The organism is Pseudomonas sp. GW821-FHT05D12 (genome assembly GCF_059419825.1).
On record NZ_JBWKSN010000017.1, the window covers coordinates 1 to 55,987 of the forward strand.

Below are 55,987 nucleotides of genomic sequence, written 5' to 3' on the forward strand. Positions count from 1 at the left end.
CCCCCCCCCCCCCCCCCCCCCCCCCCCCCCCCCCCCCCCCCCCCCCCCCCCCCCCCCCCCCCCGCTCCCACATTTCTAGTCCCGCAGTGTTGCAGATAATGCGTTACTGCTGCGCGATGCTGTACCCATCGAACGCGGTCTGCTGTTGCAGCGCAGTGATCACGCTCTTGCGGCTCAACGGCTGTTCAGCCCCGGCGTTATCCACAAAGCTCTCGACCTCAAGCTCCGCCTCATCGCCTTCACCGACAAAGCTGAAGCCCAGGAACTCGAACGCCTCGCGGTCGACATTGAGCTTCGAGCGCGGGGTGCGCAGGGGCAGGGTGACGCTGATGCCGTCCTTGCTGATCACAAACACTTCGGCTTCTTTCTTGGGCCGCGATGCCTTGCTCTTGCCGGCGCTTGGGTTGCTGATCGCCTGGTGGCTCTGGTTCAGGACTTTCAGCGCCAGACCGTAGACCAGCTCCTGGAACTCGGGGTCGTCCTTGAAGCTGGACAGGATGCGGCTGATCGAGAATTTGCTGCTCAGGTCTTCCAGGGCGGCGCTGTCAGCGGCCTCGGCGTCCTTGAGTTGCTTGAGCTGGCCCATCAGGTCATAGGCCTTGTCGTCGTCGAAGGCATCGTGGGCCTGGCGGATGGCGACGCGCAGCTCGCGGATCTGGTCGCTTTCCTTGGAGGTGTGAAACGCGTCCAGCACCATCTCGCTGATGATCTTGGCCGCCGGCACATGCTGTGAAAGATTGATGGCGTTTTCGTATTCCGCTTTGGATTGCAAGGCGACTACGGATTCTTCGGTGGTGTAGGAATCGGACATTGAAATTTCACTACTTCAGTAAACGGGGGACAAAAAAGCGTCGGGCATTTTCAGCGGGGAGGGGGATCAGGTCAAGGCGGCACTCTGCCCCACGGTTGTGCTGATCCATATCAACAGGCGCCCCTAGGAAATTCGCTACAACAACACGGGGGCCGAACCCGCCCCGGGTTATCTGCCTGATGACGTATAAAAATAATTGCAGACCTGCGCCGAGGAGACCGCTCCAGGCCAGGTTTTTAAAGGAATATTGCGATGACGCTTCCCCTGTCACGTCTTGGCCTTGTGGGGGTGATGTGCTGTCTGTCCCTTCCCCTGCACGCCAACACCCCCGACCCCGCACTGATCGAACACGGCCAATACGTTGCACAACTGGGCGACTGCATCGCCTGTCATACCGCCAAAGAAGGCAAGGTCATGGCCGGCGGCCTCGAGCTGAGCACGCCGATGGGCACGATCTTTTCGAGCAATATCACCCCGGACCGCGAGACCGGTATCGGTCACTACACCTTCGAACAATTCGACCGCGTCATGCGTGAAGGCGTCACGCCTGCGGGTATGAATCTGTACCCGGCGATGCCGTATCCGTCCTACGCGAAGATGAGCGAGGCGGATATGCGCGCCTTGTACGCCTACCTGATGCAGGGGGTGGAGCCCGTGTCCCAGGCCAATCGCGACGCCGACATGGGCTTCCCCTTCAACCAGCGCTGGGGCCTGGCGCTGTGGAACTTCGCCTTTCTCGACAAGCAGCCGTTCCAGCCAGACCCGGGCCGCGACGAGGTGCTCAACCGTGGCGCCTATCTGGTCCAGGGCCTCGGCCACTGCGGTTCGTGCCACACGCCGCGCGGCATTGCCTTCCAGGAAAAAGCCCTGAGCGATGCCGGCCGCAGCGGCCAGCATTACCTCGCCGGCGAAACCGTCGAGCATTGGCGCGCCCTGAGCCTGCGCAACCTGTGGACCGTGGATGACACCGTGCAATTGCTCAAGACCGGGCAGAACCGCTTTGCCACCGTCTCCGGCAATATGGCCGATGTGATTCACCACAGCACCCAGCATTTCAGTGACGATGACCTGACTGCCATCGCCAGTTACCTCAAATCCCTGCCGCCGGGCAAAGACGACCTGCCGATGCCGTCCGTGGCCCAGGCACCCGCCGCGCCGCCTGCCGACCTGTTCACCAGCCGCGGCGGCCTGGGCTATATGCAGTTCTGCAGCGATTGCCACCGCAGTGACGGCGCCGGCGTGAAAGGCCTGTTCCCGCCCCTGGCCGGCAACCCGAGCATCGCCGCGAGCAACCCGACGTCGCTGCTGCACATCACCCTGACCGGCTGGGAAACCGCGCAAACGGCGACTCACCCACGGGTCTACACCATGCCCGGTTTCGCCCGGCTGGCGGACCCGGAAATCGCCGAGATCCTCAGTTTCGTGCGCACGCGCTGGGGCAACCAGGGCACCCCGATCGACGCCGCCCAAGTGAAAAAGCTGCGTGCCCAGCTCAACCCGGCCACCACCGATTCGTCCGCCTTCGAAACCCCGCGCCTGGCCGATCTGCTTGCCGCCCCCAACGCCGATCAAGTCATGCGCGGCATGCGCCTGCACCTGCAAACCAAGGCGCTGCTGCCTGACAACGTCGGCAACTCGCTCAATTGCACCAGTTGCCATCTCAACGCCGGCACCGTAGCCGACGGCTCGCCCTTTGTCGGTGTGTCGGCGTTTTTCCCCAGCTACGCACCGCGTGCGGGCAAGGTGGTGACCCTGGAAGAGCGCATCAACGGCTGCTTCCGGCGCTCCATGAACGGCAAGCCGTTGCCGCCGCAGTCAGCCGATATGCAGGCGATGGTCGCCTACTTTGACTGGATGAAAAACAACACGCGGCCTGAAGACAAAGTCGCCGGGCGTGGCGTGGGCAAGGTCGACCCGGCGATCAAGCCCGACCTCGCCAATGGCAAGGCGGTCTATGCCAAGCAATGCGCGGTCTGCCATGGCGACAACGGCCAGGGGCTGGCGCGGGCCGATGGCGAGCTGATCTACCCGCCGCTGTGGGGCGAGCAGTCGTTCAACATCGGCGCGGGGATGGCGCGCACCTACACCGCGGCGGCGTTCGTCAAACGCAACATGCCGATTGGCTTCCACGAGAAATTCCCGTTGGGGCAGGGCGGTTTGTCCGACCAGGACGCGGTGGACGTGGCGGCGTATTTTGCCGGGCAACCGCGTCCGGACTTCCCGGACAAGGTCAAGGATTGGCCGAACGGCGGCAAGCCGGTGGATGCGCGGTACTAGTCCAGTTGCTTGAGGCAGGCCTCGAGGATGTCCAGGCCTTCCTCCAGCACCGCTGGCTCAATGGTCAGCGGTGCGAGCAAACGGATGATGTGCCGTGACTTGCCGCTGGGCATCAGCAGCAGGCCGGCCTCGCGGGCCAGGCTCAGCAACTGGGCGAGTTGTTTCGGCGCGGGCGTGCCGTCGGCGTGGGCCAGTTCCATGCCGCGCATGGCGCCGACGCCGGTCAGGCGGCCGAGGTAGGGCGACAGGCGCTGTGCACGCCAGGTTTCATAGCGGCTGACAATCGCTGTTTGCTGCTGCGAACCCCAGGCCTGCAAATGCTCATCGGTCATCGCGTCCAGGGTGGCCAATGCCGCCGCGCAGGCAATCGGGTTGCCGGAATAGGTGCCGCCGAGACCGCCTTTGGGCAGGTTGTCCATCAGCGCCTTGCGCCCGACCACTGCCCCCAGCGGTACACCGCCAGCGATGCTTTTGCCGAGCAGGATCAAATCCGGTTCGATGCCCAGGCGCGAGAAGGCGAAGCGCTGGCCGGTACGCCCGAAGCCCGACTGGATTTCATCGGCGATCAGCAGGATGTTTTTTTCATCACAGAAACGCCGCAGCGCCTGGGCGAATTCAATGTCGAGGGCCAGGAAACCGCCTTCGCCCTGCACCGGTTCGAGGATGAAACAGGCGACGTCGTCGACGTCGATTTCCACGCTGAACAGGCGGTCCATGGCCTTCAGCGCTTCGGCACAGGTCACGCCGTTGTCGGCGCTGGGGTAGGGCAGGTGATAGACCGGGCCGGGCAGGACGCCGACCTTTTGCTTGTAGGGCGCGACCTTGCCATTGAGGTTCAAGGTGGCGAGGGTGCGGCCATGAAAGGCCCCGTCGAACGCGATCACCGCCGTGCGGCCGGTGGCCCCGCGCACGATCTTCAGGGCATTTTCCGCCGCTTCGGCGCCGCTGTTGGTGAGCATGCCGCTGACCGGATAGTCCACCGGGATGAACGCGGTCAGGCGATCCATCAGCTCGATATAGGGCGCGTGAGGCGCAGCGTTGAAGGCGTAGTGGGTCAGTTTCGTCGCCTGTTCGCGAATCGCGTCCACGACCCCCGGGTGGCAATGGCCGAGGTTGAGCACGCCGATGCCGCCGACAAAATCGATATAGCGTTTGCCCGCAGTGTCCCAGACTTCGGCGTTTTTACCGTGGCTGAGGCTGATCGGGTGGACGATGGAAATCGACTGGCTGATGGTTTCGCGGCTCATGAATCTCGGACTCGGCAATGGCGGACGTGTTTTTATCTAAGCCGTGCGCCCACCCTGGCCGCAAACGAAATAAAGTCGCCGGGTCATTATTAAAAGTCGCGATGTGCACTCACGTAGTCGACCATCCAGTTCAGGAAGGCTTTGACTTTGGGGATCTCGCCGGCGTGTTCGGCATGCGCGATAAAGTGCGCGCCGCTGCTGGGCATGGCGTAGTCCCACGGGATCGTCAGGCTGCCTTGAGCAAGTTCTTCGGCCACCAGGTAATGCGGCACCAGCGCCACGCCATAGCCTGACTGCGCCGCGCGAATGCACATGTAGAACGTGTCGAAACGCGGCCCGTGGTAACTGTTCTGCGAGTGCAGGCCCTGTTCCAGGAACCATTCGTGCCAGGCCTCCGGGCGCGAGGTGCATTGCAGCAAGGTGTGGCGCGACGACGCGTCGCTGCCCTCGGCGACAAACCCCGGCGCACAGACCGGCACCACGGCTTCACGAAACAGCTCGATGCAGGTCGCGCCCGGCCATGAGCCCTGGCCGAAGAAAAACGCGATATCGGCCTTGGCCTGCAGCACGTCGAAGGGCTCCAGCTCGTTGCGCACGTCCAGGTGGATATTCGGGTGTTTCGCTGCGAAGTCCTTGAGCTTGGGCACCAGCCAGCGATCGCCGAAGGTCGGCTGGGTGGCGATGCGCAGCACCTCGGTTTCACCACCGTAGGTGAGGATGTAGCGGCTGGAGATGTCCACCTGGGTGAGGATCTTGTGCACCTCGGCCAGGTACAACGACCCGGCCGGCGACAAGTACAGGCGCTGGCGAACCCGCTCGAACAGGTTGTGGCAGAGCATCTCTTCCAACTGCGCCACCTGCTTGCTGACCGCACTCTGGGTCAGGTGCAGCTCTTCGGCGGCGCGGGTGAAACTCAGGTGGCGGGCGGCGGCTTCGAAGCATTGCAAGGCCGTCATCGAAGGGGTCAAGCGTTTTGAAATCATGCAGTTCATTCCAAATCGGAAGGAGCCTTTGCCTAAAGGTCGTTTGTGGCAGCGCCGTAAAGCCGTGGATACTGCCCGGCAGCACTATAAACCGGCGCGGGCTGTGCAGCGCCGAATAATAAGGAATGACAGGGAGCGCCTTGCATGAACCGATTCAAAACCACGTTGGCCGCACTGGGCGCCACCGCCGTATTCGGCCTCGCCGGCACGGCGCACGCCGGGGCGACCCTGGATGCGATCCAGAAAAAAGGCTTTATCCAATGCGGCGTCAGCGACGGTTTGCCCGGTTTTGGCGTGCCCGACAGCAAGGGCAAGATGACCGGCCTCGATGTCGACGTGTGCCACGCCGTGGCGGCGGCCGTGTTCGGCGATGCGTCGAAAGTGAAGTTCACCCAATTGACCGCCAAGGAGCGCTTCACTGCGTTGCAGTCCGGCGAAATCGACCTGATCTCGCGCAACACCACCTGGACCAGCTCGCGTGATTCGGCGATGGGCCTGGTGTTCACGGGCATCACCTACTACGACGGCATCGGCTTTCTGGTGAACAACAAACTGGGAGTGACCGGTGCCAGTCAACTGGACGGCGCGACCGTGTGTATCCAGGCCGGCACCACCACGGAACTGAATGTCTCCGACTACTTCCGCACCCACGGCATGAAGTACACGCCCATCACCTTCGACACCGCCGACGAGAGCGCCAAGGGCCTGGAGGCCGGGCGTTGTGATGTGCTGACCACCGACCAGTCGGGGCTGTATGCACAGCGGATCAAAATGGCTCACCCGGATGAGTTCGTGGTGCTGCCGGAGGTGATCTCCAAGGAACCGCTGGGGCCGCTGGTGCGCAAGGGCGATGACGAGTGGTTCAGCATCGTCAAGTGGACGCTGTTCGCGATGCTCAATGCCGAGGAAATGGGCATCACCTCGCAGAACGTCGAGGAACAGGCCAAGACCAGCAAGAACCCGGATGTCGCGCGGCTGCTGGGCGCCGACGGTGAGTACGGCAAGGACCTCAAGCTGCGCAAGGACTGGGTCGTGCAGATCGTCAAGCAGGTGGGCAACTACGGCGAAGTGTTCGAGCGCAATATCGGCCAGGGCAGCGTGTTGAAGATCAAGCGCGGGCTCAATGCGCTGTGGAACAACGGCGGTATCCAGTACGCGCCGCCGGTGCGATAACGCCGGGGCTCAGTCGGCGACCCCACCTTTCCCCGCCGCCTTGGCGCGATACAACGCCTGGTCGGCACGTGCCATCAAGGCGGCGGGGGTATCACCCGATTGGCTCGCCGCCACGCCTACGCTGAGGGTGACGTGGAAGTCGTCGCTCACCGGGTTATCCCTCAACGCCTCGCAGATGCTTTCGGCGATTGCCTTGGCGGTCTCCAGCGACGTGTTGGGCAGCAGTACCATAAACTCATCGCCGCCCCATCGAGCCAGCAGGTCATCGGCGCGTATACAGCCTTTCAAACGCACGACCACCCGCACCAGCGTCTCGTCACCTGCGCTGTGGCCGTACTGATCGTTGATCGGCTTGAAGTCATCGATATCCATCGCGATCAGTGCCAGCGGCAGGCGAAAGCGTTGGGCGCGTTCGCATTCTTCCAGCAAGGTTTTTTCCATGCGATAGCGGTTGGCGACCAGCGTCAGGGTGTCGCGTTCGGCGAGGGAGCGATTTTCATCCAGCTGCAATTGCAGTTGCTGGTTGACCCGTGACAGCTCGCGCGTGCGCTCGGCCACCAGCACTTCAAGGGATTGATTGCGCTGTTCCAGTTGCTCGACGGAGCTTTTGCGTGAATGGATATCACGGTGGGCGCCCACCATCCGCGCCACCGAACCGTCAGGGTTGCGGGCAATCACGTAGCCACGGTCTTCGATCCACAGGTAGCTGCCATCTTTTTTGCGGCAGCGGTATTCGGCCTGGTAGTAGGGGGCACGACGCTGGATGTAGTCATCAAACAGCGTCATCACCTGGGGGTAGTCGTCCGGGTGGATCACGTTTTCCCAGGTGAACACGCTGTTTTCCAGGGCGTGCCGAGGGTAGCCAAGCATTTCATACCAACCCGGGTTGCGGTACACGAACCCGGTATTGGCGTTCCAATCCCAGATGCCGTCGCTGACCAACTCCAGGACGGTGTGCAGCATGTCGGCGTTGAAGTGAGAGAAATCAGTGCCCGGTGGGCTGTTGCCGGGAGTATCGTCCATTGCGCGATCCTTGCTTGGGCTGGCATCCAAGGCCTGCCGATATTGATGCCGGTACTCCGTGGCTGGCGCTACTGTACAACGGGATTTGAGTGCTTTGAATAGGGCGAATGTACGCCTTTGGCAGGATGGCAATAGGCTATCTATCTGGGGCGCCCGACGATTTCCCCGCGCCTTGACGATGCGCAGCGCTTCGCGCCAGCGTTCGAACCGCAGGCACCCCTCGTGGCCATCCGAGCTGGACGGCCTTGTTGTCGATGAAGAAAAGTTACTTGGGGGCCAGCATTCTCGTCCTGGCCTTCCCATCCGCGTTGTGTTGGTAAATCTCTTCAGGTTGGCCCTGTTCGTTGAAAAACACCTGGCCGATCCCCGCCGAGTTCCATAGCCGCTCGCCCGCTTCGGCATGTTCCGGAATATGCGGAACCACCTGCATGGTGCGGCGGCGGGTGAACCAGTTGAGGGGCGAGCGGGGCGAGTAGAGCCAGCGGTTGAGCCGGTCGAACCATTCCAGCAGGCGCGGCGGGAATTCGTTCTTGATGCCGCTGCTGGTGATCTGCCAGATTTTCGGGCCGGCATTGCGATGACGGATCAGTACTTCGTAGACGAACGAATAGTGCACATCGCCCGACAGGATCACGTAGTTCCCCGGTGTCCGTGAGTGACGGAAGATATTCAGGATCACCTGGGCAGCGCCACGATGGGCCATCCAGTTTTCCGCGTCTACCAGCAAGGGGTGGCCGCACCAGCTGAACACTTTTTGCACGGTCTCGATCAGCTTGACGCCAAAGATCGGCGCGGGCGAGACGATGATGGCCGAGGGGTGATCAAGCAGTTCCTGCTGCAGTTCGCTCAAGGCTTCCCAATCCAGCAGGCCGGAAGGTTGCTTGAGGGTGAACTCACTGCGCCAGCGGCGGGTGCGGGTGTCCAGCACCACCAGCGCAGGCGTGGTGGGCAGTACGTAGTGCCATTGCTGGAATTTCAGCAGGGCCTCGAGCAACGCATCCTGCGCGCTGGCGTCCAGGTGGTTGGCCTGGGGCTGGGTGGTCAGCGTCTGGACCTGGCTGACCAGCGGACCAAAGACATCCGGCTGGTTGCCCCAGCCCTGGCACAGCAAATAGGCCAGCAGGGCATTGCCGATGATGCGTTTGGAGAAGGGGTGGCCGTAGGCGGTTTCTTCCCATTGGGCGCTGAGGTTCCAGTCGTCGGTGATGTCGTGATCGTCAAAGATCATCAGCGTGGACAGGTGGGCGAATACCCGCGCGACGCCCGGCAGGCCCTGGCGAAAGCGCTCGATCTGTACCCGCTCGCGGGCGTAGCGCTGCTGTTCTTCGGCGCTCAAGCGGGGAGGCTCCAGCGTGAGCAGGTTCCAGGGCGCGGGCGACCAGACCAGCAGGTACATCGCCATGACTTCGGCGAAGGTGACCAAGTGGTTATCGGCGGTGCTGCTGGTGAATATCGGCTTTTTCACCCCGCCGAAAAATCGCTCGCGCAGGGTTTCATTGCTGTCCAGCGCCGGGAGCAGGTCGGCACGGTGGTAGTAGCTGGCGCGATGCCCGTAGAGGCTGGCGCTGTCGTCTATCACCGCTCCTTCCAGGTATTCATCGAACAGGCCCAGGCGCGCGATCAACCCATGGATCGCCCGCAGCATGGGCCCGGCGACATCGTCCGCGTACACCTGGTCGCCGCTCATCATCAGCAGGGCCGGGCGCTGCTCGGGCAGGTGGGCTTCGGCCAGCAGACGGTCGACGCACAGCAGGCCTTCGTCCGCGTGATGGTGTGGTTTGCGGCACGAGCCATGGACCAACTGATGAATACGGCTGTGCAGCACAAAACTGGGGTATTGGGCGTCGGCATACAACAGGTGTGGCGCCCACTCGGCGATGCCGAGGCTGTCGATCAACAGGTCATAGCCAATGACCTCATCCTGGGGCAGGGCGTCATCCAGCGGCACGTCGATCAAGTGGATGACGGCGTCACGCCCCACCGCAACGGTTTGGCATTGGCCCTGATCCAGCACGATGCTACGGGTCTGCCCGGCGATGTGCAGCGTCAGGGTCAGTACCAGCTCCCGGGTGCCCATCAGCCACAGCACCAACCGCTGGGGTTCCAGGCGGCGTAGCAGGGGGCCGGCGAGTACGGCGGGCAATGTGTCGGGTGGCAGCATGCAGGAAAGGGCTCCAGGCGGGGTCGGCCGAAAACTCTAGCGCATTGAATGTCAGTGTTTTGTTAAGGCGAGGGTATGAAGGGCCGTGCACAGCCCTTCACATGCCCGGTTAGAGCAAGCGACCGCCGCCCAGGCTGTCCAGCGTGCCGGTGCTCCTGCGCCTGTCGTTCGCGGCCGGGCCATCGGATGCAATGGAGGAGGCGTGTTGGTGGGACTGCTCGATGCTGCGCTTGTTGCGAGAGCGCGTGGCTTCATCCTGCTGGGCCACAGGTGCAAGAGGCATGTTCAACGAGTGATTGAGGGTACTTATCATGGAGGTGGTCCTCTGTCAGTGGTAAGCCTCACCGCTTAGTGAAGCTGAGCCAAACCTACAGAGGGGGGCGGCAACCGCGCTATAAACGCCTCGCGGCAACATGTGACGGGCTGCGGCTGGAAATCATCGACGCGGCCTTCGGCGCAGCCGCCCGCTTCGGGCGAAGTCGCGGCCTCCCTGGCGTGCAGCCCAAACGCCGCGCAGTTGTGTGCGACGCCGTTACGTAACGCGCGGTAGTAATCCGCGCGGTACGCTGACCCTGGCAGAGCGCCAAGGCGGGAGGCGTGTCAGGTATGCGACTCTTCCATCACCTTTGGCACGGTGAAGCGGAACTCACTGCCACGCCCCAATTCACTCTCTGCGACGATCTTGCCGCCATGGGCCTGCACGATACCTTGGGTGATGTACAGCCCCAGGCCGCTGCCGGTGGGGTTGTTTTCCGCCTGGGTCCAGTAGCGATCGAACACGTGGGGCAGTTGTTCCGGCGCAATGCCTTCGCCCGAGTCACGCACCGAAAACACGATTTCCTCGCCATTGCTCATGGCGCTGATACCGATATTGCCCTGGCGCGGGGTGAACTTGATGGCATTGCCAATCAGGTTCGACAGGACCTGGAACAGCCGCTCCGGGTCGGCATTGATCTGCAGGCCGGGCTCGGTGTTGAACGAAAGGTCGATGCCTTTCTCCATCGCCAGCGGGGCAAGCAGGGAGTAGGCCTCTTCGAACATCTGGCTGACATCCAGCGCCACCGGCTTGACCACGTAGCGCCCGGCCTCGATTTTCGAGGTGTCGAGCAAGTCTTCCAGCAGCACATTCATGCGCCCGGCGGCCTGTTGCATGGTGTCGATGGCCGAGGAAATGCGCCGTGAAGTGTGTGGGCCATCGGAGCTGAAGGCCTTTTGCATCATGCCGCATAGCATCGAGATTACGGTCATCGGGTTACGCAGGTCGTGGGAAACCACCGCCACCAGTTCATCGCGGGCGCGCACGGCTTGTTGCTCGCGCAGTACCTGGCGGGCCAGGTCGTTTTCCAGGGCCGAGCGGCGCAGGTCGTTGGCGGCGAAGCGGTCGCCATGGCTCCACTTGGTGGAGATCCCGGCCATTTCGACTTTCCAGATTTCAAATGAAGTACGTGGGCGAAGGCGCAGGCCGGCGTCGGAATTTTCCAGGTCGAGGGGCTTTTTCGGGTCACCGCTCCAGTTGATGTTTTCCTTCACTTCCGGGCGGAACCACATCACGCCATTGTCCACCGGCTTGGGCAGGCTCATGGCCAACACGCCGCTGGCGACCTGCTGGAACTCGGCAGCCGGCGGGTACACCGACACCAGGTTATGGCTGGAAAATACCGGCTCGCCGCTGTCCTGCAGCCACTTGTGCAAGGCACGGATCTGCGCCGGTTCCGGGCAGTTGCCGTAGCGGTGCAATTGTTTGTCTTCGATGATCGCCACGCCGCCGGCGAGGGTCAGGTCCATCAGCAACTGGCCGCGTTGGGCGAGGCCGTCGAACACGTTGTCTTGCGAAGCTTTCATCGCCTGGTCCAGCAGCGCCAGGGCCTCGACTTTCTCTTCTCGCTGACGGCTCAGGTCCAGGGCTTCCATGGCGCTGATCTGCAACGACAAGACTTGGCCGATGGTCTGGCAGGCAGTGCGCAGGTCGTTGGGCACCAGCAGTGGCTCGCGGTTGCCGCAGCTGATCAGGCCCCACAGCTTGTCACCCTTCATCAGCGAGATGCTCATGGACGACAACACGCCCATGTTCTGCATGTACTGGCAGTGAATCGGCGACACGCTGCGCAGGGTGGCGAAGCTCAAGTCCAGCGGTTGGCCGGTGTCCGGGCGCAGCTTGGGCAACAACGGCACCGGCTCGTAGGCCGCGTTCGGGATGATGCGCAGCCAGTTGGTGCGGTACAGCTCGCGGGCTTGCTCGGGAATGTCGGACGCGGGGAAGAACAGCCCGTTGAACAGCTCCATGGACGGTGCCGACGCTTCGGCAATCACCTGGCCGTGGCCTTCGTCTTCGAAGCGATAGATCAGCACGCGGTCGTAACCGGTCATGGCCTGGATTTCGGTCACGCTGATTTCGTACAGCGCCTGCAGGGTTTTCGCCGACTGCAAACGTTGCAGCATTTTGCCCAGGTCACTGGTGCGACCATTCAGCGCGCGTGGGCGGAAGTCTTTGAGCCGCGGTTCGAACTCCAGCACCAGCACGTCCTGATGGCGGTGCAGCAGGCCTTCGAACTCGGCGCCGTTGAGGCTGACATGCAGCGGCGGTGCGTCGACAAAGCTGTTTTGCGTAGCCACGGTTTGCACGGCCTGGGCGTGTTCGGCCCCGATCAGCGTGTGCAGCGGCTGGCCCAGCAGTGCCTCGGGTGCGTGGCCGAACAGAGCGGCGACGTTGGCGCTGACCTGGATGATGCGCAGGTCCGGCTCCGACAAGGTCAGCAGCACGCCATGGGGCTGGATCGCGCCCGGAAAGCGGATCGGCTCGTCGGCACAGTTGGCAAGCAGCTCTTCAAAATCTTCGGGTTTCATAGCAGTACCTCCTGGCTGTCGAGCCATTGCTCAAAGCAGCTGAACGTCGAACGGGCCGCATCCACCGCGTGCTGTCTGGCCTTGGCGTCCAGCGGCATGTGGCCCAGGTAATCGAGGAAATCCTTCCAGCGTCGACCGGTGTCGGCACCGTACACATTGAGAAACGCACCGCCGTTGTCGGCATTCACGTCCAGGCGCTGGGCCATTTCACGGCGCAATACCTGGCCGCCCAAGGTCGCGCCTTCCAGCACATAGAGGGCACCGAGGCAGGCGGCGGGCGTGTCGAGGCGGGGCAGATGGGCGCAGCGGGGCAGGGCATCGATAGCGGCTTCACTCACGCCGAGGGCGTGAAGATCGCTCACCAGGGTCGGCGTTTTCACACGCAATGCCTGGTCGTAGCCCACGGGAATCAAATCTCGGTCGTACAGCGACGCTTCGATCGGCGCATAAAAACCGTAATACGCCCGGACCAGGCGCTGATACCAGCTGGCATCCAGGCGCTCGGAGAAAAACGGCAGGCGTTTTTCCAGCGCCACGTGCAACAGGCCGGTGCCTTCACGCAACGCTTCCAGCAATGAGGGCGCACTAACGTCATGGGCCGGTGAATGCATTCAATGAGCTCGAAGTGTGGGCCTCTCGGCCATGAATGACGCTTGGAAATGGGCGACGATTCTACACAACTCATGGCGATCAACTGAACGCACAAGGCGAAAAGGCTGACCAGCGGATCAGAAAAGTCGCTCCCTGCTCTTCAATGACCACACGGACCCATGTGAAGTTCGGTCCGGGTGATATCGCCATGCTATCAATGCAAGGACGAGCCCTGCTGGGTCAAGGCGGTTTGCACACACTCCAGCAGATGCTCAGTGCTCCACGGCTTGGGCAGGAACCGCACGGAACCGCCCAACTGTTCGGCCAGTTTGGTATTGCCAGACGTCAGGAGCACCGGCACGCTCGGCCACCGGTGCGCGACAACCCGGCTCAGGTCGTAGCCATTGAGGAGCCCTGGCATTTGCACATCGCTGACGATCAGGTCCACCGGATCATCGCCCCGTTCCAGGTAAATCATCCCCTCATCCGCCGAAGGAAACGACGTTACTACCGCCCCGAAATCCTCCAGCACATCCACCATTAACGAACGAATGATCTCGTCGTCTTCCAGCACTAAAATCGATGGCTGAGCCATGATCCTTACTCCACCATCAGGGTCCAGTAAGGTGGAGTGGGGCAGGCGCGGATAGGTTCGATTGGATGTTTATAAGGCGATGGGTGGTCACTTGGAGGGTCTGGCTTGCGCATTTGAGTGGGTGTGCTGCACGATACCGGCGCTCTGCCATCCTGACCGGTCCGGTTCTCACCGGCGCACACACAAGGCCGTCAACCGTGAACGCTCCCGCTGCCTCCTTGATCGACCCGGACCTGGGCAACCGCATGATCAAAGTCGACCACGCCGGCGAGCATGGCGCGATCTGTATCTACAGCGGCCAATTGTTCATGGCCCGCGTGTTCGCGCCCGGCATGGTGGCCGAGTTGCAAGCGTTTCTTTCTCACGAGCGTCGCCACCGCGCGGTGTTCCAGGCCGAGTTGCAGCGGCGCGGCTATCGTCGCTGCCGCAGTTACTGGCTGTGTGGGCTGGGCGGGCTGGCGTTGGGGTTGATCACCGGCGTCTGCGGGCGCAAGGCTATTGTCGCCACGACGGTCGCCGTTGAAAGTGTCGTGCTCAAGCACCTGGCGCACCAACTGCACACGCTGCGTGACATTGATCCGCTGGCCGTGGCCGCCATTGCCTCGATTGTTGACGAAGAACAGCACCACCACGACCACTCGGCCGCGCAGATTGATGCGCAGGACCCATGGTTCCGTGCGCTGGCGCCGGTGGTCACGGCATGGACTGAAGCGGTGATCTGGATGGGCATGCGTTCCTGACAAACAGGCATAATTGCCGTTATCACCCGCTGTGGAGTCCACCATGAAGTATGCCTTGTTCATCCTCGCCCTGATCCTCAACAGCGGCTCGGCCCTTGCCGCAGGCGATGCCGAGGCGGGTGGCAAGCTCTTCAGCAAGACCTGCGGCGGCTGCCACAGCATAGGCGAAGGTGCGCGCGGTGGCTTCGGGCCGGAACTCAACGGCATCATCGGCCGACCCGCCGGCACCACCACCGATTACCAATACTCCGACGCGATGAAGAACTCCGGCGTGGTCTGGACCCGCGACAAGCTCGCCGCCTACATCGAGGCACCGAAGAAGGTGGTGAGTGGCACGCGGATGATCTTCTGGGGCATCAGCGACCCGGAAAAAATCGAAAACATCCTCGCCTACCTGGAAACCTTCCAGGATAAATAGTCACTCCCGCACATTCCGGAACAGCATCAACCGCGCGCTCTCATGCAGCCCCTGCGTGAGCGTCCGCAGGCGTTGAAACTCCTGGGGATGCTGCGCGGCGACGTCCTCGCGCGGTGTGGGTGAGGCCAGGTCATGCAGGGTCGGTGAGCTGCCGTCATGTTGCATCTGCAGTAAAAAGTCCTTGGTCACGCCGCCGATGATCGGGAACGTGCCCTCCTGCAAGACCAGCGGCACCACGCGCTCGCCCTCCGGCGCCGGTTGCTGGATGTCCCGGCCCATGGCGCCGTTGCGAAAGGGTATGCCCGCCATGCCGGCCACCGTCGGCAGCAGGTCCGCCAGGCCCACCGCCTCTTCTATGACGCGCGGTTGCAGACCGGGGGCGTGGATCAGCAGCGGCACGTTGTTGCTTTCCAGGCCCAGTTGTTCGAAGGCCGGGGCCATGTGTGGGATCTGGCTGATGCGCGTGTTGTGGTCGCCGAAGAACACGAAAATGCTGTTGTCGTACCAACCACCGGCCTTGGCGATTTCCATCAAGCGGCCGATGTTGTAGTCCAGCAGGCGCACTGCATTGTATTGCTCGACGCTGCGCGAACCGGCGGCCTGCACCTGTTCCAGGGTCACGTCCTTGATCTGGAAACCGTCGTTGAGGCGGGGAATGGTGAACGGCCGATGGTTGCCGGAGGTTTGCACATAGGCAAAGAACGGCTGGTCCTTGGGCACGCTGCGCAACAGCTGGTCGCCTTCCTTGAACAGGTCCAGGTCGGAGATGCCCCACACGTCCACCCGCGGCGAACGCCAGTGGCTTTCGTCATAGAGTTGCACGCCGTCGATGCTCTGGCGGATCAGCGCGTTGATATTCGCCCACCCGGCATTGCCGCCGATCAGGTAGAACTTCTGGTAGCCCTGGAACGCGTTGATCACAGTGTGTTGGCGCGTGATCAGCGGGTTGCGGGTGGCCGTTTCCTGGCGGGTCACATCCGGCACGCCGGTGATGCTCGCCCACACGGTCTTGGCGGTGCCGGTGACGGGCACATAGAAGTGCTTGAAGAACCAGCTTTGCGTGGCCAACTGGTCCAGGTTCGGCGTCGGGTTGAGCGGGTTGCCGTAGGCTCCCACGGCGCTGGTGCCGAGGGATTCGAGCATCACGAAGATCACGTTCGGTGCACGCTCGCCGGCCAGTCGATACGGCTGCACGGGTTGCTCGCGGATGAAGTTCAGTTGCTGCGCATCCGGCTGGTCAACACCAAGGTACGCGGCGACTTGCGGGTAATGTTCGCGCACCTGGGCTTCATCGAACTGTGACTGGCCGACCTTGAGCGTGTCATACAAAAACAGCACCGGGTTCAGGCCCACGGCGGCCACCTGGCTGTTGCCGGAAAAGAATGCATCGCTCCAGCGCAACGGCACCGGGTTCTCCAGGTTGAGGTTGGCGACGCGGCCGAGCAGGGCCAGCAGCACGGCGACCAGGCCGATCATCGAGACCGAGGCCAGCGCCCATTTGCGCGTGGGCGTGGGCTGGCGATCCAGGGTCAGCCGCTCCAGGCAGATCAACGCCCACACCCACAGTGCTACCGCCGCCAGCCAGCAGGCGGTTATCCACAGCACCGGGTAGGTTTCCCACACCATCTGTTGTGAAATCTGCGCGTCTTGCAGGTAACGCAACACCGTCGCGTTGATGCGCACGCCCAGGTAGGCGTAGTGGCCGAAGTCGATGATGTACACCAGGCCGACCCCAGCCAGCGCGATCACCAGGTAACCCCGCGCGAGCCAGCGCAGGGCCGGCAGGGTGGTGAGGTTCCAGCGCGGCAGCCAGGCCAGCACCGCCAGCGGCAGCAGCAACAGCACCGCCAGGCGCAGGTCGAACCGCAGGCCGATGCCAACGGTTTCCAGCAACGCCGGGGTGTCCAGGGCAAGGCCGGAAAACGCCAGCACGAATATCAGCCGCAAGGCGGCCAGCAACGCAAATACCAACCCAATCGCGCCCACGCCGTAGCGCAGGCGGCGTGATTGCAACGCACCCATTAGTTTCCCTCTTCTCAACAACACCACAGATCAAATGTGGGGGGGGGGGCTTGCTCGCGAACGCGGTGGTTCAGTGCCAGAGATGCTGCCTGACACTGCGCATTCGCGAGCACGCCCGCTCCCACAGGTTGAGTTGCATTAATCCAGCCACGACGCAGTAGACCGCCAAGAGCGGATCCACCAGATAGTCCCAGTAGTTTTCCGAAGCCTTGAGCCGCAGCGCGAACGCCAGGGTGCCCACCGCCAGCATCCACACCGCCAGCGCATTGCGCAGCCACAGCATCAACAGCGCGGCCGCGCCCACCAGCACAATCATCGGCCGTGGATTGAAGCCCCAGCGGTAGGGATCGAAATACGTCAAGCCCAGCGTGGCCGGGTATAGCACCAGGCTCAGCAAGCCAAACAGCAGCAACATTTGCACGTGGTGCTGCCGGTTCAGCGGCTGTACCACGCCCACGCGACTCAAGCCCACCCACGCCAACAACACCAGGGTGCTGATCGCCAGGTCATCGGTAAAACTGCGCACGTACGCCGCCAATGGCAGCTCGTTGATAGGGATAAAACTCACCGCCACCAGCACCGGCAGCAGCCACGGACGCCAGGGTGCGGTGAAGCGCAGCGCGCACAGCAACACAAAGCCCAGCAGTACAAAACTCAAATGCGCCTGCCACATCGAAACCATCAGAGACGCTCCGCCAGCCAGGCTTCGTTGAAGCTGACATGTTTGATAAAGGTGTTATTCCACGAGTACACCAGGTGGTACATGCCGTCCGGGCTGCGGCTGAGGTACGGGTATTCGTATTCGAAATCGCAGCCTTGGGGTTTGCACACGCGGTAGTCGAGGTTGCTGAGAAAGCGCTGCTCCAGCGGCAGGCGCCGGGCGCCGCTGGAGGCGCGGAAGCCTTCGCCGATGATCGCCTTATAGGCTTCGGGGGAGAACGGTTGGCCGAGCGGGTCTGGCGACTCATCCAGTTGCACCACGGTGCGCCATTGGCTGAGCTGGGCGTCGGTACCGTAGAGGCTGAGTTTGAAACGGCCATCCTCCAGGTCGTTCAGGGCCACCAGCAACCCATCGTCCACCGTGCCCACCGCAGCCAGCGACGAGTTTGGATTGGCCGGCTCCAGCGGGTACGGCTCGCTCCAGGTCTGGCCGGCGTCTTCGGTGCGGCTGGCCAGGACCCGGTGATGGGTGTCGCCGGCGTAGCGCAACATCGCCACGGCGCGCTTGCCGTCCAGCGGCACGATGGTCGGTTGCAGCGAGTGCTTGCCGCGACTGATGCGAAATTTGTCGATCACTGCGCCATCGGCACTCAAGTACAGGTACTCGGCAAACTTGCCCATGAACTCGTGGTACACCGGCAGACCGATCGAGCCGTCGGCATGGAACACCGGGGCGGCGCGCACCAGGGTGCTGATATTGAAGAACGGTGAGGTCACCAACTGCCTTGGCGCCGACCAACTGGCGCCGAAGTCCTCCGAGACCATCAGATTGATCGCACTGGCGGCCCAGCCACCGACTGACACCGATACGTAAAACATCCACAGGCGTTTATCCGGCCCGAGGGCGATGACCGGGTTGCCCAGCTTGCGGATATAGCGCTGGGTGCCGTCGCGAGTGCTTTCCCGCGTGGCCAGCACCTGCTCGGCCCCCCACTCGCCGCTGCGCGCATCAAAGCGCGCGGTGCGCACCTGCACATCGGCCGCGCCTTCGCGGGAGCCGGCAAACCACACCGCCATCAAATCGCCGCCGGGCAGGGCGGTGACGGACGAGGAATGCACAAAGTCAGTGAGTTGGGTGGACACGAAGCGGCTGGTGTATTGCGCCGGCGCCGCCACTTTCGCGGGGTTCGGGCTGGTCTCGGCAAACGGTGCGAGTACATGGGGCGGATGGCTTTGCCAAGCCGCGAAGAATACGGCCAGCAGGCTGCAAATCAATAAGGCGGAGCGCATAGGGAACCTGTCGGCAAAAGGATTACTGCGCACGCTCATCCGGCAGGCGCTTCCTGCGACCGGTGAGCATCGATAACGGCAGGTTGTCCCGCACCTGGATACTTTCAAACAGCGCGGCCAGCACATGCACGCAGACCAGGCCAAGAAGCACATTGGCGGCCGTCTCGTGGATTTGCTGGGGCCAATCGGCGCCCCATAGCGCATCGACTTCCTGCATCAGGAAGCCGCTGACGCCCAGGGTCAGCAAGGCCAGCAACATCAACAGCATCACCAGTGCACCAATGGGCGAATGACCCAGCCGGTGCAGCGGGCGGCGGTTGAGCAGCGAGCGCGCGTGGGCACCCAGTCGTTTCGGCGTAGGCCAAAAGTCCGCCCAACGCGCACTGCGCGGTCCGACAAATCCCCACACCAGCCGTACCAGCAGCCAGGCCATGGCGTAGTAGCCCAGCCAGACATGCCAGTCATCGCCCGCTTCATTGAAGAAGTAATTGGCGACGAAGACCCCGGCGATCGACACATGAAACAGCCTCACCAACGGGTCCCACAGGCGCAGGGATTCGCCTGGCATCAGCCTTTGATCTCAGTCTTCACGGCTTTGCCGGTGACCGGGTCGTGGTAGATCTCGACTTTGCGCTTGTCTTTGTCGAAGCCGTAGATCTCGTAGCAGTTGCCGTCGGTGACCTTGAACTTGCTGATTGTGTAGCCTTCGGCCTTGAGCTTGTCCTGGAAGGCTTTCTCGTCTTGCCATTGCGAGCGCTCGGCGGTGGTGCACTGCGGGCCGGCGATGGCCAGGGGGCTGGCGATAATCAGGGACAGCAGGAGAATTTTGCGCATGGAAAAGCTCTCAGCAGAAGTGGGAGGTTTCACAGTGCAAAACCAACCTTAGCGCAACCTTAGTTGGCAACGAGCCGTAACATCTTTGCCGAAATGCCCCGTGTCATAACCCGGCATGATGCCGCCGATTCCTACAGAGATTCTGCTATGCGCCTGCTCCTTGTCGAAGATGATCGTGCCCTCGGCCAGGGGATTCGGGTGGCGTTGGGCGCCGAGGGCTATACCCTCGATTGGCTGCAGGATGGCGTCGCGGCCCTGCATGCGCTGCGCACGGAGAACTTCGATTTGCTGCTGCTCGACCTCGGCCTGCCGCGCCTCGACGGCCTCGACCTGTTGCAGCAACTGCGCGCCGAGCAGCACGACGTGCCGGTGATGATCCTCACCGCCCGCGACGGCACCGCCGAGCGCATCGCCGGGCTGGACGCCGGCGCCGACGACTACCTGGTCAAACCCTTCGACGTAGAAGAACTCAAGGCCCGCGTGCGTGCCCTGTTGCGCCGCAGCCAGGGGCGTGCGCAACCGATGCTGGAGCATGCTGGCATCCACCTCGACCCGGCCACCCAGCAAGTGCGCTACCTGGACGAAGACATCATCGTCACACCGATGGAATACCAACTGCTGCACCAACTGATGGTGCGCCCCGGCAAGGTGGTGACGCGCGAGCGGCTGTCCCGCGCGCTGTATGGCTGGCAGGACCGCGTCGAGAGCAACACCCTGGAAGTGCTGATTCACAACCTGCGTAAAAAACTCTCCACCGAACTGATCCGCACTGTGCGCGGTGTCGGCTATGTCCTAGTGCTTAAACCATGAGCTCGGTTCGCGCGCGCATCCTCATTCCCGTCTTGCTACTGATATTGGCGGGTGACGCCCTGATCAGTTGGCTGGTATTGCGCGACAGCCACCACGAAATCGAAGAGGTCTATGACGCCCAGCTCGCCCAGAGTGCGCGCCTGCTGCAAGGTGTCTTGCGCCAGCGCGATCCCGGCGAAGCGGACTGGGACCGGTTGTACGAGGCGTTTGACCAGGCCATGAGCCGCGTCGGCGTGGAGGGCGTCGCCCATCCTTATGAAACCCGGTTGACCTTCCAGGTATGGCGCACTGACGGCCAGTTGCTGGTGCGCTCCGCCGAAGCGCCGATCCTTGCAGCGCCGCCGACCACATTCGGTTCCCACGACATCCTCGACAACGGCAACGACTGGTGCGCTTTCCTGCTCGCCGATCCGCAACAGGGCTTGCTGATCTGGGTGGGCGAGCGCGACGACATTCGCCAGGACCTGATCCAGCGCATCGTGCGCCACACGCTGTGGCCCACATTGATCGGCGTGCCGCTGCTGACGTTGTTGATCTGGCTGGTGATCGGCTGGGGCCTGAAACCGCTGCGTGCGATGGTCTTGTCGATTCGTGGACGCAATACCGACACCTTGCAACCGCTGCACCTCAAGCCGCTGCCGACTGACCTTGAGCCCATGCAAACCGCACTCAACCGACTGCTGGTCCAAGTGGACGACCTGCTCGAGCGCGAGCGCCGCTTCATCGCCGATGCCGCCCATGAACTGCGTACACCCTTGGCGATCCTGCGTATCCACGCCCAGAACGCGCAAAGTGCCGCGACCCCGGAGCAACAGCGCGAGGCCCTGGATTTCCTGGTCAACGGCGTCGACCGCGCCACCCGTATTGGCAGCCAGCTGCTGACCATGGCGCGCATCGAACCGCAACTGAACAACCCCAAGCGCATCCCCGTGCAACTCACCGAACTGGTGCGCGAAGAACTCGCCGAACTGACCCCGCTGGCCATGGAGCGCGGCGTGGAACTGGTGCTCGAAGGCAATGAAGAGTGCTGGGTCGAAACCGAGCCGGTGGCACTGGCCATCGCCCTGCAAAACCTGGTGACCAACGCGCTGAACTTTTCCCCTGCGGGCAGCGAAGTAAAAGTGGTGATTGGCGCCGATTGCCTGAGCGTGGAGGATGAGGGGCCAGGGATCGACGAGACGGAGTTGGCGCGCCTGTTCGAACGCTTTTACAGCCGCGGCAATGCCAACGGCGCGGGGCTGGGATTGGCGATTGTCGAGATGATCGTCGGCAAGATCGGCTGCCGCCTGGCATTGCATAACCTGGAGCAAGGCGGGTTATGTGCGCGGCTGGTGTTCAGCGTGCGCTGATGCACCGCTTTCGCAGCCTCGCTGAGGCTCGACAACTCCCACAGGTGAGCTTCATCGCGTCGTATATTGCGATCACACAGGGGATTGAAATAAGGGTGACACCGCCAATCCCCTGTGGGAGTTGTCGAGCTTTAGCGAGGCTGCGAAAGGATCACCTCGGTATGCCTGCCAGACCTGCGCATTTGCATCGCCGCCTTCCCGAAGTGTGACCGCTCGCCGTTTCAGTGCGGAACAATCCGTTTAAACTCGGGTCCAGTCATCACTCACTCTCACCTTGATAAGGACATCCTCCCGTGAAGCGAATCGCGCTGCTCTCCCTCGCCCTGGCCTTGGGCGCCTGCCAATCCAACCAACGCGACTCATCGCCCAGCCTGCTCAAGGACGGTGTCCAACTGCGCCAGAAAACCGTGGCCGTGGATGCGGATCATGCCAAGGTCATCATGAAGGCCAGCGGTGGCACCAACCCTGTCGAATTCGCCGTGCGCCGCGAAGGCGACCCCGACCAGCGCCTGGAAACCCTCGGCACCGTCATGGACACCGGCGAAGGCAAAGTCTTCAACTGGATCGCCAAGCTCAACCAGACCGTCGCCAGCGCCGGGTTCAAGCGTTTTCCGCAGCTGGAACTCCAAGCGGATCCAGGCAAGAAACTCACCGTCTCCAGTTCAGCGAGAAGCCAGGGCAACGGCGCTTACTACAGCTGCGGCCCGGTGATGAGCACGTTCAGCCCGGAAAAGGCCAAGGTGTATCTGGTTGAGTTCCAGTTCAGGCTCAATAGTGCGGCGTGTGCCCAGCAGGTGTTTGATATTACGGATCCGGCGAATCGGGTGTTGATTGGAGGGGAAGGGAGTGAGGCGAAAGAGGGCTAAGCGAAGTTGATTAAACGGTGGGTTTTGCCCACCGTTTGCGTGGTAAAGGGTGGCCAGGTGCCTTGATACCGGAAGGAAATTTGGTAGTCGAGGCGGTCGGGTTCGATCATGTGCTGGAAGTACGGCTGAATAATCGTTATCCAGTTAGGTTGAACGTTGAATACGTCGGCGTATATCGCGGTTTCTTCGCCTAAACCCAAGGTTTCAAAAACACTGTCTGGATCTGCGATATCCTCTGAATACTCATCCGCCTTCAAATCATTGCTGTGTTTTTCGTACCATCGCAGTCTGATTTTCATCAGCATTTTGGAAGTCTCTCCCTATCGGTAATTGCGGCACTTGTGGTGAAGACGCAACCGGGATATCTGGTGTGTATGGGGGACTGGTAGTGAGATGAAGGCGAGTTAAGTGGACGGACCAAATAAATGTGGGTGCTGTGCTTGGAAGGACCTGAAGGTTTGATACTTCCAACGCTCTGTGCCAGGGGCTTCATCGGTCGTGGTGACTTCGCCGAAGTACCAATGCTCTGACTCGAAGACGGTTCCTTCTTCGTCCTCGTGGATGAAGTGAAAGCCAACTTCGTGGAGGCCTGGCGGAACGACCAACCCCCATTCGCGGGCAAGGCTTCGGCCGATGATGCGGGTTTGGCGAAAGTACTCGTAGTCAAAGGGCTGGGTGTGGCCGAGATGGCGGGCTTTTTCGGTGTAGACACAGACTCGGCTTGAGAACATGTCCGGGACCATGATGCAGGCGACAATCCAGCACTCAGGGTCACCGTCTGATCGTGCTTCAACCAGGTGACCTGCAACCTTGATCATCTGTTGAGCGCAATGCGCCAGAATTTCCGGTGTGGTTTGATTGCCTTCAACAAGGTTTTCAATAACTGGGATTTTTAGGTTGATGTAGTCGGGTCGCAGCGGTAACTCTTCGTAAAAACAGCCTTCGAAACTGTCTGCCCAGCGGGTCAGAGCTCTGAGGTGCCTGGGGATGTTGCGGAGTTTTTTGTTTGTGAGTGACAGTCTGCGCATTCAGCTGAATTCTCGAAGTCTGTGTTATTCGTTTGCATCTTCGTAATCAAACGCGATGAAGTAGTCGCTTTCTGAAAGAGCAATTTCATGAGAAAAACGTGCCTGTATCAGTGGTAGCCACTCCCTGCGCAACTCAAACATCCCGTTATTGACATCTTCGGCTGTCGACAATCCAAGCTCGGAAATCGCGGAATAGTCGTCTCCCATATCCGCCGAGTCCTCCGCGCCACGTAACTGCTCTGTGGTTCTGTCGAACCACTCCAATCTCACTTTTAGTCCCATGTAGCCCTCACAGGTATTGTCTGATATTTCGTTTTTTCTTCGGTTCTTTTAGCTGCTCGCCGGTTACGTGGCTGAACGCCCCTAGATGGCTTCCATCACTTGCCAGATAAACTTCCAACTCCCCATGTTGAGAGTCCCACTCATAGATTCTCCGGCCTTTTTCCTCAATCCAACGCTCTCTTAACCCGGCGCCTCCCTGTCTGGGAGTCATGGGTTTTGCTTTGATCAGGCCTGCAAAGCCAGTTATTTGTTCGGTATTAGGCGCCTTGTGGTACTTGTGATCCCCAGCCTTGACACTGACAACCACATACAGCGGCCGAACCCCCGACTCCACCGGGAACACCAGAATAAAATCCCGATACTCCGGCGGATAAATCGGGTTCACCAGAATCTGTGCGGCCTTCTGCGTCGGCGGATAAATCCAGATTACCGGCGCTTGCGGCGCAGCCTCCAAGGCTGGAATACCCAGCGTGTCACTTGGATCAACGGCGGGCGTCCAGATCAGCTCCACGCCCTCGTCCAAGTCCGCCACAAAGTGATCGCCACGGGTTTGAAACTGCACTACATCAATCATCTGCCAATCGGCATGGTTACCCGTGTAAAACCCATACCCCTTGAGCGTACCGTCCTCGCGTTGCTCAATATGCAACCGCATCTGCGACCGCGCCCGCTGCATCGAACGCAACTGCTCCTCGCTGTAGAGCGCGCTATCACCCAGCTTCGACGGCCAGGCCAGCGCCACCAACCCCGTCAACAAGCCTCCGGCGACGGACCCGACGGCAGTGGCCGCCGACTCCAAAACCGCCGAACGCAACGCTAACTGCCCGAGGCCAACGGGCAATGTGCTGCCGCTGATCTTGCGCAAGGCAACTGCGCCGCGGCTGTCCACCTCACGCCCACCCAGCAGGCTTAAATGGCCATACTCCTTGACCAACTCCAACGGGACATACCCCGCAGGGTTGAAGTAATGGGTGACGCCGTCAGGCAGTTGGCAGGGCTTGATGAAAACGCAGCCGCAAGGTTTGGCCAGCGTGGGTACCGGGGCAGGGGATGGCTCGAAAAAATCAACCGTCGGCGAATACGGCATTCGCAATGGCTGCGGAATCAGGATGCGCTGTTTGAGTTGCTCTGCTTCGGTAGGGGGATAAAAGCGTTCTGACATGAGCGGCTCACTTCCTTGTGCGAGGAAGTGAGCCTACGGAGGCGAATCAGCGCCTGATATGCGCTTTGTTCGATGAGTTGCGTGGGAAAGTTCAGCGGCTTACCAGCGGCCTTCAGCACTGATACTTGAGCCCACCATCAGATGGCATGGGTCACCGCTGAAGCAGGTGTTTTACCGCCCATACCCGCTGTAATACTGGCGGTCGAACATGTTATTCAGTGACCGATGCACTCAGGTGCTTGTCGATGTCATCGCGCGCCAGCAGGCCCACCACTGCGTAGCTGCCTTCCTTGGCGTGAGCAATGAAGAAGACCTTGGGACGCCAAGGTCTTTTTTTGTCCGCGGATCAGCCCAGCAGATGCTTGGAAATCAATCGCGAGATTTCCACGATCGACGTCTTCCCCGTGAACTCAAACCTCACTTTCCCCAGCGACGAAAAGTAAATCTCCAACTCCGAATCCAGGTCAAACGTCCCGGATGTCTCCACCGAATACGCGACGATGTTTTTATACGGCAGCGACGTGAAGTCCTTCTTGCTGCCGGTAATCCCCTGCACGTTGACCGCGATGATGCGCTTGGTGGTGAACACCACGCCGTCGCGCATGGCCTTGTAGGCGTCGATCACTTCTTCACCGTCGAGCAGCAGGGCCGAGACGCGTTCGGCGTATTCGTTGTTTTGCTTGAGCTTGAAGAAACCTTTGTTGTTGAAGTCGATCATGGGCCGGTCCTTAGATGAGTAGTGCCGTGGGTGTATGACGTTTTGCTCGCGGATCTGTATCTAACGCGCGCATTTTGAACGCCCTACCATGGCGTCCAACCCTGCAACGTTGGCCAAATGTTTCACGTCGACAGAACAATACCCCAGGAGCCGAAGAATGCCTGAACTGTCCAGCTGGCTGGCCTATGCGCTGATTTCACTCGGCATGGTGCTGACGCCCGGCCCGAACATGATTTACCTGATTTCTCGGTCGATCTGCCAGGGACGAACGGCGGGGTTTATCTCGCTGGGCGGCGTGGCGCTGGGGTTTGTGGTGTACATGCTGTGCGCGGCATTGGGGATAACGGCCTTGGTGATGGCAGTGCCTTTTGCCTACGACACCCTGCGCTTCGGCGGTGCGCTTTACCTGGTTTACCTGGCCTGGCAGGCGATCAAACCGGGTGGTCGTTCGCCGTTCCAAGTGCAGAGCCTGCCCCAGGACAGCCCGCGCAAGCTGTTCACCATGGGCCTGGTGACCAACCTGCTGAACCCCAAGGTAGCGGTGATGTATCTCTCGCTGCTGCCGCAGTTCATCGACCCGAACGGCCATGGCAGTGTGCTGGCGCAATCCCTGGTGCTGGGCTTTACGCAGATCTTCATCAGCGTGAGTGTCAACGCGGCGATTGCCACCATGGCGGGCTCCATCGCGGTGTTTTTCGTCACCCGGCCGGGTTGGCAGGTGGGGCAGCGCTGGCTGATGGGCTCGGTGCTGATGGGGCTGGCGGTGCGGATGGCGGTTGAAGGGCGGCGCTAGGTTGCTTTATTGGATGTCCTTAAGGTAATCCTTGAGGGCATTCAGCGGTGCCGGCAGTTCATCAAGCTGACCCACGCTTTGCACATCAGCTGCCAACCGTTGCAGTTCGCGACCCATCACCGTATTGGCGCCGCCCAATGCCTCAAGTGCCTGATCAACACAGTCCGCTATCTTGGATTGAATAGCCGCCAGGTTCCCCTGGCGCACCAGCAGCCCAAACACTTCGCGTTCATACCCATCCATCACCAGGTCATCCCGCAAAACCGGGCTGCCGCCGTCCGTCTCGTGCACCAGTTTCAGTGCAAAGAGCGCAACCGCTTCCAGCGTCAATTCCATGGTTTCGGTGCCTCTGTTTTTTGGGGGAGGGCGATGATCACTGTTCTGTGCGTGAAAAAAAAGACGGAGCGCCGCGAATTTTGTGAACCCGTGCCCATTAACCCGCATGCACAAGGAACGATATTAATTAGCCATGCTCCAACCGCCGTGCCACGCCCACCCCGATGGGCGCACGGCTCATCGGCTCCCCCATTACAAGGACGCAATCCCCATGCCGCCATCCCCCTCACAAGCGCCTTCCGTCACCGGCGAGCTGATTGCCAGTTTCCGCCACGGCAAGGGCTTTCTGATTTTCAGCTTGATATTCGCAGTTGTATTGCTGGGGCTCGCCGTATTTGTGTTGTATCTGGGCACGATCCTGCCGCCGGGCAATGAGGGGCCAGTCAGTCTCCAGACGTCCCGTGGCATGGCCCTCAGCTTCAGTAACCCACACACGTTGATTTACGCCACCAGTGCTTTACTGGTGGTTCTCGGGATCGGGGTATTGGCTGCCTACGCCTGGCACAAGAAACTGCGTGCGCCGCGTTACGAGGTGTATGAGCGCGGCATCGAGCGCATCATCAACGATCAGCGTGAATACACCGCTTTCGCGGAGATTGACGACCTGTATCTGTTCGGCTCCGGGCAGACCGTGCTGACCGGCTTGATCACTAACGTTGCCTACCGTCGTAATGCTTCCGAGCCGTTTCATCGAGTGATCGAGACCCTCAAGGGATTTCACGACTTCCAGCAATTGGTTCGTGAACTGCACGTGCGAGCACGCCTGCCGGCGGTGATGGCGACGCTGGCATCGGGCGGGGCGGTCACGTTCAACTGCATCGGTTCTGGGCAGGTCTGGGGCAAGCGTGTTTCCGGCAACTTCCTCAAAGTCACTACGACGCCGATTGTGGTGAGCCAGGATTTCCTCGAATACCAGGGGCGTAAAGTGCCGATGTCGTCGCTGCGCACTGTCGACCTCAACGCCTGGACCGAAAAGGTGGTGATCAAGGACGAAAGCGACAAACCCGTCCTGTCGACCATCGCCACCGGCATCCTGAGCCACGACGTGTTCCTCAACACACTCGATGCAGTGTTTACGGCTGAAGAGCAGGCACGCGAGTCGGCTTGAGCCACTGGCATCATTAATAAGGAATAAAGATGATCTATCGCGGCGCAGGCTGGTTGACGTTATTTACACCGGTGGCCATGGTGCTGCTGTTGATGTGGCTGTGGCCGGATCCCAGCGTCAAACCCGGCGACACCTCGCTGATGCAGGTGTTGATCGGCTTTGGAGCGGGCTCAGCGATCAACACTGTGCTGGGTTTTGTACTGAACCGAGAGCCACATGCCGACGGGGTGCGTCACCACTTCTTTTTCATGCCGATGCAATGGCCGGCGCTGGCGATCACCGTCGTCTGCGCGGTGATTGCCTTGCTCAAGTAAGGCTACCGACCGCTGCATTCAGGTGGGCTGAAGGATGTCGGTGTGTCAGTGGCAGTCCTGATAGGCGCCCAACGTGGCGCAATGGCGACATCTGAAGAGGTACACAGTAGGACCGTGGTCTTTATCCAGCGCCTCGAAGAACGCCTGCCACTGCGGACCGTCTTCCAATCCGGTGGCGTCCTGAACCGCAGCGATCGCTTCGGCGCCCAGCGCCAGCAATTCTGCACGACCAGCCTTGCCGATGAATTGGCCTGCGTCGTTACAGTGGGTGAACCACGCTTCCTGCTGCCAGCCGCTGAAACCCGGCGTACGCTGGCTGACTTCGGCGACCTGCGCGTCGCTTAGCCCGGCGTCGCCGTCCAGGCCGATACTGTCCTCGTCGACAAATGTCGCACCGAGGCGCTCGTGGGCACTGCCATCGACAATGCACCACGGGCATATGCAGGCCTCGTACTCTTCGATGGCATACACCGGACCCACGTATATGTAGCCCCGCGTCTGATTGCAACAGACGCAGACGGTGCTAGACGGTTGCACCGAGCCGCTGCCGACCGGGTCGGGGTGGTAAGTAAACTGTGGCAATGTCATGGGCATCTCCTTTGTCTTGATTGGTTCAGTCGCCGGCGACGACCGCTGCTACCAATTCTTCCAGCGACGAGTACACCTCGGCATCGTCGATGGAGGGGCATCCGGCGTCCAGCAGATAAAAGCGCGGGCTCGTGGTGCGCTCCAGTAAAATCAGGCGCCCTCCGGAGTCGTCGCCCACCAGTACATGGTCGGGAAAGTACTCGGCGATTTCATACGTTTGCTGACGTTCGAGTATCTCGTGGGTTGCATGGATTTTCACCAGGTCCGCCAGCATTGCGCCGTCACTGAATGCCCAGAACGTGCGGATCCAAGCGTCGGTAGGCAAGGCCAGGTGCCCAGCGGTCGTGTCGATTTGCGCTGCGCTGGCGGGTGGGGTTTTCTCGCTGTAGTGCATGTTCACAGTGCCTGCGTCAGCCAGGTGCCAGGTCGATAAAGCTGCACATAGGCGATGACACCGATCATCCCGATGCAGAACATCCATTGCAGCCAACTGAGGCCGGCAATCCGCTGGATCGCCTGCCATGGCCGTTGCCAGCGATACGCGTGTTCGCGAGCGACGGCACGCGCGGGTCGCAACAAGCCGATCAATCCAGTGCCCACATACGTGACCAGCCCGAGCAACCCCAGCCAATTCCAGATCACCAAGGCCAGTGCCAGCAGCGGACCGCTGTTACGGATCACCAAGTGGCGACGGTCTGAGAGGAGCCGGTGGCGGACGCACCAGCGGCTGACGCGTTGATCGAGGTCATGCAGGCTTTCCGACAGGGCGGCCCAGTAGTCCAGCAGCCATTTGCCGACTTGCGCCATCAGGTAACCACCCAATGCATACAACGGCAACATCAAAAGCCAAGGACCCCAATCGGTCACGCTGGCAAGTTGCCTGAGCGCGAGGCAGACAGTGAGTATGCTGGCTGCCCGTGTTACCCCATGGCGCACCGGACGACACCCGATCATGGCCTGCCAGAACCAAGGATCATGATTGGGGAACAACCCCAGCAGATCGGCGAAACGTGTGGAAAATTCAGCCGACAACTGCTCGCACGCCTGCCAGTCTGCCTCGCCGAACGTGGCGGTCAGCGTTGCCTGCTGCGCGGGCTTCGTACACATCAGGAACAACGCCGCTGCATTGGCCGTGGGACTGGGCGCCTGCGCACGCTGTCGCGCCAGTTCACCCAACTCATCCAGCCAGGCGTGCTGCTCGCAACGCCGGTTCAATGCCTGCCACTGCGCCGGCTCTATGGGCACACACGCCCCTTCAGCATCCCAGCCGAACAGTCGGCACACCTGGCGAAACAACTGCGCTGACCAGTGCTGATGCACTGTGAACAGGTTGAGCACATGCACCTGCAAAGCCTGGCGATGGATAAAATCCAGCAACCAGCCCTGCCGGCAGGCCCGCTCCAGGTGCGTGAAAAAGAAGGCTTGCTCGCCGGGTTTCATCAACTGCTCAAGGTCGGCGTACAGCGCAGTGGTAAGGGCCAGGACCAATCGCTGGTGCGCAAACCCGCCGCTGTTGATCTGTTGCCAAGGCGTCAGCCATTGACGCTCTTCCGCGCCCCAGGTCAGCAGCGCCAAGTGCTCATCCGGCGCATTGACACAACGCTGGAACAGCAACTGTTCGAACTCGGCGGCGCACCCATGGACCAAGGCTTTGGCCCAATATTCAGCTGCACGCGAGTCATCGAATTCGGACAGCAGCGCATAGGCTTGCTCCAGGGCGGAACGCGCCAGGCTAGGCGCCACATACTCTGCCTGATCAGGTGTGTCTGCTACGTTGCGCACGCTATGCAGCGCCTGCTCGTAGGCTTCGCGCAGGCGTTGGAAAGCAACGGGATCATCGTCCGGGCGCGTGACCTTGAGTAGCTTGGCGTATTGGCGTTTGAGAGTACGCTCGTCAGCGTGCACGGGGAGGTTGAGGACCTTCCAGCAGTCGAGGGTGGGGGCCATGATCAGTTATCGGCCGGCAAAAGGGGAGCGAGTTGGTGTTGAGGTGGGAGATGCACGCGTTCTTCCTTGAGGCTGGGTGCACGATCATAGCGGTAGAGGGGGGCGTTCATGTTATTGATTGACCGCGTCATCGTTGAGATCGTTCGCGGCGTTGTGCGAGGCGGTTTTTTCGGTGTTTACGGGGGCGGAGAGGGGGAGTGCACTTTTCTACAGGCGAAAAAAAAGACCTTGAATTTCAAGGTCTTTTTTTAAGATGGTGCCCCGAGGGAGACTCGAACTGTCTCTAAAATCCGGCCAAACCTTTGCAAGCCTTGATATACGGGTATTACAGCATCTTCTACTTCCAAAAACTACTTCCAAAATGGCCCCCTGTAGGTTACGTTTCGTGCATGGTGAAGCTTGGGCTAAATCAGGCATGGGAAGGCTCGAAAAATGGCAGTGGATAACCTCAAAAACATTGGTGGAACGTGGTATGTCCGAGTAGCAATCCCGGCTGAGTTACGGTCTGCTTTTGGGAACAAAACTGAGTTCCTGAAAAGCCTCAAAACTGGGCGTAAAAGCGAAGCGATGGTGCTACGCACCAAAGACCTTCATGAGTTCAAAAATCGCATAGCGAATGAGCGAAAAAGGCTTGTCGTTGAACAAGAAATGAACAGCCTTTCCTTGATGCCATCGGCTGCAAGGTTTGATGAACTGTTTGAGAGTCTTGAAGAAATCAAGGCTGGATTGGCTGAACAGAAGCAAGAACGTAAGAAAGATTTTGAAGAATCTGATTATGAAGACATTCAAGCACTGAAAAAGATTGAAGGCCATCATAATTTTCTAAATCATTTGCTGCTGGAAAAACAGGCTTTGGGTGAAGAATTAAACCCAACGCAAGCTGCTCTTTTGATTGAGCTAAATGAATTTGAAAGTCTTCCAAACAAAACATTTAAAAGATCAGAAGAACTGCTTGAAAAACTGGAAAAATCGAACGTGTTAGGTTCGTTTTCTGGTCTTGTGGAGACACAAGAAGAAAAAGAACAGGTAAAAGCTTTGATTTCTGAGCCTGCTAAGGTCGTTAAAAAGCATCCTTTGAACGAAAAGAATTTCGTTGAATTTCACAAATATGAAGTGAAGCGAAAAGTAACGCTTAGGTCAATTGATAGGCATGTTAATAGGCTTAATATGCTGAAGGATTTCTTGAATAAGCAAAAATTTGAACTGGATTATGAGTCTGTTAGGGTTTTCTTGGAATCTTTGGATTGCGCAGATAAGACAAAAATGCAATATCTCTGCTCATTCAATGCTTTTTACAAATTCATGTTCAATGACGCGAATTTTAGGCAGAAATTCCCAATTAATCCATTCATGAATCACGCTATTAACAAGGTGCGGCGTGGCGCACGCAAAGAAGAAGTGCGTAAAGCGTTCACAAAGGATCAAGTGAAAAGCCTGTATGACAATGCTGTAAGCCAAGGGAAAACTAAATTAGCTGATTTGATCCAGCTTGGGGCATACACTGGTGCAAGGATTGAAGAAATTTGCCAGATAAAGCTTGAAGAGCTGGTAAAGGTTGATGGTGTGTATTGCTTTGACATTAAACAGTCGAAAACAAATGCTGGTGAACGTCTTGTTCCAATCCATTCTAAAATATTGCCTTTGGTTGAAAGACTGAAGAAAGAATCAAAGGATGGATATTTGCTGAAAACCAATAGAGGCGGGAAATACGGCGTTAAATCAAAAGAAATGAGTAGCGATTTTTCGGCCTTTAAAATAGCCCTTGGCTACTCAAAAGAGCTGGTGTTTCACTCCTTCCGGCACACAATGGTTACTGAGCTTGAAAGGGCTGATATTAAGAATATTCTGGTTATGTCTATTGTTGGGCATGAAGTAGGTGGCTCGCTCTCAATGACTTTTGACAGATATAGTGAAGGCCCAACGCCAAAGGCCAAAAAAGAAGCTATTGAAAAAGTTACATTTAGCATTTGATATATCAGAATAATAAACACACAAAGCTTAAAATAATAATTTGCGTAGGCTTAAATAATCGAAAGGGAGATCCAACCGGGTTTCCCTTTTTTATTTCTCTCTCTACGCCAAAGGCGTATGTTCTTTTCTAAATCGCAGTGGCTGCGCATACCTCAATGAGCGTAGCGAAATCGTATTGAGTTGACTTTCGTAGAAAGATTCAACGAAATCGATCCTAAAATTAATAATAAATAACAGTCTTATATATTATTGTCTTAATATGCGCGCGCGGTCTGTCAATACGAAATGAGGAAAATCAAGGCTTGCAGAGATCTTTGCAGGCCATATTTGGCCCCCAAAGTTTAAAATTTGCCATTTTCGGGGGCCATCAATGGCCCGCAAAGTTACTTTTGATACTAATTTTTTTGGAAAAAAACAGCTTTGGGGGCCATATTTGGCCTCCAAAGTTTAAGAATTTCAATTCAACCTAATAAATCTAAATAAACAGTTGGCAAATAAACTGGTATCAAAACCGGTTTTCCGGGCCAAAATGTGCATATTATAATAAATTAGGAAAATAATTACTCTTAAACTTGCAATGCCAAAAAAAATGGTATCATCTAATTACACATAGGGTAAAAGATGATGAATAATGAATATTGCACAATTTTAAGGCTCACTGAAAAACAGCTTGATCAATTAGACGTTCTGTCAAACGAAAGCCATTCCGCGCATACATTGCTAATAAAGATGATTGGCAGATACGAGCTAATAAACCATTTTCCTTGCGCAGTGGTTACTTCTGAGCAAATCAAGAAATGGACAAATACCAGTTCAAGAGAATCCGTAAGGTTAATGAGCCGAGTTCTTGAAAGGTTGGGGTTTGCAAAATTTGAATTAGATAAACCTAATGGCAGATGGATTGTTAAGCTTGAATTTCTGAACTATAAAAACAAGCAATTCAATTAAGGTGTTGCTATGAAGAATCCATTCAAGCCCTTTGGCGATGGGTTAAGCTCAGGCCATACCTTTCAATCCATATTTAAAGAGTCAATCCCATATTTCGCTGCAATGACAATGAAAGACGGTAATGCTGCAAGTATTATCCTGCTCGCAATTGCCAAGATGGATATTGACAATATAGCCGTTGTGCAAGGTGTGGAGCTTGATAAATATCTAAATATCAGTGAAAGGACAAGGAAACGCGCCTTTAAGCTTATTCGATTCCTCAATATGGCAAGAATAAAAATTGACAATAGGAAAGGCGGAATAATAAAAATTCAAGTAAATGCAAAGCTTGTATTTGGGGGGAATAAAAAAAGAATCCTTGAAGATGAATCGCTCTACAAGCAAGAACTGACACATGATGGAATTGATAGAGAGTCAGGGCGAGTAAACGATAAGGCTTTTGATAGTTTCACCATAAAAGATCAATACATAGATGATGCCTTTACAGGTATACCATTCTAAAAAACAAGAGGGAGATTATGAATGACACACAATTAATTGAGAAAAGATTCACTGAACAGCTTAAAGCAATTTCTGCTGAAAGATACGAAATATGGCTTACCAAGGATGGCAGACAATCTGTTTTCACAATTCAAAGGGAAAGAAAAAAGGTAAAGTATTTTACTGAAAGCGAAGTCATTGAAAAAATCAAAGCATTAAAATATAAAAACACCCAAGGATACGAAATTACTATCATTCCATATGACCGTAATTTCTACTATATCGCGCTGAACAATCTGGATGATTCAGCATTAGAGCAATTGCAGAAATACCAGCATTTACCATGCCTGAGAATGCTCCTAAACGCATCTGAGCCGATCCAGCACCAGAGGCAGCAAGTGGTTCTGAAAATCGCAAAGCAGGCTCATGCAAAGGACGCTGAGGCCGTTAATTTCGGGGCAAGCCGCATGGCAAAGCGTTACGGTAAAGATTCCTACATTGGGGTTCAGTCTCCTTTAATAGCAGCGGGTTTCAAGCTCAAAGGGGATTTTGTAAGATTGGAAAGGGCGGCTAATAGAATCTGTCCAGCACTGACTGAATCGACAAACAAATTTAGAGAATTACTTTTCGTTACTGACAATGTTTTGTCCAAAGCGCCAGTTAGAGACGATTGTAGGACAGATGAAGAATTTGATAAATTGCAGAAAATCCATAGATCGAAAATCTATGGCGATAACGTGCAATGGAAAAATATTTAAATTATTTTAAAATTTAATTTGCAATCCTAAAATGAAATGCTAACATGAATGTAGAAGGTAATTAGTTACTACCCTCTGTTAAAAATTAACCTTTATATTAATTTTTTGCTCCATTATTTTTGTTATTGTATTAAACCCAAAGCCCTATGTGTAAAGACTGAGGGTTTTTTACATTTCTGAGGAATGATGAAATGGGCGTGAATACATTTCTGAATCGCTACACTGGAAAGCGTGAAGAATTTGAGATTGATACTGAAGAAGCAATTCATGACATTTTCCAGAATATTGAAATTTTCCGCGACTATCTCAAATCTGAATCTGAGGAAAAGATTCTCTTAAACGTCGAATATGGTTCATGCTTTGAACGTGGCATGAAGCACCACATGATGATTATTAATTACCTCGACCTCTGGAAGCTGGAAGACGATTTAGAATCTTGGAAAAGTTATTGTGAAATCCTGAATAAGCGCCTGCTTGGCGTTCATGAGAAATTCGCAGATCAGTTTCTGGCTGATGTTTTCTTTTATAATATATGGACAGTTTTACTTATCGAAGGCTATGAAGATGAATGGCTTGAAGATTATTTAAAATAGTTTGAGTTAAGCCCTGATTAATAGTTTTGAATATGTTATAATTTGAGCATAACAAAACTATTTAACTATGCACAATATTAAAATAATAAGAATAGCTTTAATTCCGGCTGTTTCCCTCCTTTTTGCTTTATCTCCGTTTACCAAAGCTCACGCTGATTTAATCAGCAGCCAGTGGACTACTCCGTATTACACACCTACTGAAACAGGATTGTCCGGCCCTGTCGTGCCAGAGGGAAACTATTCAAATGATGATTCATTTACTTTGCAATACTGCATAAATGAAGAAAGGTATCAAACAACAGTCACATACAAATACTATTCATATTATAAAACCGGCCCTAACGGGGAAATGATTTTAGTAAATAATTACTACGCCAGCAGACCGGATGGTCAATACGTTAATATTTTGAAATACGAAAGACCTGATGGGTTCTTTGATAATGTAAAAATTTCACCAGATGACGCAAAATTGCTTGGCTTCTCTGTAAATCCTATTCCAAAAGAACCGGGCGTTGTTAGTTACTCAAACAATTGTCAATTACAGAACTATGCACAAGCTTCTGAAATTCTTCCTTATAGTGATGAATTAGTCGTTGAAAACTGTCCAGCGGGGGAAACGCTCGGTGGTGAAGAAGGGGGCAAAACTCAAAGAATAGGTAACGTCTTAAACTACTTCAGAAACAATCCAGATGGCACACAATCTTTTTTCTTGAAATTAGCCTCTGATGGTTCATACGTTCCATATAATGACGAAACCTACCCAAGATCCTCGGTATGGGGAAGAAATGCGCTTTCTGGTGCAGGTTTAGTTGAACAGTATGGCGGGACGTTTCAACCGGGATACGATAAGGCTTGTGCGCCAGTTAAAAGCGATGTGCCGGATTACTCTCAAGCGCCTGTATACAGATATAAAGAGTATGGCAAAGAAACATGCCCAGCAGGACAAACAATTGGTGGTCAACAATTCGGCGGAACTGAGCGCTGGGGGACAATACCGCTTTGGACTGGTAGAGACAAAAACGGTTTGGAAACTCAGTTTTTCGCTGATGGGATAAGCGGTGCATTAACTCAAATCAACCTTTATGCAGATTATCCAGAGCTTTTGTCTGAACCATATGCTTTAAATGCCTCCGTAATTTATCAATTCCATGGCGAATGGGATAGCCCAGCTTGTGCGCCAGTTCAAGAAGTTGATTTATCCACACCAGCGCATTTCGACCATTACCAATACATTTACGCTCAATGCCCAGCGGGTCAGACTGTGGACGGAATCGACGGCGGAAATGCAACAAAACAAGGAACAATAGAAATATGGTCTGCTACTGATAAAAATGGAAATATCGTTTATTCAATCAAAGACGGATTGACCGGCGAGTTAACGCCAATTAATTTAGCAGATTATCAAACTACTACACCACCATTCTTCGAAATGCCAGCATCTTTTATGGATACATATCATGGGCAATGGACGATGGGAATGGATAAAGCTTGTAAAGTGCCAGTGACATTTACATACGAATCTGAATACCAAACTGTTGATTGTCCTGCTGGAATGACCGGATCTGTTTCTCAATCCCGCTTAGTGAAAAAAGGGTCTGATGGTAGCGTTTCTACATTGATTGACTGGTATACGATTATGAGTTCGTGCCAATTGGCTGAACCTGAGCAACCAGTAATTACTGAGCCAGAAGAACCTGAGCAACCAGTTGAACCTGAAACACCAGTTACGCCTGTCGAGCCAGAAACGCCTGTAACGCCGGTGGAGCCTACTGAACCTGAAACCCCAGCGCCAGCATGGGAAAATGCTGGGAACGCTTCTGTGAGCTTCACATGCCCAGCGGGTCAAACTGTTGGATCTGTAATGGGTAACGGAAACGTGCGTAATGGTCTTATCCCTATTCTTATCAAAGGCTCTGAATACGCCTACAAAGCTGCTGATGGTTCTGCTTTGCCTGTGCAAGTGGTATCTGATAAAGACGGAGCATTGAGCCTTCCAAACGCTTTGGAAAGCGACGTAGGAAGCTATGGCGGTAAATGGTTAGCTGGTAGTGAAGAAAAATGCGGTGAGCCGTCTCAATTTCAGGCAATGACAGATTGGAAAACTGAAACTGTGGTCTGTGCTGAAGCTCAAACTGGTCATATCACATATGACTATAATAGAACGTGGGATTATGACGCTAAAAAGAACATTACTAAAAATGATTCTGGATGGGTTTCATCAGTTAGAGAAAATACTTGCAAGGATTTAAAAGACGCTTTGCTTGAGTCAGAAGAAATTACTAAATCTGAACAATGCCCCGATGGTCAGTATGGTTCTATAACTGTTAAAGGAAAAATCGTTACTTATGGATTAAGTGGTTCTAAATTCATCGAAACAGACAGAATCAATAACTGCGTAGCTGAATTGAACACGTTTGAGAAAGAGACTCAAGTTAAAGATTGCCCTGCTGGTCAAGTTGGACAAATCAACGAATACATGATGAAAGCAGTTGATACGTCTGGAAATGTTGTTTATCCGTATGGCAAGGAATGGATTCAAGAATCTAATACTTGCACAAATCCAGTATCAGCAGGCGAATCTGATTCATCTGGAAAAGATTCTGCAAAAGGATTGTTGTCTAACCAAACCTTGAAAGCTTCTGATAACGTGAATTTAGAAAAATTGTTAAATTACCTAAACGTGGTTCAGGACGTTAGCCCAAGCAGCGATTACAAATTAAATATTGTCTTGGATACTTTCGACAATATCCATTTAGAGAAAATCCAAGCGGTAGCTACTAAATGGAAACAAGTTTCAGGTGGTAAGGTTGTATTGGGTGATGCTCCACGATTTGCAAAAAGCTATATCGGGTATGACGGGATTACAAAAGACAACGTAAACGAATTTGTGATTACAGCAGCGTATTATAGTAATGGGAATATCACTGTTACAGCAAAACAGGTTGGAAAAATGAAGGCAGGGAAAAATATTATCTTCAATGTGCCATTCGCTAAAATCTAATCGTAGAGAAAAAGAAAACTCCCAAATGGGAGTTTTTTGTTATCTGGTGCTTAGTAATTTTCAAGAAATACCATTGCAGATTCTTCAATTGTTTCTTTCCTTCTCAGGTATACAGGGAAATCCATAACGTCAATAAATCCATCAATGTAATTTTGGATCAAAGCAGTATAAGAAAGGGAAAAAGCGTGGTCGGGGTCTTCGCCAAAAATATCAAATACCAAATGGTTATTTAGCTGGTCTTGAAAAACTTCAGAAACATAATGGCAAAGCATAATGCCGTCTGCGTAGCTTTTGAAAAGGCATATCTGCCAGTATTCGCGGCCAATGGCTACCAAATCATACTTCCTTCCCTCCATCGTGAAAGTGCCGCATGGGAAGGCAAAGCACCTGATTCTTTTGTTTGAGTCGCCCAATAAGTCAAAGCGGTTCATAGCTTCCATTACAGTGAGCTTTTTGTATCTAACGTGCATAGCATAGTTTTTTCTGGCTTTTGCGTAATTCATGCTGGTATTGATTGAGAAATCCAGTGAGCCATTTTCGCCTTTAAGGGATGATTGAAATAACATATCAATACCCCAACATGACATATTGCATTATTTCGTCTTCAAAATGCGGGCTTTGGAAAACGGATTTAAAATCAGTATATTGGTTTGTGTGTTCTTCTAAGAACATGATAAGACAGCTATTCAGGCTAACATGCAGATCTTCAAAGAAAAGGTCTTGGAGCGGCGTATAGCTCGTTACCAATTCATTCCTGTCGAAATTTGCAGCACCCGGTTTTTTAGAAAACACACCTAAATTAAACAAAGTCGTCATGAAGTAGATTACAGCGCCAGAATTGCCAGAGGCGTTTACACAATCTTGGACAATGTAATAGGAGCGGTAAGTAAATTGGCTCTCGCTGTATTCAACAAAGAAATAGCGTATTGCATCGTTTTCTGGTGTTATTGTTGTGAAAAGGTAATGAGTTTCAAAATACGGATTTTCGATGTATCTGAAATTAAGCTCTAATTTAAATTGAAATGCTTCATAGGCTTTGTAAGAAATATCAACCGTATTAGGTGTTTCAACTTCAAAAACCATTTCGTATTTTCTGTGGGTTCTCTTTGGCTCATTGTTGTGTAATATGATGGGTTTAGTAAAATCAAGCATAATTAATATATTTTGTTTATTTATTGTAATTATAACATTTTAATGCTTGGTTACGAATTTAATATGCTAATATATTTTTGAGGGATTAAAACTCTCAGCATATATATAGTGATTTGTTTAAAAAAAAGCCCTTCGGGGCTTTTTTTATATTAGGTGTTTCAGCTTTGCCAGCTTGTAATATTCAATTTTTCTGATTCCTTGTAGAGTTAAATTTCTCCATGCGTAAACAATGGAAGTGGCTATGATTGAGGAAATTACAACAGATATATAACCTCCCACAATTGAAACATCAAAGTCGATGCCTAAAACGCTATTGCGGAATAATTGGTAAGCTCCAAATATCTGACACATAAGGAACCAAATAGATAATACGGTTGGGGCGAATATTCTTGTTTTTAAAAATCTGTTACGCAAATTGGACACACTATTTCTTTTATTCACTGCTTGGATACTGGTTATGATGGTCATGATGAAAAAAGGGCCAAACAATGCAGATAATAAAGTCCAGAGGAATGGTTTATTTATTCTGTCAAAATGTTGAAGGTCTTCATATGTTGCACTGAAATACTGGCGGCGTTCTTCTAATGTGAATTTGCTTAGCTGTTTCTCATTATAAGATCTATTGAGGCGAATTTTTTGCATGATATAAATGGTTTGTTTTATGCTTCAATTATATCATTTTGAAAGTTAAAAAAAGCGGCCTAAGCCGCATTTTATATTAAATCTTTCTTCGTCTGAATTTCCAATTGTCTGAAAGCTTCATCTTCCTCGTCTGTTCCTAACAAGATCACTCTAATCATATTTTCTGTTTTGGTAGCCATTTTGATTAGCGAAATACATACTGACATTAAAGCTAATACATAGATTAACACTGCAACCAGATAGCCTAATACATCGCCAAGGCCAGTTACTTCGGGTGTTTTGTGTTGAAATGTCATGAGTGCATCAAAAGTTAAAACCTTGTAAATCATGAGCGAATCAAAGAATGGGAATACCATAGCCCAGCTAACAGGAATACAGAATAGGGATATAATAACCACGGAATAGTTATGCAATGGTGTAAAAAACCCTGTCTCGTCAAATTTCTCTTTGTTTAAAGACTGTGTGAATGGGCCTATAAAATAGAGTTCGCTCAATACGGTTATTATGAGAAGAATGAACATCGTTAAGAAAGCTAAGCCAATTACTACCGGGATTCCAAGGGTTAGGAAGTAAGACAATACAAGCAATGTTTGACCAATAGACGTAATAAAATCGTTAAAGGCTGGCACTGCATAAGCCATGCTAAGCAAAATTACATCATCATTTGTGAATGTTCCGCCATAGTTTCCATAGTTATCTTCAAACTCTGAATTGGCTGCAAAAGTTCCCGCATATTTGAAGAACAATGCAGCAAAACCAAGGGCGCTTACCTTATCTGCCAATTGTTTTACACCTTCATTCACTGCGGCTGTTGCTCCGGTTTTGGAGATCATGGAAGGTGATAAAAGCCTGTTCACTGCGGCACCTGAAATCATGCCTATACCAACCTTTTGAAAATTGTGTCCTAACGCCTGAATTGTGTTTAATGGGCCACGGCATATCCAGCCATTATCACGAATGGAATAAGGATGTGAGATACATTCAAAGAAATTATTTAATCCTAAAATGCCAGCGTCATCAGTTTGGAATAATTTCATAACTGCAGTCATGAAGCTACCGCCCAAATTGAACTGGTCAATCCAGCCATCAAAGGGAGAATCTTCTACACTGTCTTGGCTATTACGTTTTTCCTTTTTCTGGAATGATAAATCAAAAACCTTCTTACCTGATTTAGCCTCTAAATTCGCTGAGTCTGTATTGTTGTAATAGGCATTAACTACGATTGAATTTACGAAATAATGAGCCGGTTCTTTATAAGCATCTGTTTCATAATTCATTGTCATGATATGACCAAAGAAGGTTAAGAAATTCGCATGGAGAATTGCATTGTTGTTTGCCAAGAAATTGTAGTATTCAATTGATTCTCCGCATATGCCGGGGCTTGATTCGTCTGCGCACATGGTAGCCGCGCACTGGATAAGGTTTTCTTTGATACCAATAGTCATATCAAAATAGCTTGTGGCGCCGGGCACGTTTCGGCATAGCTGGTATGAGTTGTTCGATAAAGGCACGGTGTTCATTGCCACGCCGGGATATTTCGTCATTTCATAGATAAAGTCCTCCCCGATATTCAATGCTGAATCATGTGCGTATTCTGAGATACCGCCAGCGTCGAAATTGGTTAAGTTATAGGCTGCTTCATTGCCGCGCTCCAGGTGGCTCGCATCGTATGTCTGACGCTCTGTGTTAGGCAAAGCTGGTGGAACAGATGCAATGTTCACTGCGATGGCGTTAGCGCGTGTTATAGCGTCTTGCAGAGCCTTACCGAACTGCTTGGCTACAAAGACGTTGTAATCGACTCCTACCAATTCTGCATGACTCTGAATGGAAGGATTTACTGCAGCGTTTATCTCAACTGCGCATCCTCCAATCTGAGCACTGCCATTAAATGTTCCAGTATTTTCTAAAAAATAAACTCCAATTTTCATTTCCTGTTCTTTGGGTTGTCTCGTAGCGCAGTATGTGAAATCAATAAGGTTTCTGCCTATCTGATAGCCTTTGTTTTTAGGGTTTGGGATTTTGGTGGCAGGGAATACAAGCTTGTCTGATTTGCTGAGCATGTAATAGTAAAAGTCTGCTGATGCACTGATACCATCCTTAGCATAAACTGCGAGATACCTGAGCGTTGAAATATGTTCGTTCTCAGAGCCGGTTTCATCTGCGCTGTTCTTTTTCATATCGGTTTCGTAGAAAGGAATGAAAAGAATTGCGATGACTGAGCCAATAAACGAAAGAGAAACAGCCGCTGCTTTGCCCATAGCGCCAATACCAGATTTTAGAAGCTTCATCGTGAAGATTTGGCCTAATAAGAAAAAGGCGATTGTCAGGAAAGGAAGGGTGAACATATTCAAACCGGAGTTTAATAAATTCCCGTTTAAATTGTTGTATATGTTCTTATTTCCCAAGCATTCATATGTATTATCTTCGTTGTAGAATGGACCCATTCTAACGGCTTTTGCGACTTTACAGCCAAATTGAGATTCAGTTAATGGGCCTGACAAAGTAAGGTTTTTTTGATCATCTGAAAGTGTTCCTGAAAACTCTGATATTTTCGTATCATGAGTTAGCTGAACATCATCTGCATTAGCTGTTACGCAAAATAACAGCAATACATAAAATATGAATTGTTTTAACATTATAGTGATATTTGTTCTTATCACTATTATATCATGGCAAATAAAGAAAAAGCCCGATTAAGGGCTTATTTTCTTTTGTCGATTATTCCATCTAATACTTTGCCCAAAAGAACAGTAAATCCAAGGCTGAAAGCATTTAATACTTTGAGGAATACGCCCAGTGAGTTCATGATTAATGGGGCAAATACAAAGTCTTGTCTATATATTTGCAAGAATTTGATAATCAACGTCAATGTGGTGAAAATGCAAGAAAGCGTTGTAATCCACATTGCGATAAATAGCATTGCTATTGATATTATCGTTGTTCCAAAAATGCCAGTGGTTTGAGATACAGCGTCAACATAATTAAATGCCATAACTGAGTAAACCATTTTCAACAAAATGCCATTCATGAACCAATTGATGACTGAGGCAAAAAATATCAATGGTTGGATTAGAATAAATACAACAACAATTCTCCATAAATGCGATATGTATTCAGTGAATGATTTCCATGTATGCCATTTCGCTGAGTTAATAGCTCCAAGGACTGAGAATTGAATTATCATAAGTGCATAAAACATGAATAAAATATACAAAAGCACGAATGGGTATTTCATCATCAATGGCAACAGGTAAGCGAACAATGCGCCAAATCCAATCAACACTGTCATGGCTGGAATGATTAGTTTTGCTGCGTATTTGAACAATTTGGTGAAGAATGAAAATTGTCCTTTTGATCTTTTGTTGTCTACCTTTTTGCCCACGCCAGCCGTTTCTTTCGTGTTAGTCGCACGTTTGGCATTGATTATTTTGTCTACTCCACTGCCAATGACCGTTGCAGCTAATACAGTAAAAATACCATTCTGGCCGGTTTGAATCTGCTGCTGTCCTAAGTCCGCCAAACCAACAATTGGCATTTGGCTTGAAGCCATTATTCTTTGAAACATAAGTCCGACGTTTTCCAACGCTAAGCTATTAGCTCGCTCAAAATTATCTAACTGAACTGTCTTGGCGCTCCCTCCCAATAAATCTGTTTGTAATAAAGCTTGTGGGTCTTGAACTGGAATAGAATCAGTCGTTGCCAAAGCTGCCTTAAAATAGCTTCTCATGTAATCCCCAATTTGTAGCGGATAAGCTGTGTCTTGAAATCCTCTTTGATTCTTCAACCATTCGTCTTCTATATATGAATCGCCTATCGCCGGGCTGAAAATGTTGAAGAATGGTTGGTTTTGGAAATTGTTTTGCGCTGCCGCATTTCCAATCATATCGGTTATTACTTCGCCAATGTTCAATAGGAAACTCAAAATCCCTTCTTGGCGAATCTGTTTCAATTTCTCATGACGGTCTGGTGTGTCTAATGAATCATGGTAAGCAGTATTGATAGCCATAAGGTCATTGAATATTTTGTCTTTCAAGATACTCATTTTCTCTTGAATTACTTTCTCGTAATCTTCTTTTTTACCTTCTCCTGCGACTGTCCAATCAGCGTTTACGCATATAGGAGAATAATTTCTACCTTTGATAAATTCCTTACTTTCCATGCGTAGCTGAGGACGTTCAGAACAAGCCGCCCCAAGGATAGCGAAAGCTAAATCCTTAGCATCTTGGCTAAGCATAAATTCTTTTACAGTCTTCGCTGTTATGTTACTTCTTACGTCATAGAAATATGCAAGCATTGCTGAATCCACAATACTTTGATAGGTGTTTACTTCGTCACCTTTTTCCTGTGTTGCAATTCTCAAATCCTTTTTAATGTTTTCTGCATCAGTCGCTATTTTGGTTACATCATTATGGACTTTGTATGTGTCGTAATAGCTGATTGCCTGTAAATACTGTTCTGTTTTAGCACCAGCGTTGGGAGTATTGAAAAACTCATATCCAGCAAGATTATAATATTTCTGTGAAGGCATTTCAGGGTTCATTTTCATGAATGACCATTTATTACCCTTGTCAGTTATTATCTCTGAGAAATCATCATAGAGTTTAAAATTCTCGTCGTTCCTTAAATTTGTTGAAGTATTGTAGGCTTGGCTGGTCATCATCAATTGAACAGAACGCTGAGTAACAGAAATAGTTATAGCTTCTGCTTTCGCCATATTTTGGCCTTTTTGAAATTGAACATCTGAGGAAGATTCGCCCGGTTTTAAATACTCAATGTCTGCTGCTGTAAAGTAACTGAGTAAATTCCCTATACCTATAAGGGCTTCTTTATTTCCAATGTTCCATGAGCCGAGTAGCACAAACTGGACAATGGAAACGCCCAAAACTGTGGGCCAGTGAAGACAGAACATTCCAATCATTATGAGGAAACTCAATAAGGGATTCTTCTTGGCTTCTTCACCATCATTGTTCATATCGCCTTTCATTTTGTGCCATAAGCCTATTCCAGCTAATAGAACGTAGAAAAGGACAAGAACAATGCTCGTTATTTTCAAAAGATATTCATTAGATACAGCAACGATTCGTTGGTTTTTTTCGTCAATTTCTTTTTGTAAATCTGTTTTTGCTTCTTGCATTTCTTGATATTTGACGCCATCCAAAGAGCCGCGAAAAGCAAAAGATGATTTGCCCCAAAATCCATCAAATATGCTTGCAGTAGTATCCTTTGAGCATATTTCAGAATTAAATCCATCTACTGTTTTTCCATCGTCCAGCATTCCGCAATTGCTATCGTCAGCAAAAGCTGGCAGTGATATACTGAGAAAAATAGACAGAAGAATAAATTTTAAATTTATTTTAGTCATTATAATTAGTGATTGTTTAACTCAATTATATCATTATGAGTTTGTAATATTTGGGGTTAAGAAAAAGAAATGAATATATTTTATTGTGCTGATTTGAAGGCCAATGCACTTAAGGTCTTTAAGCGCCATGATTTCGTTTACTTTGCGTCTGTTGATGAAGACGGGGTGTTTGCTGCTCGCCTTACTGAACAGCCTATGGATGACAAGCCAGGTCTGCGGCTGGTCGCGGGGGATTTCAGTCTGCGCGTGGTGGAAAGGAACGATGAAGCCAGCCTTGGGGTGCGCTTCCGTGATGAACAGGTGCTTGTCAGCACTGGCACTGATAACGCCACGGTGAGCCTTGCAGGAGGGCTGGCAGAGCTATATAGAGACGGTGGCCGTGTCTTCATCCTCTATGGCTGTGATGCTGAGATCTCAGGCTCCATGAGCGCGACCTTTGCAGGCGTAATGAAGAAAGCGCCGAAAGCTTGGAAAGCCAAATCCTGAAATTCCCAATATGGGAAGGGTAGGGCATTAGAAAATATGACCGTTCGTCGGCTTTTGATTGCATTGTTCTGTATGTTTTTTGATCAAAAATGGGCTTTGCAAGCCCTTTCTTGCTGGCCGGGTAGGGCTGGTATGGTGGCCTTTTGGGTGGTTCGGGTTTTCCTGCAGATCACGCCACTCAAGGCTTTCAGATCTTTTGGCCCTTCCCGGCGTGGCTGTCTGAAAACCTTCCAATTGATTTTGAAGGTTTTTCCTACGATTTCGATTGCAATTTTTTGGTGATTGACATTCAAAAACGCCGTGATAATGTGCTCTACATCGAAAGCGCAACAGCGTTTTTAGATCCTCTACATTGCATTGGCGGTCGGGCCATCAAACCAGATTCGATACTGGATGCAATATCAAAAGCCCTAACGGGGCTTTCTATTCAGCAATCCTGCTGATAGCGCATGATTTTCTATCATGTCTATTCAAAAATTCTACGCTGCTATTGAAGCTCCACACGTCCAGAGCATTGTTCTCTATTCTGTTGGTCTGAATTTTGAACCAAAAATTGCGGTTCAGCATTCGTCTGACACTGAAGATGGCGTCAAATACAAACCCTTTTTCACTAACGATGACCTTCAATTTATCATTTTCGAGCTGGAAGACTCTTGCCCGGAGATTGGCATTCCAATTGATGGCATTGCGCAAAATTACAAAATTCTGAGTTTCTATAATTCAGAAGGCAGTAATGAGTTTTTGCTGAATACCATCCTTAAGTCTGAAGAAGGTGTTTGGGAAGAGCATAATTTTCTGATTATCGTTCAATAGTTTTTGCTTCCATACTTTGCATCGCCAATTGGGGCGTTCTAATCAGTTTCGATACTGAATGCAAAACCAAAGATCTGAAATGATGATCTTTCTCTCCGCAATTTGGCGGGAGGCAGCATTTATGAACAATGCGCTATCTCGGAAGCAAGGCAAAACTGACTAATTTTATCGGCTCTGTTGTTGACGTTTGCGAAAGCAAAATTAAACGCAAAGGCAAAATCAAATTTACTGATTTGTTTGCTGGGTCAGGTAAAGTCAGTGAATATTATAAGAATAAGTTTGATGTAACTGCTAACGATCTGGAATTTTACTCGTTCGTTACCCTAAAAAACATTCTTCAAAATGATTCCACTGTGGCCCGTTCGGTTGATGGCTACCTTGATTTCATGAATCGTTGCTTAGGTAAAATTGGCTTTATTACTGAAAGCTATTCGCCGGTTGGTGATCGACTTTTCTTTACAGAAGAAAATGCCCGCATCATTGATGAAGCTGTGGCTTATGTCTATGAAATGCGCCAATTGCATCTTCTGGACGAAAACCAATTTTACTATCTTCTTGGCTGCGTTCTGGAAGCGGTGGATAAGGTTAGCAATACCGCTGGGCATTACAGCGCCTATCTGAAATACGTTACGCCACAAGCGCAACAGCGAATCAGGTTTGAGCATATCCAACTTGGCGAGCTTAAAAATCGTTCAAATAAGGTTATGCGTGCTGATGCGAATGAAGCAATGGCGGTGGTATCGGGGGATATTCTGTATCTCGATCCGCCATACACATTCAATTACAGCAGCCGCTATTCGCTCCTGAATACGATTCTGAAAAACGACAAGCCAGAGATCAAAGGCGTTACTGGTCGCCGTCAGGACGCCCATGCAAGCCCTTGGTCAAACCCTGTCAAAGCGGCTGGCCTACTGGATGATCTGTTGGAAAAGGCGGATTTCCGCTTTGTTGTAATGAGCTATTCAGGGGATAGCGTCATGGACGCTGGAACGATTGCTGATGTGTTTGCAGGGCATGGGAAATACTCTCGCTACATTAAAGAGCATCAACGCTACAAGAGCCGTAAGGACGCTGACAGCGCCCCTATGGTGGTTACTGAATATCTGCATGTGTTAGACAAAAAAGCTGCATAACCCCTGCTAACAGCCTGGACTGTTAGCACTTAAAACTTTAACTGAGAGGAAATTAAAAATGGTAAAAACTCAAAATAATCTGCCCGATTTGTTCACTGATTTAGTAGTTGGTAAAAAGTATCGCCTTGTTGGAATGACTGGTATTGATTATTACGATTTTTCGGGTGTAGTAGAAAGGACTTTGTTTGATAATAATATTTATGAGCTTATTCAAAAAGACGATTCGGCTATTGTTTTTGAATGGGCAATGAAAAGACAACCTTCTGTATTTGACTTTTCAAATGTTCGACTTGAATTTGTTTTGAATCTGGAAAGTGGGAAGCTGGATCATTATAACTTTTGTGAGGATGTGTCTTACAACATCGTGCAAGGTTTGGCGTTTGAAAATTCCTCTGTGCAATGCGTATGGATTTCAACTGACACAAATCTGGTAGAGCTTGATGATACCAGTCTGGAAAATTTAATTAGTAATTTCAATGAAGGAATGTTGATTGTTCCTTTCGGTGAGATTGAACTTGAATCTTTGTGAGGTGATATATGGATTATGAAAGATTGCGCAAATGTGAGTCGCTGATTGACATTGCGTTGTGCAACCAATGGGCAAGAGATCCAAGGGAAGGCAAGGCATTGGATTGTCTTCACTTCGATGAATATTGTGAAGCTGTTTTTGATCTGAAAAGCGCAATCGACATAATGCTTTTCAGCAAAGAGGCTGGATTGAAAGCGGCGCTAAAGAGATATTCAATCTACGTTTGCCTATATACCTTGGGTATTTCATATTCTGATGTTGCAGATACAGACGAATATAGAATGGTGTTTGAGGCTGTATCAATAAATGTAAATTGTAATTGGGTAGAATATTATGAGAAAATGCAACAGCACTTTTATGAATATATGCGCTTCTTAGACTCTGATTCATCTGATTCATCTGATTCATCTGATTCATCTGATTCATCTGATTCATCTGATTATCTGATTACGCCAGTAAAGCAGTTTAAGCGTCAAAATCCTGATATGGCTTTCGGGTAAAACCGAAAAGCCTATTAGGTTTTTATTGAAAGTGTTTAGCTTCTCTTGCCATAGCCGCTAAGGCTTTGTCTTCATACTGTTCCTCTTTTTCTCTTTCTTGAATTTCTTCCAACAAGGCAGGATCAAGAGTTTTGAAGTGGCTGTATTTCAATGCAAGAGATTCAGCTAACGAGTCGAGATTAGTAGCCAAACTCGTTTTGTATGTTCCAACCAAGTCGAAATGTTGCAATCTCTCAGAAGAAATTCTTTTCTCCCAAAGTGCGTATGAAAGTTTTAATATCAACGTCTTGGTGAACTGAATCTTTTCTGTTTTGCTGATGTATAAGAGCAATTCAGTTTTTAACATTGATTTAGCACGGCGTTTCTCTGCTGATTTTTCTGCTCTCCTTCGTCCTAATTCGGACATTTTTTGTGCGTGGCTTTTTTCCATTTCATACCTCCTTTGTAAATACTTTGTTTATCATGATTCGTTCAAGGATGATGTAAGCCCCTAAATGCAGTGCCGCCATTGCAAAAAACATTAGTGCCATTAATTGTGAAAATATCTGCATATTGCGGTAGGAATATTCTTCCATTGTTTGTCCATGAGTAAAGAAAACGTAGTGCAGTTCTGCTGAAATTAATAACATAATCGCCAATCCTGACAGCAATCTTAAAGCCCATATTTTTAATGTCTTAATTCTTTCAGATTTGCTTAATTTAATTAGTTCGTAAATGGCCCCAAATAAGACGAATGTTAAGAAAGCAGTTTTCATTTCACACCTTTTTTATAGTTTTTGTATGCGGATTCAATCTCTGTCAATGTATAGAAGCTAATAAAAATGGTAGATAAGATTAGAGTTGTCGCTATTTCGTCACTGCCCCAAACCTTGGCAACGAACATACTCCATCCCATATTCCATAGAAAATCAGAAGGAATATTTAAATTAAAAGCGTGAAAGCTCATTTTTAATGCTTTTAATGAAATAATGATGGGTGTTAAAAGAATAGATATTGCTAAATGTAACCCAAGCGATACTGTTGTTAGTGTTATTAAATTTTTGCGATTTGTTGGTTTTTCTTCTTCATCTGTCGTTGACTTGTTATGCAGGTGGTAGCCAATAACTAATAATGACAAAATTAACGCTGGAATAATTACCCAAGCCACACCAGAAATAACTTTATGGTCTTCTTTATATATGAGAAGGTCGGAAATTGATATTTGCGTGGCGAGGTAAATCGCAAGCGCAATACAGCTAAATGCAAGAATATTTAAAATGGTTGCTGTGAATTTTTTCATTATTATAGTAATTTTGTTTTATAAGCAAATTATATCAAATACAAGATGGTAGATTTGCAGTTAAGAGTAAAATAATTTTATGCTAACAGCCCGGCCTGTTAGCAGTGGGTTGTGAAAGTCATATGCTGTATGGATAATCTGATTTGAAAATATTTTTAAATAATTTAAAAATTAATCTGAATAATTTCTATGGACGTAAAAAAGCCCCAATCAAGGGGCTTGGTTTGATGCTTGGTATTTTAAGCACTGGCGTGGCTATCGGGCTTTTTGGCAGTGGGTTTCTTTGCTGCCGCCTTGGGCGATTTGTCCCTGATTTGACCATCAGCATTACGGGATCTGCTTGAAGCTGCTGCGGGTATCCGAGCCGGTTTAGTGGCTGGCTTGGCTGTTGGCTTCACCAATGGCTTTGCAGGAGCCTTGGCAGGGGCTGCTGCGGCTCTGGCTGGCACTGCCCGGAGAAGGGGCTTAGAAGGCGCTGGAAGCGTTCCAAGGGGCTTAACAGTCAGTTCAACGCCCAAGGCGTTCAGAAGCTTCTGAACAGTGTCAAAGCGGGTCTTCTCGCCACCTTTGAGCGTCTTATACAGCGACTCACGGTTTACGCCTGCATCTGCAGCGAGCTGGTTCACGCCGTGCGCCTTGGCTACCTCCGCAAGCGACTTCATCAGGATCGATGCGTCGTTGGCTTGGAGCGCTTCGGCAAGGAAGGCGCTGATAGTTTCAGGATTATCCAGATAGCGGGAAGCCTCGAAACGGCTTACCTTTTGGCTACCTTCTGCGGAAAGGCCCATGATGGGCATATCCATTGGGTTGAATGTCTCACTCATGGCGCACCTCTCAATGCTTCCCATATCTCTTTCGCACGTTTGATGCCGCGCTGCTGGTCTGTCTTATCACTACCATACAGCATCAGGAACGTGGTTTCGGCTGTCCTGACAAAGTAGCAACGGTAGCCGGGGCCAACAAAAACGCGCATTTCGCTCATGCCTTCACCGACCGGCTCACAATCGCCAAACAATCCGCTTTCTGCCCTTACCAAGCGGGCATTGACTGCGGCCTTGCCCTTACGGTCTTTGATACCGCTGAGCCAGTCGTCGAACTCGTCTGTCTTGTTGATGGTCAGTTTCATGCTTCATATAGTAGCCTACTGGCTACTCCTTGTCGATCCAGCCGCTGGGTATGTGGTCGGGTTTTCAGAGAAATGTTTGTCTGACAGACTCACTGAATCGTTCAATCTTCGCATCCCCATACAAGCCATTCTGAATGCCTTTCAGCAACGCCAAGGCCGATGGTTGGTAGACGGTGCTGTCTTGGTCTGACACACGCAAACCCTGATTCAGCACCACTGAACCATCAGCTTTGACTGTATGAGCTATGGATAAGGCTATGAGAATTTCGGGATGATTCGCCCATGCTTTGCTGGCTGCTCCTTCGACCTGGAGAACGGGAATTGTCAGACCGGCGACGGCAACGGTGTAGGTGCCGGTAGTGATTGATTCGTCTGTATAATCTGGTAGCTCGACCTTCAAGCCTGAATTAGCCTCTGCAGCCTTCTGGCTGGGTTTCAGAGCGTCTTGGATAGCGTGTATGGCATTTATGCTGATTTCATACCCCAGCGCCTGCAGGCGCTCATGAGCAACCAAAAGAAACGTCTCATGGCTCAGGCCGTTCACTTGCTCGATCAGGGTTTTGTGAGCGTCAGAAAGGCCACAATCTTCGGATGGGTCGAACGGGCCGGGGATTGGCTTCTTGGCCTGCATAGCAACGATCTGAGCCTGCCGGTGGGCCTTGGCTGCTACTGGTGTCAGTCTGTTGAATACAAGCGATTGCAGGGCGCTTGATAGGTGATAGACAGCCGGGGTGCTGTTCACTTCTGTCATGGCTTCACGCCAATCGTGTTCTGTTTTCATATTATACAAATTCATCTGTGAGAAACGAAAAAGCCCCGGTTAAGGGGCTTTATGGAAGCGGGGCGGGTTAGGCTGCTTCGACAGTCGCAGTAGCTTTGAAGCCTTCAAATTGACCGGCCACAATCGCCTTGGCGAGATTGCCACGGCTGATTTTTACAGGCTTGCCGTTCTCGTCTTTGACTTGATGCGCGTCTTCAATGACTACTTTGTCTTTTTCGTTCAGCTTGAAAGGAATCTTCAAAGCTTCCAGCAGTTTCGATTCTTCGTCGTTCCATGCCACTGGGCCTTGGCCGACAGTCATTTTAAAGTCTGTCTCAGGGCCGGTGATGTGGTAAACGGTTTTCGCAGCCGGGGCGCGAGTCGAGGTTTCGCCGCCTTCCTTGGTGCCGCGTTTAGTCTTGCCATCGTTGCGGGCCGACTGGATAGCGCTGTGGGTGCCTTTCAAGCCTTCCAGAGCGGCGGAATATGCCAGAGCCTCAAACTCAGGGCGGAAAGCTTTCAGAATCAGCGTCCAGTCGTGCGCTTTGCGAAGCTCTGCGACTACCTTCTGATCAGACTTTTCGTTGTCCTTGATAGCCTTCAGATTGCTGGAAAGCTCGAGAACGGTGTCAATGTCGTTGCGTGCGGCTGCTTCAGCAATCTTGCGGTTCAGTTCCAGAGTCGCTGGGTTGACGCTCGAAGCCAGCAAGACATTCAGAATCGACTCACCCACATTTTTTGCCACTGGCGAATGCAGGTTGTAATGAGTCAGTGCGTCTTCGTAGATTTCTTTCGCGGTTTTTGCGGCTTCGTTCTGAGACATTTCAAGATTCCCTTTTTGAGAAAAATTCGATTTGGTTGAAAAGGTTTGGCCCTTTCTTGGGTTCAGATCTTTGCAAAGCTTTTGGGTTTGGTCAAGATTTATTTTCTATTTATTTTTAAATTCATTATTTGAAAATGCTATAATTGAAGCATAAACAATTAATTATAATTATGGCTAATGCACAAGTAGTAGAAAAAGCTTTGAATGGATTCAAGAAGCTCGTAACAAAAAACAAGATAATACGTCAAGATCCAACCCTCGACGACATAGATAATTACGATTCAGATGTGGAAGCTGAGCCAGCGTCCTTGCCGGTTTTTGCCGGGGTAGGTGATTTCATTCCAGAGCAAGCTGAAAAGATTCAGAATGGAATGGCAAAAACAGATGAAGAAGAAGAAAGGCTTAAAACATTTCGTGAAGAACTGGAAGAACTGACCAGACAGAAAGGGTATGCGTTCAAGTCTACGCTTGGAGAATATCGCGTTCGCCAAGGCCATGAACGTGTGGCGACTTTCAAAGAAAGCGGCTCAATGACGTGGAGCCATAGCGATGTAGCCGGTGCGGATATTCAGCAATATATAGCTGTTCTTGCAAAGCACAAGCTTGCAAAAGAGACAAAGCCAGTGGTTGTTTCTTTAAACGAAAAGCTTATAGAAGGTGAAGAAACCCGCATAGCGTTTTTCCGTAACACAATCAAGACATTGCTGGAAAACGACATTGATATAGAAAGAATCAAGATTCATAACAAACAATATCAATACTTGATAGACGAATTTAAGCCTAAGCAAGTCGCAGACGTTGGATTAGACAACGGTAAGCAACCAAGGCAAGAACCTACTGTTGACGGTGGTTTAAAAGCTGCTGAGAAGCCGCCAGAAGTGGCTGGCATTGGTGATGCTCCTGCTGAGCCTGCTCCCGCTCCTGCACCTGCTGCGCCAGAAGCTGCTACGCCTGATGCAAAAGCTGATAAACCTGTGATTGGAGCTACAAAGCCTGATGGCCTTACTATCAGCCCTAATGAAGATCCAAAACAGCCACTGAATCAAGTGGATAAAAAGTTACCAGATGCAGCACCTGAAAAAGCCCCAACAACTGAACCTGAAAAGCCTACTGAGGAAAAAGTTAGTAAAGGTGTGAAGTTAGAAAAAGAACCTACTGAGCCTGCGGCCCAGTCGAAAAAGCCTACTGCGCCGGTTCGTTCAGAAAAGCTTAAAAAGGCGGATGAATTTTCAAAAGCTCCATTGAATGAAGATTTGAAACCTTTGGACGTAGCTAATCATGTATATAAAGCAGTTAAAACAACTGAGCTATATATAGCTGCGAATGAGTTTAAAAATGCAAATGGCATGATGACAAAGGCAAGAGCTATCGCTGAGCATTACAAAGCGCCTGATGATGTAATAAAAGGTATCAAGCACTTGGTATTAGCTACAAACAATGCTGATGATTTGAAAGGCGTTTCTGCGAAAGATAGAGTTGCCACATATGCAGAAGATTTAAAGTTTGCGGCTAATGCAACTGGCGAATGGATGAATGAAATTAAGCCAAAATTGACACAAGAGCAGACTGTAAAAGAGGCTTCAAAGGTCAAAGATAAAATAACAGAAGCTGACATATTGGATGCTGCAAAAGACTATAAAGCACCCAATGAAGATAAGATAAATGATGCGTTTAAGAAAAGTGAAATAGATGATGGAATTAAGAAGTCAACAAGAAAGCAACGTATTAAACCTTAAAGAAAGCGCTTAGGCGCTTTTTTTGTATACTGAGTAAAACAGCAGTGAATAATTATGTCAGAAGGAAAAACATTTGATGAAGCCTTGAAGGATGCTCTTATACAAGCGTCCATTGCGCATGCAAAAGAGAAAATGAAAAAGCCACATGAGCTAACACCATACGAAAAGTTTATGAGGGAATTTAGAGAATTGCCAGATTTACCTGAACATAATCAGCCTATTGAATGAAATTCTATTTAAAAAAATGATATAATTTGGATAACAACAAATTATTATAGTATGAACTATCTTAAAGAAAAAATTGAATCATTAATCAGTGGTAAAAATAAAATTGAAAATCAATGGAATGGCGTAGCTGATTTGCCTGCAAGCCTCGGCCTGAGTATGGATGGTGTGGCATCTGATTTCAAAGAAATAACACACAAAGAATATCCAGAATCGAAAAATGCTTATTTAAAAGTAATCAGGAAAACGAAAGAATTTAAAGATCAAATTCAAAGCTATTTTAGTGAAAATAAATCTTTTGCCAAAGAGATACAAGGTATTGCTAAGGATGCAGGGCATTCAGTAGAGAAGTTAGGTAATTTGGGTTTGAGAATAAGTAACTCCCAAGGGCCATTTGTCGATGTGGATTTTTCAGGCAACATTGTTTTCAGAAATGGAAATGTCAATAATTCCGCGACTGAAAAATACATAGATGCTGTAACGAATAAATTTAAAAGTAATGACGCTTATATAGTGTTTAAGGGTGGAGATAATTTTACAGATTCTCAGAATGAGGAATTATTAAAAGTCATAGCAAAATCAATGATTCGCAATGACATTGATTTTAAACGTCTCCATGTTGCGGATGAAAAATTACAGGGTGTTATTGACGAATTTACGCCAAGCCCTACCAGAGTCGATTTGGTCAATGGGAAGTTTA

59 protein-coding genes and 1 pseudogene (1 of these 60 cut by a window edge) are annotated in these 55,987 nt (G+C 51.8%); 25 read left to right on the forward strand and 35 right to left on the reverse strand.

All coding sequences use genetic code 11. From position 1 onward, the window contains the following. Positions 1–103: 103 nt before the first annotated feature. Positions 104–811, reverse strand: coding sequence for a hypothetical protein (locus AC07SI_RS26375; protein WP_065908539.1), 708 nt, complete (start codon positions 809–811; stop codon positions 104–106). 252 nt (positions 812–1,063) lie between these two features. Here AC07SI_RS26375 and AC07SI_RS26380 point away from each other — a divergent pair, with 252 nt between their 5' ends. Continuing rightward, positions 1,064–3,088 (forward strand): c-type cytochrome, encoded by a 2,025-nt coding sequence (locus AC07SI_RS26380; protein ID WP_495006800.1) that lies wholly within the window; start codon positions 1,064–1,066, stop codon positions 3,086–3,088. On the opposite strand, the gene AC07SI_RS26385 is transcribed toward AC07SI_RS26380, so the two are convergent. Continuing rightward, complete coding sequence (locus tag AC07SI_RS26385) at positions 3,085–4,335, reverse strand: 2-aminoadipate transaminase (protein ID WP_065908543.1); 1,251 nt, start codon at positions 4,333–4,335, stop codon at positions 3,085–3,087. The genes AC07SI_RS26380 and AC07SI_RS26385 overlap by 4 nt on opposite strands. 89 nt (positions 4,336–4,424) lie before the next feature. Further along, positions 4,425–5,318, reverse strand: a complete 894-nt coding sequence (locus AC07SI_RS26390) for a LysR substrate-binding domain-containing protein (protein WP_065908545.1) — start codon at positions 5,316–5,318, stop codon at positions 4,425–4,427. A gap of 144 nt (positions 5,319–5,462) precedes the next feature. Between AC07SI_RS26390 and AC07SI_RS26395 the strand changes: the two genes are divergently transcribed. Beyond that, complete coding sequence (locus tag AC07SI_RS26395) at positions 5,463–6,491, forward strand: amino acid ABC transporter substrate-binding protein (RefSeq protein ID WP_120449856.1); 1,029 nt, start codon at positions 5,463–5,465, stop codon at positions 6,489–6,491. Between the two features lie 9 nt (positions 6,492–6,500). Here the strand turns inward: AC07SI_RS26395 and AC07SI_RS26400 are convergent, their stop codons facing one another. From AC07SI_RS26400 to AC07SI_RS26425, 6 genes are all read right to left on the reverse strand, one after another. Then, on the reverse strand, positions 6,501–7,514 hold the full coding sequence (locus AC07SI_RS26400) for a sensor domain-containing diguanylate cyclase (protein WP_495006801.1): 1,014 nt from the start codon (positions 7,512–7,514) through the stop codon (positions 6,501–6,503). Positions 7,515–7,779: 265 nt separating this feature from the next. Further along, positions 7,780–9,675 carry an alkaline phosphatase D family protein gene (locus AC07SI_RS26405; RefSeq protein ID WP_495006802.1) on the reverse strand — a complete coding sequence of 632 codons (1,896 nt, stop codon included), beginning with the start codon at positions 9,673–9,675 and terminating at the stop codon, positions 7,780–7,782. 109 nt (positions 9,676–9,784) lie between these two features. Beyond that, on the reverse strand, positions 9,785–9,988 hold the full coding sequence (locus AC07SI_RS26410; RefSeq protein ID WP_495006803.1) for a hypothetical protein: 204 nt from the start codon (positions 9,986–9,988) through the stop codon (positions 9,785–9,787). A gap of 287 nt (positions 9,989–10,275) precedes the next feature. Next, a complete protein-coding gene (locus AC07SI_RS26415) occupies positions 10,276–12,519 on the reverse strand; it encodes an ATP-binding protein (RefSeq protein WP_262132480.1) in 2,244 nt (747 codons plus the stop codon). Further along, positions 12,516–13,130 (reverse strand): biliverdin-producing heme oxygenase, encoded by a 615-nt coding sequence (locus AC07SI_RS26420; RefSeq protein WP_495006804.1) that lies wholly within the window; start codon positions 13,128–13,130, stop codon positions 12,516–12,518. The genes AC07SI_RS26415 and AC07SI_RS26420 overlap by 4 nt, the downstream gene beginning before the upstream one ends. A 194-nt stretch (positions 13,131–13,324) precedes the next feature. Further along, positions 13,325–13,705: a response regulator gene (locus tag AC07SI_RS26425; RefSeq protein ID WP_065908558.1), complete on the reverse strand. Its 381-nt coding sequence runs from the start codon at positions 13,703–13,705 to the stop codon at positions 13,325–13,327. 197 nt (positions 13,706–13,902) lie between these two features. Between AC07SI_RS26425 and AC07SI_RS26430 the strand changes: the two genes are divergently transcribed. Beyond that, positions 13,903–14,445 carry a demethoxyubiquinone hydroxylase family protein gene (locus AC07SI_RS26430; RefSeq protein WP_226939935.1) on the forward strand — a complete coding sequence of 181 codons (543 nt, stop codon included), beginning with the start codon at positions 13,903–13,905 and terminating at the stop codon, positions 14,443–14,445. A 43-nt stretch (positions 14,446–14,488) separates the two neighbouring features. Then, the gene (locus AC07SI_RS26435) at positions 14,489–14,863 is read left to right on the forward strand and encodes a c-type cytochrome (RefSeq protein WP_065908559.1); all 375 of its coding nucleotides are present in this window, start codon (positions 14,489–14,491) and stop codon (positions 14,861–14,863) included. On the opposite strand, the gene AC07SI_RS26440 is transcribed toward AC07SI_RS26435, so the two are convergent. The 5 genes from AC07SI_RS26440 to AC07SI_RS26460 all read right to left on the reverse strand — a co-directional run bounded on the left by AC07SI_RS26440 (position 14,864) and on the right by AC07SI_RS26460 (position 19,669). After that, positions 14,864–16,885, reverse strand: coding sequence for an LTA synthase family protein (locus AC07SI_RS26440; protein WP_495006805.1), 2,022 nt, complete (start codon positions 16,883–16,885; stop codon positions 14,864–14,866). A gap of 70 nt (positions 16,886–16,955) precedes the next feature. Further along, complete coding sequence (locus AC07SI_RS26445) at positions 16,956–17,567, reverse strand: hypothetical protein (protein ID WP_282397311.1); 612 nt, start codon at positions 17,565–17,567, stop codon at positions 16,956–16,958. Further along, entirely contained in the window at positions 17,567–18,835 is a 1,269-nt protein-coding gene (locus tag AC07SI_RS26450; protein WP_495006806.1) for a sialidase family protein, read from the reverse strand. The genes AC07SI_RS26445 and AC07SI_RS26450 overlap by 1 nt, the downstream gene beginning before the upstream one ends. Before the next feature lie 22 nt (positions 18,836–18,857). Next, positions 18,858–19,403, reverse strand: coding sequence for a cytochrome b/b6 domain-containing protein (locus AC07SI_RS26455; RefSeq protein WP_065908562.1), 546 nt, complete (start codon positions 19,401–19,403; stop codon positions 18,858–18,860). Further along, positions 19,403–19,669 (reverse strand): PepSY domain-containing protein, encoded by a 267-nt coding sequence (locus tag AC07SI_RS26460; protein WP_065908564.1) that lies wholly within the window; start codon positions 19,667–19,669, stop codon positions 19,403–19,405. The genes AC07SI_RS26455 and AC07SI_RS26460 overlap by 1 nt, the downstream gene beginning before the upstream one ends. A gap of 147 nt (positions 19,670–19,816) precedes the next feature. On the opposite strand from AC07SI_RS26460, the gene AC07SI_RS26465 reads away from it, so the two are divergent. From AC07SI_RS26465 to AC07SI_RS26475, 3 genes are all read left to right on the forward strand, one after another. Beyond that, positions 19,817–20,479 carry a response regulator gene (locus tag AC07SI_RS26465; protein WP_495006807.1) on the forward strand — a complete coding sequence of 221 codons (663 nt, stop codon included), beginning with the start codon at positions 19,817–19,819 and terminating at the stop codon, positions 20,477–20,479. Further along, complete coding sequence (locus tag AC07SI_RS26470) at positions 20,476–21,828, forward strand: sensor histidine kinase (protein ID WP_065908568.1); 1,353 nt, start codon at positions 20,476–20,478, stop codon at positions 21,826–21,828. Before AC07SI_RS26465 ends, AC07SI_RS26470 begins: the two co-directional genes overlap by 4 nt. Positions 21,829–22,121: 293 nt before the next feature. After that, entirely contained in the window at positions 22,122–22,694 is a 573-nt protein-coding gene (locus tag AC07SI_RS26475; RefSeq protein ID WP_495006808.1) for a hypothetical protein, read from the forward strand. On the opposite strand, the gene AC07SI_RS26480 is transcribed toward AC07SI_RS26475, so the two are convergent. From AC07SI_RS26480 to AC07SI_RS26500, 5 genes are all read right to left on the reverse strand, one after another. Then, the gene (locus tag AC07SI_RS26480; RefSeq protein WP_495006809.1) at positions 22,691–22,999 is read right to left on the reverse strand and encodes a colicin E3-like toxin immunity protein; all 309 of its coding nucleotides are present in this window, start codon (positions 22,997–22,999) and stop codon (positions 22,691–22,693) included. The two genes, AC07SI_RS26475 and AC07SI_RS26480, sit on opposite strands and share 4 nt — an antisense overlap. Before the next feature lie 99 nt (positions 23,000–23,098). Then, complete coding sequence (locus AC07SI_RS26485) at positions 23,099–23,722, reverse strand: DUF3916 domain-containing protein (RefSeq protein WP_495006810.1); 624 nt, start codon at positions 23,720–23,722, stop codon at positions 23,099–23,101. 24 nt (positions 23,723–23,746) lie between these two features. Beyond that, positions 23,747–24,004: a colicin E3-like toxin immunity protein gene (locus AC07SI_RS26490; RefSeq protein WP_069078197.1), complete on the reverse strand. Its 258-nt coding sequence runs from the start codon at positions 24,002–24,004 to the stop codon at positions 23,747–23,749. Between the two features lie 7 nt (positions 24,005–24,011). After that, complete coding sequence (locus tag AC07SI_RS26495; protein WP_495006811.1) at positions 24,012–25,166, reverse strand: S-type pyocin domain-containing protein; 1,155 nt, start codon at positions 25,164–25,166, stop codon at positions 24,012–24,014. A gap of 346 nt (positions 25,167–25,512) precedes the next feature. Further along, positions 25,513–25,884, reverse strand: a complete 372-nt coding sequence (locus AC07SI_RS26500) for a PH domain-containing protein (RefSeq protein ID WP_065908583.1) — start codon at positions 25,882–25,884, stop codon at positions 25,513–25,515. A 157-nt stretch (positions 25,885–26,041) separates the two neighbouring features. On the opposite strand from AC07SI_RS26500, the gene AC07SI_RS26505 reads away from it, so the two are divergent. Beyond that, positions 26,042–26,677, forward strand: coding sequence for a LysE family translocator (locus AC07SI_RS26505; protein ID WP_495006812.1), 636 nt, complete (start codon positions 26,042–26,044; stop codon positions 26,675–26,677). Positions 26,678–26,683: 6 nt separating this feature from the next. Here the strand turns inward: AC07SI_RS26505 and AC07SI_RS26510 are convergent, their stop codons facing one another. Next, a complete protein-coding gene (locus AC07SI_RS26510; RefSeq protein WP_106802679.1) occupies positions 26,684–27,013 on the reverse strand; it encodes a hypothetical protein in 330 nt (109 codons plus the stop codon). A gap of 211 nt (positions 27,014–27,224) precedes the next feature. Here AC07SI_RS26510 and AC07SI_RS26515 point away from each other — a divergent pair, with 211 nt between their 5' ends. Then, positions 27,225–28,121: a hypothetical protein gene (locus AC07SI_RS26515; protein WP_495006813.1), complete on the forward strand. Its 897-nt coding sequence runs from the start codon at positions 27,225–27,227 to the stop codon at positions 28,119–28,121. Between the two features lie 29 nt (positions 28,122–28,150). Further along, entirely contained in the window at positions 28,151–28,435 is a 285-nt protein-coding gene (locus AC07SI_RS26520; RefSeq protein WP_495006814.1) for a hypothetical protein, read from the forward strand. A 45-nt stretch (positions 28,436–28,480) separates the two neighbouring features. Here AC07SI_RS26520 and AC07SI_RS26525 read toward each other — a convergent pair whose 3' ends face one another. From AC07SI_RS26525 to AC07SI_RS26535, 3 genes are read right to left on the reverse strand one after another with little or no spacing between them, the layout of a single operon-like run. Further along, positions 28,481–29,023 carry a CbrC family protein gene (locus tag AC07SI_RS26525; RefSeq protein ID WP_495006815.1) on the reverse strand — a complete coding sequence of 181 codons (543 nt, stop codon included), beginning with the start codon at positions 29,021–29,023 and terminating at the stop codon, positions 28,481–28,483. Positions 29,024–29,048: 25 nt separating this feature from the next. Beyond that, positions 29,049–29,417 carry a hypothetical protein gene (locus tag AC07SI_RS26530; RefSeq protein ID WP_495006816.1) on the reverse strand — a complete coding sequence of 123 codons (369 nt, stop codon included), beginning with the start codon at positions 29,415–29,417 and terminating at the stop codon, positions 29,049–29,051. Positions 29,418–29,419: 2 nt separating this feature from the next. Continuing rightward, on the reverse strand, positions 29,420–30,970 hold the full coding sequence (locus AC07SI_RS26535; RefSeq protein ID WP_495006817.1) for a J domain-containing protein: 1,551 nt from the start codon (positions 30,968–30,970) through the stop codon (positions 29,420–29,422). Positions 30,971–31,078: 108 nt separating this feature from the next. Between AC07SI_RS26535 and AC07SI_RS26540 the strand changes: the two genes are divergently transcribed. The 6 genes from AC07SI_RS26540 to AC07SI_RS26565 all read left to right on the forward strand — a co-directional run bounded on the left by AC07SI_RS26540 (position 31,079) and on the right by AC07SI_RS26565 (position 38,721). After that, on the forward strand, positions 31,079–31,222 hold the full coding sequence (locus AC07SI_RS26540; RefSeq protein ID WP_213552650.1) for a hypothetical protein: 144 nt from the start codon (positions 31,079–31,081) through the stop codon (positions 31,220–31,222). A 180-nt stretch (positions 31,223–31,402) separates the two neighbouring features. After that, positions 31,403–32,941 carry a tyrosine-type recombinase/integrase gene (locus tag AC07SI_RS26545; RefSeq protein WP_495006818.1) on the forward strand — a complete coding sequence of 513 codons (1,539 nt, stop codon included), beginning with the start codon at positions 31,403–31,405 and terminating at the stop codon, positions 32,939–32,941. A 957-nt stretch (positions 32,942–33,898) separates the two neighbouring features. Continuing rightward, a complete protein-coding gene (locus AC07SI_RS26550; RefSeq protein ID WP_495006819.1) occupies positions 33,899–34,390 on the forward strand; it encodes a hypothetical protein in 492 nt (163 codons plus the stop codon). A 17-nt stretch (positions 34,391–34,407) separates the two neighbouring features. Then, positions 34,408–35,127, forward strand: coding sequence for a hypothetical protein (locus tag AC07SI_RS26555; protein WP_495006820.1), 720 nt, complete (start codon positions 34,408–34,410; stop codon positions 35,125–35,127). Positions 35,128–35,318: 191 nt separating this feature from the next. Further along, a complete protein-coding gene (locus AC07SI_RS26560) occupies positions 35,319–35,720 on the forward strand; it encodes a hypothetical protein (RefSeq protein WP_495006821.1) in 402 nt (133 codons plus the stop codon). A 67-nt stretch (positions 35,721–35,787) separates the two neighbouring features. Further along, positions 35,788–38,721 carry a hypothetical protein gene (locus AC07SI_RS26565; RefSeq protein WP_495006822.1) on the forward strand — a complete coding sequence of 978 codons (2,934 nt, stop codon included), beginning with the start codon at positions 35,788–35,790 and terminating at the stop codon, positions 38,719–38,721. A gap of 50 nt (positions 38,722–38,771) precedes the next feature. Here AC07SI_RS26565 and AC07SI_RS26570 read toward each other — a convergent pair whose 3' ends face one another. From AC07SI_RS26570 to AC07SI_RS26590, 5 genes are all read right to left on the reverse strand, one after another. Continuing rightward, on the reverse strand, positions 38,772–39,287 hold the full coding sequence (locus AC07SI_RS26570) for a hypothetical protein (RefSeq protein ID WP_495006823.1): 516 nt from the start codon (positions 39,285–39,287) through the stop codon (positions 38,772–38,774). A gap of 1 nt (position 39,288) precedes the next feature. After that, positions 39,289–39,804: a hypothetical protein gene (locus tag AC07SI_RS26575; protein WP_495006824.1), complete on the reverse strand. Its 516-nt coding sequence runs from the start codon at positions 39,802–39,804 to the stop codon at positions 39,289–39,291. 213 nt (positions 39,805–40,017) lie between these two features. Next, positions 40,018–40,515, reverse strand: a complete 498-nt coding sequence (locus AC07SI_RS26580; RefSeq protein WP_495006825.1) for a hypothetical protein — start codon at positions 40,513–40,515, stop codon at positions 40,018–40,020. Between the two features lie 71 nt (positions 40,516–40,586). After that, a complete protein-coding gene (locus AC07SI_RS26585; protein WP_495006826.1) occupies positions 40,587–43,151 on the reverse strand; it encodes a hypothetical protein in 2,565 nt (854 codons plus the stop codon). Between the two features lie 65 nt (positions 43,152–43,216). Next, the gene (locus AC07SI_RS26590) at positions 43,217–45,877 is read right to left on the reverse strand and encodes a hypothetical protein (protein WP_495006827.1); all 2,661 of its coding nucleotides are present in this window, start codon (positions 45,875–45,877) and stop codon (positions 43,217–43,219) included. Positions 45,878–45,946: 69 nt separating this feature from the next. Between AC07SI_RS26590 and AC07SI_RS26595 the strand changes: the two genes are divergently transcribed. The 6 genes from AC07SI_RS26595 (at position 45,947) to AC07SI_RS26620 (ending at position 49,338) form a co-directional block, all read left to right on the forward strand. After that, positions 45,947–46,363, forward strand: a complete 417-nt coding sequence (locus AC07SI_RS26595; protein ID WP_495006828.1) for a hypothetical protein — start codon at positions 45,947–45,949, stop codon at positions 46,361–46,363. A gap of 143 nt (positions 46,364–46,506) precedes the next feature. Next, a complete protein-coding gene (locus AC07SI_RS26600) occupies positions 46,507–46,806 on the forward strand; it encodes a hypothetical protein (RefSeq protein WP_495006829.1) in 300 nt (99 codons plus the stop codon). Between the two features lie 19 nt (positions 46,807–46,825). Continuing rightward, positions 46,826–47,176 (forward strand): hypothetical protein, encoded by a 351-nt coding sequence (locus AC07SI_RS26605; RefSeq protein WP_495006830.1) that lies wholly within the window; start codon positions 46,826–46,828, stop codon positions 47,174–47,176. Between the two features lie 128 nt (positions 47,177–47,304). Next, a complete protein-coding gene (locus AC07SI_RS26610; protein ID WP_495006831.1) occupies positions 47,305–48,309 on the forward strand; it encodes a DNA adenine methylase in 1,005 nt (334 codons plus the stop codon). A 58-nt stretch (positions 48,310–48,367) separates the two neighbouring features. Next, complete coding sequence (locus AC07SI_RS26615) at positions 48,368–48,838, forward strand: hypothetical protein (protein ID WP_495006832.1); 471 nt, start codon at positions 48,368–48,370, stop codon at positions 48,836–48,838. An 8-nt stretch (positions 48,839–48,846) separates the two neighbouring features. Further along, positions 48,847–49,338 (forward strand): hypothetical protein, encoded by a 492-nt coding sequence (locus AC07SI_RS26620; protein ID WP_495006833.1) that lies wholly within the window; start codon positions 48,847–48,849, stop codon positions 49,336–49,338. A gap of 22 nt (positions 49,339–49,360) precedes the next feature. Here AC07SI_RS26620 and AC07SI_RS26625 read toward each other — a convergent pair whose 3' ends face one another. The 7 genes and pseudogenes from AC07SI_RS26625 to AC07SI_RS26655 all read right to left on the reverse strand — a co-directional run bounded on the left by AC07SI_RS26625 (position 49,361) and on the right by AC07SI_RS26655 (position 53,326). Continuing rightward, entirely contained in the window at positions 49,361–49,768 is a 408-nt protein-coding gene (locus tag AC07SI_RS26625; RefSeq protein WP_495006834.1) for a hypothetical protein, read from the reverse strand. A gap of 1 nt (position 49,769) precedes the next feature. After that, positions 49,770–50,093, reverse strand: a complete 324-nt coding sequence (locus AC07SI_RS26630) for a hypothetical protein (RefSeq protein ID WP_495006835.1) — start codon at positions 50,091–50,093, stop codon at positions 49,770–49,772. Continuing rightward, positions 50,090–50,617 (reverse strand): hypothetical protein, encoded by a 528-nt coding sequence (locus tag AC07SI_RS26635; RefSeq protein ID WP_495006836.1) that lies wholly within the window; start codon positions 50,615–50,617, stop codon positions 50,090–50,092. Before AC07SI_RS26635 ends, AC07SI_RS26630 begins: the two co-directional genes overlap by 4 nt. A 476-nt stretch (positions 50,618–51,093) precedes the next feature. Then, positions 51,094–51,441 (reverse strand): annotated as a pseudogene (locus AC07SI_RS26640) (addiction module antidote protein); the annotation flags it as partial. Beyond that, entirely contained in the window at positions 51,438–51,743 is a 306-nt protein-coding gene (locus AC07SI_RS26645) for a type II toxin-antitoxin system RelE/ParE family toxin (protein WP_495006837.1), read from the reverse strand. The gene AC07SI_RS26645 and the pseudogene AC07SI_RS26640, both read right to left, overlap by 4 nt. Before the next feature lie 64 nt (positions 51,744–51,807). After that, the gene (locus AC07SI_RS26650) at positions 51,808–52,524 is read right to left on the reverse strand and encodes a hypothetical protein (protein ID WP_495006838.1); all 717 of its coding nucleotides are present in this window, start codon (positions 52,522–52,524) and stop codon (positions 51,808–51,810) included. Positions 52,525–52,591: 67 nt separating this feature from the next. Next, entirely contained in the window at positions 52,592–53,326 is a 735-nt protein-coding gene (locus AC07SI_RS26655) for a hypothetical protein (RefSeq protein ID WP_495006839.1), read from the reverse strand. Between the two features lie 143 nt (positions 53,327–53,469). Here AC07SI_RS26655 and AC07SI_RS26660 point away from each other — a divergent pair, with 143 nt between their 5' ends. The 3 genes in view from AC07SI_RS26660 to AC07SI_RS26670 are tightly spaced (at most 54 nt apart) and all read left to right on the forward strand, a layout consistent with a single transcriptional unit that may run on beyond the window. After that, positions 53,470–55,062: a hypothetical protein gene (locus AC07SI_RS26660; RefSeq protein WP_495006840.1), complete on the forward strand. Its 1,593-nt coding sequence runs from the start codon at positions 53,470–53,472 to the stop codon at positions 55,060–55,062. A gap of 54 nt (positions 55,063–55,116) precedes the next feature. Beyond that, positions 55,117–55,290: a hypothetical protein gene (locus tag AC07SI_RS26665; RefSeq protein WP_495006841.1), complete on the forward strand. Its 174-nt coding sequence runs from the start codon at positions 55,117–55,119 to the stop codon at positions 55,288–55,290. A 51-nt stretch (positions 55,291–55,341) separates the two neighbouring features. Next, positions 55,342–55,987: the 5' portion of a hypothetical protein gene (locus tag AC07SI_RS26670; RefSeq protein ID WP_495006842.1), read on the forward strand. It continues 401 nt past the right edge of the window; only the first 646 of its 1,047 coding nucleotides appear in the window; it begins with the start codon at positions 55,342–55,344; the stop codon falls past the right edge of the window.

Bases quoted from the DNA above. Each gene is read 5' to 3' on its own strand.
- AC07SI_RS26500 (WP_065908583.1), bottom strand. From the start codon at position 25,884: ATGATCGACTTCAACAACAAAGGTTTCTTCAAGCTCAAGCAAAACAAC.
- AC07SI_RS26470 (WP_065908568.1), top strand. From the start codon at position 20,476: ATGAGCTCGGTTCGCGCGCGCATCCTCATTCCCGTCTTGCTACTGATA.
- AC07SI_RS26530 (WP_495006816.1), bottom strand. From the start codon at position 29,417: ATGCACTACAGCGAGAAAACCCCACCCGCCAGCGCAGCGCAAATCGAC.
- AC07SI_RS26510 (WP_106802679.1), bottom strand. From the start codon at position 27,013: ATGGAATTGACGCTGGAAGCGGTTGCGCTCTTTGCACTGAAACTGGTG.
- AC07SI_RS26390 (WP_065908545.1), bottom strand. From the start codon at position 5,318: ATGATTTCAAAACGCTTGACCCCTTCGATGACGGCCTTGCAATGCTTC.
- AC07SI_RS26420 (WP_495006804.1), bottom strand. From the start codon at position 13,130: ATGCATTCACCGGCCCATGACGTTAGTGCGCCCTCATTGCTGGAAGCG.
- AC07SI_RS26465 (WP_495006807.1), top strand. From the start codon at position 19,817: ATGCGCCTGCTCCTTGTCGAAGATGATCGTGCCCTCGGCCAGGGGATT.
- AC07SI_RS26455 (WP_065908562.1), bottom strand. From the start codon at position 19,403: ATGCCAGGCGAATCCCTGCGCCTGTGGGACCCGTTGGTGAGGCTGTTT.
- AC07SI_RS26505 (WP_495006812.1), top strand. From the start codon at position 26,042: ATGCCTGAACTGTCCAGCTGGCTGGCCTATGCGCTGATTTCACTCGGC.
- AC07SI_RS26400 (WP_495006801.1), bottom strand. From the start codon at position 7,514: ATGGACGATACTCCCGGCAACAGCCCACCGGGCACTGATTTCTCTCAC.
- AC07SI_RS26480 (WP_495006809.1), bottom strand. From the start codon at position 22,999: ATGCTGATGAAAATCAGACTGCGATGGTACGAAAAACACAGCAATGAT.
- AC07SI_RS26570 (WP_495006823.1), bottom strand. From the start codon at position 39,287: ATGTTATTTCAATCATCCCTTAAAGGCGAAAATGGCTCACTGGATTTC.
- AC07SI_RS26485 (WP_495006810.1), bottom strand. From the start codon at position 23,722: ATGCGCAGACTGTCACTCACAAACAAAAAACTCCGCAACATCCCCAGG.
- AC07SI_RS26645 (WP_495006837.1), bottom strand. From the start codon at position 51,743: ATGAAACTGACCATCAACAAGACAGACGAGTTCGACGACTGGCTCAGC.
- AC07SI_RS26580 (WP_495006825.1), bottom strand. From the start codon at position 40,515: ATGCAAAAAATTCGCCTCAATAGATCTTATAATGAGAAACAGCTAAGC.
- AC07SI_RS26515 (WP_495006813.1), top strand. From the start codon at position 27,225: ATGCCGCCATCCCCCTCACAAGCGCCTTCCGTCACCGGCGAGCTGATT.
- AC07SI_RS26610 (WP_495006831.1), top strand. From the start codon at position 47,305: ATGCGCTATCTCGGAAGCAAGGCAAAACTGACTAATTTTATCGGCTCT.
- AC07SI_RS26630 (WP_495006835.1), bottom strand. From the start codon at position 50,093: ATGAAAACTGCTTTCTTAACATTCGTCTTATTTGGGGCCATTTACGAA.
- AC07SI_RS26375 (WP_065908539.1), bottom strand. From the start codon at position 811: ATGTCCGATTCCTACACCACCGAAGAATCCGTAGTCGCCTTGCAATCC.
- AC07SI_RS26560 (WP_495006821.1), top strand. From the start codon at position 35,319: ATGGGCGTGAATACATTTCTGAATCGCTACACTGGAAAGCGTGAAGAA.
- AC07SI_RS26575 (WP_495006824.1), bottom strand. From the start codon at position 39,804: ATGGTTTTTGAAGTTGAAACACCTAATACGGTTGATATTTCTTACAAA.
- AC07SI_RS26425 (WP_065908558.1), bottom strand. From the start codon at position 13,705: ATGGCTCAGCCATCGATTTTAGTGCTGGAAGACGACGAGATCATTCGT.
- AC07SI_RS26620 (WP_495006833.1), top strand. From the start codon at position 48,847: ATGGATTATGAAAGATTGCGCAAATGTGAGTCGCTGATTGACATTGCG.
- AC07SI_RS26445 (WP_282397311.1), bottom strand. From the start codon at position 17,567: ATGGTTTCGATGTGGCAGGCGCATTTGAGTTTTGTACTGCTGGGCTTT.
- AC07SI_RS26565 (WP_495006822.1), top strand. From the start codon at position 35,788: ATGCACAATATTAAAATAATAAGAATAGCTTTAATTCCGGCTGTTTCC.
- AC07SI_RS26380 (WP_495006800.1), top strand. From the start codon at position 1,064: ATGACGCTTCCCCTGTCACGTCTTGGCCTTGTGGGGGTGATGTGCTGT.
- AC07SI_RS26635 (WP_495006836.1), bottom strand. From the start codon at position 50,617: ATGAAAAAATTCACAGCAACCATTTTAAATATTCTTGCATTTAGCTGT.
- AC07SI_RS26520 (WP_495006814.1), top strand. From the start codon at position 28,151: ATGATCTATCGCGGCGCAGGCTGGTTGACGTTATTTACACCGGTGGCC.
- AC07SI_RS26440 (WP_495006805.1), bottom strand. From the start codon at position 16,885: ATGGGTGCGTTGCAATCACGCCGCCTGCGCTACGGCGTGGGCGCGATT.
- AC07SI_RS26405 (WP_495006802.1), bottom strand. From the start codon at position 9,675: ATGCTGCCACCCGACACATTGCCCGCCGTACTCGCCGGCCCCCTGCTA.
- AC07SI_RS26460 (WP_065908564.1), bottom strand. From the start codon at position 19,669: ATGCGCAAAATTCTCCTGCTGTCCCTGATTATCGCCAGCCCCCTGGCC.
- AC07SI_RS26450 (WP_495006806.1), bottom strand. From the start codon at position 18,835: ATGCGCTCCGCCTTATTGATTTGCAGCCTGCTGGCCGTATTCTTCGCG.
- AC07SI_RS26535 (WP_495006817.1), bottom strand. From the start codon at position 30,970: ATGGCCCCCACCCTCGACTGCTGGAAGGTCCTCAACCTCCCCGTGCAC.
- AC07SI_RS26625 (WP_495006834.1), bottom strand. From the start codon at position 49,768: ATGGAAAAAAGCCACGCACAAAAAATGTCCGAATTAGGACGAAGGAGA.
- AC07SI_RS26415 (WP_262132480.1), bottom strand. From the start codon at position 12,519: ATGAAACCCGAAGATTTTGAAGAGCTGCTTGCCAACTGTGCCGACGAG.
- AC07SI_RS26385 (WP_065908543.1), bottom strand. From the start codon at position 4,335: ATGAGCCGCGAAACCATCAGCCAGTCGATTTCCATCGTCCACCCGATC.
- AC07SI_RS26605 (WP_495006830.1), top strand. From the start codon at position 46,826: ATGTCTATTCAAAAATTCTACGCTGCTATTGAAGCTCCACACGTCCAG.
- AC07SI_RS26665 (WP_495006841.1), top strand. From the start codon at position 55,117: ATGTCAGAAGGAAAAACATTTGATGAAGCCTTGAAGGATGCTCTTATA.
- AC07SI_RS26395 (WP_120449856.1), top strand. From the start codon at position 5,463: ATGAACCGATTCAAAACCACGTTGGCCGCACTGGGCGCCACCGCCGTA.
- AC07SI_RS26615 (WP_495006832.1), top strand. From the start codon at position 48,368: ATGGTAAAAACTCAAAATAATCTGCCCGATTTGTTCACTGATTTAGTA.
- AC07SI_RS26410 (WP_495006803.1), bottom strand. From the start codon at position 9,988: ATGATAAGTACCCTCAATCACTCGTTGAACATGCCTCTTGCACCTGTG.
- AC07SI_RS26525 (WP_495006815.1), bottom strand. From the start codon at position 29,023: ATGACATTGCCACAGTTTACTTACCACCCCGACCCGGTCGGCAGCGGC.
- AC07SI_RS26655 (WP_495006839.1), bottom strand. From the start codon at position 53,326: ATGTCTCAGAACGAAGCCGCAAAAACCGCGAAAGAAATCTACGAAGAC.
- AC07SI_RS26545 (WP_495006818.1), top strand. From the start codon at position 31,403: ATGGCAGTGGATAACCTCAAAAACATTGGTGGAACGTGGTATGTCCGA.
- AC07SI_RS26650 (WP_495006838.1), bottom strand. From the start codon at position 52,524: ATGAAAACAGAACACGATTGGCGTGAAGCCATGACAGAAGTGAACAGC.
- AC07SI_RS26495 (WP_495006811.1), bottom strand. From the start codon at position 25,166: ATGTCAGAACGCTTTTATCCCCCTACCGAAGCAGAGCAACTCAAACAG.
- AC07SI_RS26590 (WP_495006827.1), bottom strand. From the start codon at position 45,877: ATGACTAAAATAAATTTAAAATTTATTCTTCTGTCTATTTTTCTCAGT.
- AC07SI_RS26490 (WP_069078197.1), bottom strand. From the start codon at position 24,004: ATGGGACTAAAAGTGAGATTGGAGTGGTTCGACAGAACCACAGAGCAG.
- AC07SI_RS26435 (WP_065908559.1), top strand. From the start codon at position 14,489: ATGAAGTATGCCTTGTTCATCCTCGCCCTGATCCTCAACAGCGGCTCG.
- AC07SI_RS26585 (WP_495006826.1), bottom strand. From the start codon at position 43,151: ATGTTAAAACAATTCATATTTTATGTATTGCTGTTATTTTGCGTAACA.
- AC07SI_RS26595 (WP_495006828.1), top strand. From the start codon at position 45,947: ATGAATATATTTTATTGTGCTGATTTGAAGGCCAATGCACTTAAGGTC.
- AC07SI_RS26540 (WP_213552650.1), top strand. From the start codon at position 31,079: ATGTTATTGATTGACCGCGTCATCGTTGAGATCGTTCGCGGCGTTGTG.
- AC07SI_RS26555 (WP_495006820.1), top strand. From the start codon at position 34,408: ATGAATGACACACAATTAATTGAGAAAAGATTCACTGAACAGCTTAAA.
- AC07SI_RS26550 (WP_495006819.1), top strand. From the start codon at position 33,899: ATGAAGAATCCATTCAAGCCCTTTGGCGATGGGTTAAGCTCAGGCCAT.